The organism is Stenotrophomonas sp. YJH_SMC_133 (assembly GCF_059370655.1).
The window spans coordinates 1-56,945 of the sequence record NZ_JCAFTW010000015.1 but is presented as its reverse complement, the minus strand read 5'-3'; the positions used below and the strand labels follow the sequence as shown (position 1 = coordinate 56,945).

48 protein-coding genes (1 of these 48 running past the window's edge) are annotated in these 56,945 nt (G+C 67.3%); 19 read left to right on the top strand and 29 right to left on the bottom strand.

Annotated features, from left to right (window positions below; genetic code table 11):
• The 3 genes from AC5P78_RS19045 to AC5P78_RS19035 form a co-directional block, all read right to left on the bottom strand.
• Nucleotides 1-588, bottom strand: the 5' portion of a protein-coding gene (locus AC5P78_RS19045) for a helix-turn-helix transcriptional regulator (RefSeq protein ID WP_005409491.1). The gene continues 195 nt to the left of window position 1, outside the view; the window shows 588 of its 783 coding nt (coding positions 1-588); the start codon lies at nt 586-588; its stop codon lies beyond the left edge, outside the window.
• Between the two features lie 154 nt (nt 589-742).
• Nucleotides 743-1,868, bottom strand: a protein-coding gene (prfB, locus tag AC5P78_RS19040; protein ID WP_014037064.1) for a peptide chain release factor 2 whose coding sequence is annotated in 2 segments (ribosomal slippage) — nt 743-1,792 and nt 1,794-1,868 — 1,125 coding nt in all. Because the reading frame shifts where the segments join, the coding sequence is not laid out codon by codon here.
• A gap of 137 nt (nt 1,869-2,005) precedes the next feature.
• Entirely contained in the window at nt 2,006-2,926 is a 921-nt protein-coding gene (locus tag AC5P78_RS19035) for a LytTR family DNA-binding domain-containing protein (RefSeq protein WP_414498519.1), read from the bottom strand.
• 175 nt (nt 2,927-3,101) lie between these two features.
• Here AC5P78_RS19035 and AC5P78_RS19030 point away from each other — a divergent pair, with 175 nt between their 5' ends.
• Entirely contained in the window at nt 3,102-4,301 is a 1,200-nt protein-coding gene (locus AC5P78_RS19030) for an acyltransferase family protein (RefSeq protein WP_414498520.1), read from the top strand.
• Between the two features lie 102 nt (nt 4,302-4,403).
• Here AC5P78_RS19030 and AC5P78_RS19025 read toward each other — a convergent pair whose 3' ends face one another.
• Both AC5P78_RS19025 and recJ read right to left on the bottom strand, forming a co-directional pair.
• Entirely contained in the window at nt 4,404-7,316 is a 2,913-nt protein-coding gene (locus AC5P78_RS19025) for a DUF2135 domain-containing protein (RefSeq protein WP_414498521.1), read from the bottom strand.
• A gap of 144 nt (nt 7,317-7,460) precedes the next feature.
• Entirely contained in the window at nt 7,461-9,218 is a 1,758-nt protein-coding gene (recJ, locus tag AC5P78_RS19020) for a single-stranded-DNA-specific exonuclease RecJ (RefSeq protein WP_062605963.1), read from the bottom strand.
• A 145-nt stretch (nt 9,219-9,363) separates the two neighbouring features.
• Between recJ and AC5P78_RS19015 the strand changes: the two genes are divergently transcribed.
• Nucleotides 9,364-10,404 (top strand): DUF1176 domain-containing protein, encoded by a 1,041-nt coding sequence (locus AC5P78_RS19015; protein ID WP_043035391.1) that lies wholly within the window; start codon nt 9,364-9,366, stop codon nt 10,402-10,404.
• 310 nt (nt 10,405-10,714) lie between these two features.
• Here AC5P78_RS19015 and AC5P78_RS19010 read toward each other — a convergent pair whose 3' ends face one another.
• The 5 genes from AC5P78_RS19010 to dapB all read right to left on the bottom strand — a co-directional run bounded on the left by AC5P78_RS19010 (nt 10,715) and on the right by dapB (nt 17,684).
• A complete protein-coding gene (locus AC5P78_RS19010; RefSeq protein WP_012480070.1) occupies nt 10,715-11,632 on the bottom strand; it encodes a hypothetical protein in 918 nt (305 codons plus the stop codon).
• Nucleotides 11,633-11,636: 4 nt separating this feature from the next.
• A complete protein-coding gene (gene greA / locus AC5P78_RS19005) occupies nt 11,637-12,101 on the bottom strand; it encodes a transcription elongation factor GreA (RefSeq protein ID WP_181453298.1) in 465 nt (154 codons plus the stop codon).
• Nucleotides 12,102-12,109: 8 nt separating this feature from the next.
• A complete protein-coding gene (gene carB / locus AC5P78_RS19000) occupies nt 12,110-15,352 on the bottom strand; it encodes a carbamoyl-phosphate synthase large subunit (RefSeq protein WP_005409482.1) in 3,243 nt (1,080 codons plus the stop codon).
• A gap of 149 nt (nt 15,353-15,501) precedes the next feature.
• Nucleotides 15,502-16,629: a glutamine-hydrolyzing carbamoyl-phosphate synthase small subunit gene (carA, locus tag AC5P78_RS18995; protein ID WP_005413213.1), complete on the bottom strand. Its 1,128-nt coding sequence runs from the start codon at nt 16,627-16,629 to the stop codon at nt 15,502-15,504.
• Between the two features lie 335 nt (nt 16,630-16,964).
• Nucleotides 16,965-17,684, bottom strand: a complete 720-nt coding sequence (dapB, locus tag AC5P78_RS18990; protein ID WP_005409480.1) for a 4-hydroxy-tetrahydrodipicolinate reductase — start codon at nt 17,682-17,684, stop codon at nt 16,965-16,967.
• Between the two features lie 90 nt (nt 17,685-17,774).
• Between dapB and AC5P78_RS18985 the strand changes: the two genes are divergently transcribed.
• The 4 genes from AC5P78_RS18985 (at nt 17,775) to AC5P78_RS18970 (ending at nt 20,153) form a co-directional block, all read left to right on the top strand.
• Nucleotides 17,775-18,536: a 3-oxoacyl-ACP reductase gene (locus tag AC5P78_RS18985; RefSeq protein ID WP_414486345.1), complete on the top strand. Its 762-nt coding sequence runs from the start codon at nt 17,775-17,777 to the stop codon at nt 18,534-18,536.
• Nucleotides 18,537-18,540: 4 nt separating this feature from the next.
• Nucleotides 18,541-18,936 (top strand): MerR family transcriptional regulator, encoded by a 396-nt coding sequence (locus AC5P78_RS18980; protein ID WP_012480067.1) that lies wholly within the window; start codon nt 18,541-18,543, stop codon nt 18,934-18,936.
• Nucleotides 18,937-18,991: 55 nt separating this feature from the next.
• Complete coding sequence (locus tag AC5P78_RS18975; RefSeq protein ID WP_012480066.1) at nt 18,992-19,573, top strand: NAD(P)H-dependent oxidoreductase; 582 nt, start codon at nt 18,992-18,994, stop codon at nt 19,571-19,573.
• 118 nt (nt 19,574-19,691) lie between these two features.
• A complete protein-coding gene (locus tag AC5P78_RS18970) occupies nt 19,692-20,153 on the top strand; it encodes a DUF4304 domain-containing protein (protein WP_012480065.1) in 462 nt (153 codons plus the stop codon).
• Between the two features lie 54 nt (nt 20,154-20,207).
• Here the strand turns inward: AC5P78_RS18970 and AC5P78_RS18965 are convergent, their stop codons facing one another.
• The 3 genes from AC5P78_RS18965 to AC5P78_RS18955 are packed head-to-tail and all read right to left on the bottom strand — an operon-like array spanning nt 20,208 to nt 22,578.
• Nucleotides 20,208-20,462 carry a DUF6587 family protein gene (locus AC5P78_RS18965; protein WP_005409475.1) on the bottom strand — a complete coding sequence of 85 codons (255 nt, stop codon included), beginning with the start codon at nt 20,460-20,462 and terminating at the stop codon, nt 20,208-20,210.
• Nucleotides 20,462-22,327: a ferrous iron transport protein B gene (gene feoB, locus AC5P78_RS18960; protein WP_005409474.1), complete on the bottom strand. Its 1,866-nt coding sequence runs from the start codon at nt 22,325-22,327 to the stop codon at nt 20,462-20,464. The genes AC5P78_RS18965 and feoB overlap by 1 nt, the downstream gene beginning before the upstream one ends.
• Nucleotides 22,324-22,578 (bottom strand): FeoA family protein, encoded by a 255-nt coding sequence (locus AC5P78_RS18955; protein WP_005409473.1) that lies wholly within the window; start codon nt 22,576-22,578, stop codon nt 22,324-22,326. Before AC5P78_RS18955 ends, feoB begins: the two co-directional genes overlap by 4 nt.
• Nucleotides 22,579-22,697: 119 nt before the next feature.
• Between AC5P78_RS18955 and AC5P78_RS18950 the strand changes: the two genes are divergently transcribed.
• The 5 genes from AC5P78_RS18950 (at nt 22,698) to yeiP (ending at nt 26,271) form a co-directional block, all read left to right on the top strand.
• Nucleotides 22,698-23,486 (top strand): enoyl-CoA hydratase/isomerase family protein, encoded by a 789-nt coding sequence (locus AC5P78_RS18950; RefSeq protein WP_005409472.1) that lies wholly within the window; start codon nt 22,698-22,700, stop codon nt 23,484-23,486.
• 2 nt (nt 23,487-23,488) lie between these two features.
• Complete coding sequence (locus AC5P78_RS18945) at nt 23,489-23,890, top strand: VOC family protein (protein ID WP_138969617.1); 402 nt, start codon at nt 23,489-23,491, stop codon at nt 23,888-23,890.
• Entirely contained in the window at nt 23,887-24,783 is an 897-nt protein-coding gene (locus AC5P78_RS18940) for a hydroxymethylglutaryl-CoA lyase (protein ID WP_099484312.1), read from the top strand. The genes AC5P78_RS18945 and AC5P78_RS18940 overlap by 4 nt, the downstream gene beginning before the upstream one ends.
• 100 nt (nt 24,784-24,883) lie before the next feature.
• Entirely contained in the window at nt 24,884-25,654 is a 771-nt protein-coding gene (locus tag AC5P78_RS18935; protein ID WP_005409469.1) for an SDR family oxidoreductase, read from the top strand.
• A gap of 50 nt (nt 25,655-25,704) precedes the next feature.
• A complete protein-coding gene (gene yeiP, locus AC5P78_RS18930) occupies nt 25,705-26,271 on the top strand; it encodes an elongation factor P-like protein YeiP (protein WP_005409468.1) in 567 nt (188 codons plus the stop codon).
• A 154-nt stretch (nt 26,272-26,425) separates the two neighbouring features.
• Here yeiP and AC5P78_RS18925 read toward each other — a convergent pair whose 3' ends face one another.
• The 4 genes from AC5P78_RS18925 to AC5P78_RS18910 form a co-directional block, all read right to left on the bottom strand.
• Nucleotides 26,426-27,118 (bottom strand): COG3650 family protein, encoded by a 693-nt coding sequence (locus AC5P78_RS18925; RefSeq protein WP_024958335.1) that lies wholly within the window; start codon nt 27,116-27,118, stop codon nt 26,426-26,428.
• A gap of 83 nt (nt 27,119-27,201) precedes the next feature.
• Nucleotides 27,202-27,594 carry a nuclear transport factor 2 family protein gene (locus tag AC5P78_RS18920; protein ID WP_005413199.1) on the bottom strand — a complete coding sequence of 131 codons (393 nt, stop codon included), beginning with the start codon at nt 27,592-27,594 and terminating at the stop codon, nt 27,202-27,204.
• Nucleotides 27,575-30,724, bottom strand: coding sequence for a multidrug efflux RND transporter permease subunit (locus tag AC5P78_RS18915; protein WP_138969618.1), 3,150 nt, complete (start codon nt 30,722-30,724; stop codon nt 27,575-27,577). Before AC5P78_RS18915 ends, AC5P78_RS18920 begins: the two co-directional genes overlap by 20 nt.
• 36 nt (nt 30,725-30,760) lie before the next feature.
• Nucleotides 30,761-31,906: an efflux RND transporter periplasmic adaptor subunit gene (locus AC5P78_RS18910; RefSeq protein WP_024958332.1), complete on the bottom strand. Its 1,146-nt coding sequence runs from the start codon at nt 31,904-31,906 to the stop codon at nt 30,761-30,763.
• A 129-nt stretch (nt 31,907-32,035) separates the two neighbouring features.
• Between AC5P78_RS18910 and AC5P78_RS18905 the strand changes: the two genes are divergently transcribed.
• Nucleotides 32,036-32,752, top strand: coding sequence for a response regulator (locus tag AC5P78_RS18905; RefSeq protein WP_005413196.1), 717 nt, complete (start codon nt 32,036-32,038; stop codon nt 32,750-32,752).
• The gene (locus AC5P78_RS18900) at nt 32,752-33,828 is read left to right on the top strand and encodes an ATP-binding protein (RefSeq protein ID WP_005409462.1); all 1,077 of its coding nucleotides are present in this window, start codon (nt 32,752-32,754) and stop codon (nt 33,826-33,828) included. The genes AC5P78_RS18905 and AC5P78_RS18900 overlap by 1 nt, the downstream gene beginning before the upstream one ends.
• On the opposite strand, the gene AC5P78_RS18895 is transcribed toward AC5P78_RS18900, so the two are convergent.
• The 3 genes from AC5P78_RS18895 to AC5P78_RS18885 all read right to left on the bottom strand — a co-directional run bounded on the left by AC5P78_RS18895 (nt 33,806) and on the right by AC5P78_RS18885 (nt 37,387).
• The gene (locus tag AC5P78_RS18895; RefSeq protein WP_414498526.1) at nt 33,806-35,602 is read right to left on the bottom strand and encodes a DUF7844 domain-containing protein; all 1,797 of its coding nucleotides are present in this window, start codon (nt 35,600-35,602) and stop codon (nt 33,806-33,808) included. The genes AC5P78_RS18900 and AC5P78_RS18895 overlap by 23 nt on opposite strands.
• A 34-nt stretch (nt 35,603-35,636) precedes the next feature.
• The gene (locus AC5P78_RS18890; RefSeq protein WP_005409460.1) at nt 35,637-35,936 is read right to left on the bottom strand and encodes a DUF2388 domain-containing protein; all 300 of its coding nucleotides are present in this window, start codon (nt 35,934-35,936) and stop codon (nt 35,637-35,639) included.
• 62 nt (nt 35,937-35,998) lie between these two features.
• Entirely contained in the window at nt 35,999-37,387 is a 1,389-nt protein-coding gene (locus AC5P78_RS18885; RefSeq protein WP_024958330.1) for an FAD-binding oxidoreductase, read from the bottom strand.
• Between the two features lie 169 nt (nt 37,388-37,556).
• Here AC5P78_RS18885 and serA point away from each other — a divergent pair, with 169 nt between their 5' ends.
• Nucleotides 37,557-38,798, top strand: coding sequence for a phosphoglycerate dehydrogenase (gene serA / locus AC5P78_RS18880; RefSeq protein ID WP_005409458.1), 1,242 nt, complete (start codon nt 37,557-37,559; stop codon nt 38,796-38,798).
• Nucleotides 38,799-38,877: 79 nt separating this feature from the next.
• On the opposite strand, the gene AC5P78_RS18875 is transcribed toward serA, so the two are convergent.
• Nucleotides 38,878-39,492, bottom strand: coding sequence for an NUDIX hydrolase (locus AC5P78_RS18875; protein WP_138969620.1), 615 nt, complete (start codon nt 39,490-39,492; stop codon nt 38,878-38,880).
• A gap of 133 nt (nt 39,493-39,625) precedes the next feature.
• On the opposite strand from AC5P78_RS18875, the gene AC5P78_RS18870 reads away from it, so the two are divergent.
• Nucleotides 39,626-41,101 carry an amino acid permease gene (locus tag AC5P78_RS18870; RefSeq protein ID WP_005409456.1) on the top strand — a complete coding sequence of 492 codons (1,476 nt, stop codon included), beginning with the start codon at nt 39,626-39,628 and terminating at the stop codon, nt 41,099-41,101.
• A gap of 82 nt (nt 41,102-41,183) precedes the next feature.
• Complete coding sequence (locus AC5P78_RS18865) at nt 41,184-42,611, top strand: amino acid permease (protein WP_043035619.1); 1,428 nt, start codon at nt 41,184-41,186, stop codon at nt 42,609-42,611.
• Between the two features lie 267 nt (nt 42,612-42,878).
• Here the strand turns inward: AC5P78_RS18865 and AC5P78_RS18860 are convergent, their stop codons facing one another.
• Both AC5P78_RS18860 and AC5P78_RS18855 read right to left on the bottom strand, forming a co-directional pair.
• Nucleotides 42,879-43,238, bottom strand: coding sequence for a hypothetical protein (locus AC5P78_RS18860; RefSeq protein WP_111193354.1), 360 nt, complete (start codon nt 43,236-43,238; stop codon nt 42,879-42,881).
• A gap of 220 nt (nt 43,239-43,458) precedes the next feature.
• The gene (locus AC5P78_RS18855; RefSeq protein ID WP_005413186.1) at nt 43,459-43,833 is read right to left on the bottom strand and encodes a hypothetical protein; all 375 of its coding nucleotides are present in this window, start codon (nt 43,831-43,833) and stop codon (nt 43,459-43,461) included.
• 252 nt (nt 43,834-44,085) lie between these two features.
• Here AC5P78_RS18855 and AC5P78_RS18850 point away from each other — a divergent pair, with 252 nt between their 5' ends.
• The 3 genes from AC5P78_RS18850 to mtnC all read left to right on the top strand — a co-directional run bounded on the left by AC5P78_RS18850 (nt 44,086) and on the right by mtnC (nt 46,075).
• Complete coding sequence (locus AC5P78_RS18850; protein ID WP_138969621.1) at nt 44,086-44,727, top strand: methylthioribulose 1-phosphate dehydratase; 642 nt, start codon at nt 44,086-44,088, stop codon at nt 44,725-44,727.
• 91 nt (nt 44,728-44,818) lie between these two features.
• Nucleotides 44,819-45,376 (top strand): 1,2-dihydroxy-3-keto-5-methylthiopentene dioxygenase, encoded by a 558-nt coding sequence (locus AC5P78_RS18845; RefSeq protein WP_005409451.1) that lies wholly within the window; start codon nt 44,819-44,821, stop codon nt 45,374-45,376.
• A 3-nt stretch (nt 45,377-45,379) separates the two neighbouring features.
• Nucleotides 45,380-46,075, top strand: a complete 696-nt coding sequence (gene mtnC / locus AC5P78_RS18840; protein ID WP_012480050.1) for an acireductone synthase — start codon at nt 45,380-45,382, stop codon at nt 46,073-46,075.
• A 259-nt stretch (nt 46,076-46,334) separates the two neighbouring features.
• On the opposite strand, the gene AC5P78_RS18835 is transcribed toward mtnC, so the two are convergent.
• From AC5P78_RS18835 to AC5P78_RS18810, 6 genes are all read right to left on the bottom strand, one after another.
• Complete coding sequence (locus tag AC5P78_RS18835) at nt 46,335-48,953, bottom strand: beta-mannosidase (RefSeq protein ID WP_138969622.1); 2,619 nt, start codon at nt 48,951-48,953, stop codon at nt 46,335-46,337.
• Between the two features lie 91 nt (nt 48,954-49,044).
• A complete protein-coding gene (locus AC5P78_RS18830) occupies nt 49,045-50,271 on the bottom strand; it encodes an AGE family epimerase/isomerase (RefSeq protein ID WP_138969623.1) in 1,227 nt (408 codons plus the stop codon).
• Nucleotides 50,268-51,263, bottom strand: coding sequence for a carbohydrate kinase family protein (locus tag AC5P78_RS18825; protein ID WP_262238339.1), 996 nt, complete (start codon nt 51,261-51,263; stop codon nt 50,268-50,270). The genes AC5P78_RS18830 and AC5P78_RS18825 overlap by 4 nt, the downstream gene beginning before the upstream one ends.
• Before the next feature lie 7 nt (nt 51,264-51,270).
• On the bottom strand, nt 51,271-52,584 hold the full coding sequence (fucP, locus tag AC5P78_RS18820) for an L-fucose:H+ symporter permease (protein WP_062605907.1): 1,314 nt from the start codon (nt 52,582-52,584) through the stop codon (nt 51,271-51,273).
• A gap of 60 nt (nt 52,585-52,644) precedes the next feature.
• Nucleotides 52,645-53,694, bottom strand: coding sequence for a LacI family DNA-binding transcriptional regulator (locus AC5P78_RS18815; RefSeq protein WP_005413180.1), 1,050 nt, complete (start codon nt 53,692-53,694; stop codon nt 52,645-52,647).
• A 96-nt stretch (nt 53,695-53,790) separates the two neighbouring features.
• Nucleotides 53,791-56,256, bottom strand: coding sequence for a GH92 family glycosyl hydrolase (locus tag AC5P78_RS18810; protein WP_049396130.1), 2,466 nt, complete (start codon nt 56,254-56,256; stop codon nt 53,791-53,793).
• Between the last annotated feature and the right edge of the window lie 689 nt (nt 56,257-56,945).

The following is a 56,945-nucleotide window of genomic DNA, read 5'->3' as shown; positions in this document are numbered from 1 at the left end:
CAGGAACGGAGCCTTGTCCGGCGCCTGCGCCATCGCCGCGCGGAAGCCTGCCAGCAGGCCGCGGGTCATTTCTTCCCAGTTGAGGATCAGCGTGCGGTACGGCGGGTACAGGAACATCAGCCGCAGCGTATTGCGCTCGTGCGGCGCCAGCTGGCTGTAGTCCACGAACAGATCGGCGATGGCCGGGTTCCAGGCCAGGATGTCGAAGCGGGTGTTGCGCACGTACGCCGGGATCGGCTGCATCGCCTCCACCAGCTGGCGCAGGCCGTCGGTCACACTCTCGTCCGGTGATTCCAGCGGCACGCCGTAGCCGGACAGCGCGAACGCGTAGGCGCGTTCGTCGTCGCTCATGCGCAGCACCTGCGCCAGGCGCTCCAGCACCTCGGGCGAGGCGCGCACTTCACGGCCCTGCTCGATCCAGGTGTACCAGCTGACGCTCACCCCGATCGCCAGCGCGACTTCCTCGCGCTTCAGGCCTGGGGTGCGCCGCCGCCCGGCCGGCAGGCCGAGCGTGGCGGGGTCGACACGGGCGCGGCAGGCCTTGAGAAAGCCGCCGAGTTCCTTGCGTTCACTTTCGCTGCGCATCATCGCTACCGCCGTACCCGTTGTAGCGTCGAGCCATGCTCGACGCATCTGCTACTGCGCCAACAGCAGCCGAGCATGGGCTCGGCTCTACCGGAAGCGTGATCAGCCACCCTCGGCGTTGCGCACGAGGGTGACGACATCCGCGCAGGCGCGCCGATCAGGCATCGACGCGCTTGGAGCCCACGGCCAGGCCGGCCTTCAGGCTGGCCTCGACGAACTCGTCCAGGTCGCCGTCCAGCACCTTCTGCGTATCCGAACGCTCGATGCCGGTGCGCAGGTCCTTGATACGGCTCTGGTCGAGCACGTAATTGCGGATCTGGCTGCCCCAGCCGATGTCGGACTTGGTCGCTTCCACGGCGTCCTTTTCGGCGTTGCGCTTCTGGATCTCCAGCTCGTACAGCTTGGCGGCCAGCATCTTCATCGCGTTGTCGCGGTTCTGGTGCTGGCTGCGGCCGGTCTGGCAGGCCACGACGATGTTGGTCGGGATGTGGGTGATGCGCACCGCCGACTCGGTCTTGTTGACGTGCTGGCCACCGGCACCCGACGAACGGTACACGTCGGTACGCAGGTCGGCCGGATTGATGGTGATGTCGATGTTGTCATCGATTTCCGGCGACACGAACACCGAGGTGAAGCTGGTGTGGCGGCGGTTGTCCGAGTCGAACGGCGACTTGCGCACCAGGCGGTGCACGCCGGTCTCGGTCTTCAGCCAGCCATAGGCGTAGTCGCCTTCCACGCGCAGCGTGGCCGACTTGATGCCGGCGACGTCACCACCGGAGACTTCCATCAGCTCGGTCTTCCAGCCGCGCGATTCACACCAGCGCAGGTACATGCGCAGCAGGATCTCGGCCCAGTCCTGGGCTTCGGTGCCACCGGCACCGGCCTGGATGTCGACGAACGCAGCGGCATTGTCCATCTCGCCGGAGAACATGCGCTGGAACTCCAGCTTTTCCACGTGCGCCTGGTGCTTGTCCAGGTCGGCGACCACCGCCAGTGCGGTGTCCTCGTCCTGCTCGGACTCGGCCAGCTCGAGCAGTTCGGTGGCGTCGTTCAGGCCATCCAGCACCGAGGCGATGCCGCCCACGGTCTTTTCCAGGCTGGAACGTTCGCGGCCCAGGTTCTGGGCGTACTCAGCGTTGTTCCAGACGTCGGGGCTTTCCAGCTCCCGCGTTACTTCTTCAAGACGCTCTTTCTTGGCGTCGTAGTCAAAGATACCCCCGAAGCGACAGCACGCGATCGGTCAGATCGGTGATGCGCTGGCGGACAGGATTCAGTTCGATCATGTCGGCGGTTATGCATTCAAAAGATGACTGCCAATGATACCGCAGGCCGGGGGCGCCCGGAATGAGGGACCAGGCCTGCCGCTGGGAGCCAACCACTGGTAGACCCGCCGAGTCGACTGTAGTCGACTGCTTTTCATTCAGGTTGCGGTGGAGCCCGCGCTGCGCGCGATAGTCGACCAACAGTCGACTCTACCCGCGCCCGCGCCGCCCAGCGCCTGCCGCAGGACCGGCAGCTGGCGCCGGCTGCAGGGCACTTTGGCTCCATCGGCCATGTGCAGCAGGGCCTCGCCTCCGTCCAGCGGCTCGATCGAGCGCAACTGGCCGCGATTGATCAGCCAGCTGCGATGCGGGCGCAGGAACTCGCCCGGGTCCAGCCGCTGCTCCAGCACCGCCATAGTGATCCGCAGCGGGTAGTCGTGGCCGCGCACCCGCAGGTTCACGTAGTTGCCCGCCGACTGCGCGTACTCCACATCTGCGGTGGCGACCAGGAATTCCTTGCCCAGCTTGCGCACCAGGAAGTGCTGGGGGCGCTCGACCGGCTCCACCGGCGGGCCGACGTCGGGCTCGGCCAGCAGGCTCGCTTCGCCCTGCCTGCGCCTGCCGAACCAGCTGGCAAAGTGCTCAAGGGCCACGAACATCGCGAACGTGCGCACATCCTTCAGGTATTCGTAGGCAAAGCGCTCCAGCCAGCCGGCATCGTCCTGGTAGCGGTAGCCCAGCGACGCGTAGGCCAGATGCCGCAGCAGCATCATCCCCACCACGTGCAGCAGCGACCAGCCGACGCTGGCCAGCAGATACAGCGGCAACCGCCGCCTCCAGGTATCAGCATGCAGCGGCCAGCGCTCGCAGCCCCACCACAGCAACGGCAGGGTCAACAGGATCAGACCGAGGCTGCTGAACTCCCAGATCATCGGCTCCCACAGCCCGAGATCGGCGCCGCGGCGACTGGCGTCCATCACTTCCACCAGCGCATTGGTCACTGCCGAGGCCGACAGGATCGCCGCCCATACCAGCAGGCGGGTTGAAGTACGCCAGCGCGATGGTCGGCCCTGGGTCATTGCTGCATCCATGTCGTTGCGGTGCTCCAGCCTGCCTCAAGGGACCAAGGGTAGCGGCTCCATTGGTCCCACCACCCCCGCCATTGGTCACTGCGTCGGTTCCAGCGGCCCCTTGCCGGTCGCCGCACGGACCGGACGGCGTCACCTTGGCTCGACTCTCCGGCACACCACCACCATGACCCGACGCTACGACATCGACGCCCTGCGCGTGTTCGCCTTCGCCCTGCTGATCCTCTACCACACCGCCATGGCCTACGTGGACGACTGGGGCTTTCACCTCAAGAGCGTGCATACCGCCGAATGGCTGCAGTGGCCGATGCTGTTCGTCAACCGCTGGCGGATGTCGCTGCTGTTCCTGATCTCGGGTATCGCCATCGCGCTGATGCGGCCGGAAGGCAGGTTGCTGCGCTTCGCCGGCCTGCGCACCTGGCGGCTGCTGCTGCCGCTGCTGTTCGGCATGTTCGTGATCGTGCCGATCCAGCCCTACTGCGAAGGCGTAGCCAACGGCCACGTGGCACCCGGCTTCGGCCACTTCCTGCTGCGCTATTGGCAGGTGCGGCCATGGCCGGAAGGGAGTTTCGCCGGTTGGCAGTACGGCATCACCTGGAACCATCTGTGGTACCTGGCGTATCTCTGGAACTACACGCTGGCCCTGGCCCTGTTGATGCCGTTGCTGGGAACGGCGGTGGTGCGCCGCGCGGTGGCGTTCTGCGCAGCATCGCCGATGCTGCTGATCGGCCTTCCGTCCGCCCTGCTGCTGGCCTGGGTGATCTGGCTGGAGCCGATCTACCCGTCCACCAATGCCCTGCTCAGCGACTGGTACCAGCACGCGAAGTACGCAACGGTATTCCTGGCCGGCTACCTGCTGGGCCGTGAGCCGGTGTTCTGGCAGCGCGTGGTCGCCCTGCGCCGCACCACGCTGTGGCTGGCGCTTGCTGCCGTTGGCTGGTATCTGGGGTTGCGCATCCTCGGCCAGGTGCTGCCCGCCGACTCCCCGCTGCGGCAATGGCCCGAACCGTTCTGGGACCTGCAGGGCCGGGCCAGCCAGTCGCTTTACGTCTGGACCGCGCTGCTGAGCATCCTCGGCTGGGGAAAGGTCTTCCTCGACCGCCCGTTCCGCTGGCTGCCGTACTGCACCGAGGCGATCTATCCCTGGTACATGCTGCACCAGAGCCTGATCATCGTGCTGTTGTTCTGGTTCAGACCGCTGCAGCTGGGCCCATGGCTGGAACCGGCACTGCTGCTGGGCGGCACCGTCGGCGGCTGCCTGCTGATCCACGAGCTGCTGATCCGTCGCTGCCGCTGGCTGCGGCCCCTGTTCGGCCTGCGTGCCGATCCGCCAGCGGCGTCAAAGGCGCGCACCGTGGCGTTGTAGAGCCGCGCCGAGGCTCGGCTGCCTGTGCCGTGAGCCGGGCATGGCCCCGGCTCTACATCAAAGCAGTCAAGCAAGCTCGACGCTACGCGGACGTCCGAGCGGTCAACGCACCTCAAACTCGCCCACCAGCACGGTTTCGGCGCGATCCTTCAGGCGCATCGTCACCATCTGGTCCTTCTGCCTGGCCGTGCCCCAATGGGTGGTCAAGCGCAGCATCAGGGTCGTCGCGCCGGTCACCAGCTGCTGGCGGCTCCCGAAGTAGTTCGCTTCCACCTTGTACTTGCCTGGCTTGGCGTTGCGCAGAGAGAACTGCTCGGGGCCATAGCCACCGGTGAAGTCCTCCGACATCTGCCCACCCTGGTAGGTCAGGCGGTTGCCGTAGTAGGCGCGCTCGCCGTTCGGGTCGGTCACCCACAGATCCATGTCGCTGTTGTCGGCATCCCACGACAGCACCACGCGCAGGTCCAGCGGCATTGCCTGCAGCAGGCGCGGGTCGATGCTGGTGGTATCCAGCCGGGGCGTGCTGCGGGCCACCAGGTTGGTCAGTTCATCCAATGCGATCAGGGCGATGCCATCGAAACGCCTGTCCCATGGCCGCACAACCACCTGGTACAGCGGCGCCAGCGCCTGCTGCGGCTTGCCGGCCGCTGCCAGTGCCAGGCCCAGGTCGCGGAAGCTCTGCGGCTCTTCCTGGCCCATCGCCAGCACCTGCTCGAACACCGGCACCGCCAGTGCGGGGGCATCAGCCTGCATCAGCCGGTAACCGAGCACGCGCAGCAGGTGCCGGTTGTCCAGGTCCATCTCGGCCAGGTTCGACAGCACACGCAGTGCCAGGTCGCGCTGACCCTGCTCCAGCAGCAGGTCGGCTACGTCGAGGAAGAACGCGCTGCTGTCGGCATGCGCATCGCGCTCGGCCAGGTAGCGGTCATACAGTTGCGACGCCGGGCCCTGGCGCAGGCGCCGGGCGATGGCCGAATCCGACTGCCAGGCCGCCAGCTGGATACCGAGCTCGCCCTCGTTGGCGGCAGCGGGCGCAGCGACACGACCACCAGTGACCGTGATTGAATCCAGGGCCTTGTTCGATGCAGGCGCCGAGCGACGTGCACGCGCGCTGCTGGCTTCCATGCGCTGCTCGGCGGCGGCGGCCAGCGGTGCCGGGGCGGGCGGTGCCGCAGGGGCCGGCGCGGCGAGCATTGCCACCGGCGCCGATTCCATCGCGTAGTCCGCCGAGGCCACTTCCAGCGCCCCGCCCTTCGCCTGCGGCGGCACACCCTTCGGCCAGCTGCGGCTCCACCACTGCTGGCGCTCCTTCCAGCGTGCCGCCACTTCATCCATGCGCTCGCGATCAGCAGCGGCGCGATCTCTTACCTGCACTGCAAACCTGGCGTCGTACCCGGCGCGCAGCGTGCCCGAAGGGCGGATCGCATAGCGCAGGTAGTCCTCCAACGTCTCCAGCACGATCAGCGAGGTGTCCGGGCCGACCAGGCCAAACTGCTGCGACAGCCGCTGCATCGCCTCGCGGTTGCCACGGCGGTCGGCGGCCAGCTGCTGCAGGCGCGCCTGCGCCCACAAGCCCGCCAGCAGTTCTCCGTCGTTGCTCTTCTGCGTGGCGGGCAGCGCCTGCCATTCGCCGCCACCCACGCGCACCCGCATCGGCACACTGTCGGCCGCCAGTCGTGCATGCAGCCACAACCAGCCCTGGGCTTCACTGCGACGATCGATCACCACGTCCTGCACGCCGCGCCCTGCATCGACCTGCACATCCAGCGGCGACGACAGCAGCTCGCGCGCCGCCGCATCAACATCCTCGCCCAGCGCAACGAAGCGGCCGCCACGCGCTTCGGTCCAACCACGCAGTCGCACGGCATCGGTGCGCGCACCGGCGCTGCTGACCGCAAACAGGCGTTGATCCGGCGCCATCGCCGGCAGCTGTTCCGGCCCGTAGGTCAACAGCCCATCGCTGACCAGCAGGTACTCCTTCACGCCCGGCTGCGACTGCCACTGCGCCAGCGCGCTGGCACCGTCCGGGCGCACCGCCTGCAGTGCTGCGCGCAGCTCGTTCCAGTTACCGGCGCGGATGCGGAAGCGACGCACCGGTTCAGCGCGATCACGCAGCACGGTCAAGGCCACGGTGCCGTCACCCAGCGCTGCGAAATAGCGATCCAGCAGGGCGAACTCACGCGTGCGATCGCGCTGCCCCGCCGAACCGGAGCCGTCCCAAAGCAGGCCGATCTCGCTGGGCAACGTGCGGGGTGTACTGCTGGCCGCCACCGGCAGCTGTGCCAACAGGTAGTGCCCATCCTGCCAGGGCGCCACCTGCACCTGTGCGTGGCGGGCTGCCGGCAGGTTCCACTGGAGTTGCTTCGGCAGCTGCGCACCCTTGCCCTGCCACTGCAGCTGGCCCGCGCTGATGCGGAATGGCGCAGTACCTGCGGTGGCCGCGTCGGGAGCATGCACCTTCAGTTCAACCGAGGCTGCACCGGCGGCGAACTGCAGCGGCAGCGTCCACTGCCAGCTTTGGCCGGCGAAGGCCAGCGGTTCGCGGATCACCAGCTGCACACGCCGACTGCCACCGGCCGGCAGCGGGTAGACGCGCAGGCGGAACTGGTTGCCGGCGGTCTGTTCCAGCAGGCCCGGATCGACACCACGGCGGGCGATTTCCTCGAACACCTGGCGGCCGCGGTCCTTGGCCACCGGCACCGCGTCACGCATCTCGCCGTTGATATCCAGCGCGAAGCCGGTGATCTGCTGGCCATCAGCCAGCGGGAACTGCAGCTCACCCTCCAGCACACGACGGTTCGGGTTGTGGAATTCCAAGGTGATCCGGGTCTGGGCAACGCCGGCCTGGACCTCGCCTTCGATGCGGGCGTGTCGCAGTTGGACCGCCTGCTCGGCAGCCGGGGCAATCAGCAACGGCGTGCTGGCCTGCGGCCGGGAGATCGGCGGCGACTGCGCGCCAGCGGGCCAGGCCGCAAGGGCCAGCAACAACACAGTGCAGCAACGGGCGAAGACCATGACAGGACTCCAGTGGGATCGTGGATCGTTGAACGCACCGGCAACCGTAACGGGGTTGGCGGGCCCCCAAAAAGGGGACGGAGGGGATTAAGTCGCAATTGGCAAACAAGGCAAAAGCGGCTTAATCCCCTCCGTCCCCTTTTTCTAGGCGGGCAGGCAGTGTTCGATGATCAGCTGGATGGCGCTGCCGCCACGGTAGTCATCGCAGGCCAGTCGGTAGGCCAGGTGGACGTGACGTGATGGCGCGTTGCCGTGCCAGCCGCCGAAGTGGATCGCGTTGATGGTGCCGGGCACGCCGGGCAGGCGCAGCTCCAGCTTGAGGTGGCGTTCCTTCAGAACGCGCCAGTTGGCCACTTCGAAGTGGCCGTCGAACAGTGGCTCGGGGAAACCCTGGCCCCACGGCCCGGCCAGGCGCAGCGCATCGGCGTGGCGATGGTCCAGCTCATCTGCCGCCAGTTCGCCGTCACTGAGCACCTGCTGCTGCAATGCGGCCGGATCGAGCATCTCCAGCACCACGGCGACGAAGGCGGCCTTGAAGTCATCGACGTGATCCAGCCGCATGCTCAGCCCAGCCGCCATGGCATGCCCACCGAAGCGCTCGATCAGGCCCGGATGGCGCGCGTCTACAAGCGCCAGGGCGTCACGGATGTGCAGGCCGGGAATCGAGCGCGCCGAGCCACGCAGGGTGTCGGCGCCCGGTTCGGCCGGGGCAAAGGCGATCACCGGGCGATGCAGGCGATCCTTCATCTTCGAAGCGACCAGGCCGACCACACCGGGATGCCAGTCGGCATCGAACAGGCAGGCCGCGACCGGTCGCTGACCGGCCATGTCCAGCACCACGCGGGTCAAGGCCTGCTCGGCGTCGTCAGTCATCGACTGCTGGACGGCGCGCCGTTCCGAGTTGATCTGCTCCAGCGTCTGCGCGATCTCCCGCGCCTGGCGCGGGTCTTCGGTCAGCAACAGCGCGATGCCCAGCGCCATGTCTTCCAGCCGGCCCGCCGCGTTCAGGCGTGGGCCGAGTGCGAAGCCGATGTCGGTGGCGGTCAGCCGCGCCGCGTCACGGCCGCTGGCTTCGATCAGCGCTCGCAGGCCGACGCAGCCCTGCCCCGCGCGCAGACGGCGCAGGCCCGCGCTGACCAGTGCCCGGTTGTTCGGATCCAGCGCCACCAGGTCGGCGACGGTGCCGACCGCCACCAGGTCCAGCAGCGTGGTCAGGTCCGGCCCCTTGCCATCGGCGAAGACGCCGGCCTCGCGCATGTGACGGCGCAGGGCCATCAGCACGTAGAAGATCACACCGACGCCGGCCAGCGACTTGCTGGGGAACGCATCACCGTCGAGATTGGGATCGACGATGACATCGGCCGGCGGCAGCTGCGGCCCGGGAAGGTGATGGTCGGTGACCAGCACCTGCCAGCCCCGCGCCTTGGCCGCGATCACGCCCGCATGGCAGGCGATGCCGTGGTCGACCGTGACCAGCAGGTCCGGCTGCAGCGCGGCCAGCTCCTCCACCAGAGAAGGTGACAGGCCGTAGCCGTGCACCATGCGGTTCGGCACCGCGTGGAAGACGTGTTGCGCGCCGAGCATGCGCAGGCCACGCACGCCGACCGCACAGGCGGTGGCGCCATCGCAATCGAAATCGCCGACCACCAGGATGCGCTTGTCGTTGGCGATGGCCTCGATCAGCAGACCCACCGCATCATCGATGCCGGTCAGCAGCTCCGGCGCGTGGAGGCTGCCCAGCTTCGGCAGTGCCAGCTCTGGCGTACCGGCGCCGCGGCTGGCATAGAGTCGCGCCAGCAGTGGCAGCGTGCCGTCTGGCCAGCTGCCGGGTACGACCGCATCGCGGCGGCGGATCATCGGCGTATCAGAGGACGGCTGCGCAGCATCGGCGGCAAGGGACATCGGCATCGCCGGGTTGCGGAAGACATCCCCATGATAGCGCGGGGTCGGATCTCTCTGCCCGCAGGAGGCTCCACCCCGATCGCTGGCATTTGGAATCTGCCAGCCTATCTTCCATGCTTGTCGGCCCGGAAATGGACTTCAACGCATGCATCGTACGCTCCTTCCCGCGCTGCTGGGCCTCGCCCTGGCCCCGGCCACCCACGCCGCCACGCCCGAACCGAAGGCCGGCGTGCAGTTCCAACACAACGACTGGTCGCTGGCCTGTGACAACACCGGCACCTGCCGCGCCGCCGGCTACAGTCCGGAACAACCCGGCAATCTGCTCAGCCTGATGCTGGAACGCGTGGGCGGCCCGGGTACGAAGGTGCTCGCGCGGCTGCGCAACGGCGAGGATGGCGAAAGCGCGACGCCGACCGGGGCGCTGCGCCTGCGCCTGAACGGCAAGGACCTGGGCCCGGTGCGCGACACCGGCGACGGAGATCAAGTACTGCTGCAGCAGGGACAGACCGATGCGCTGGTCGCCGCGCTGCCGCGCCACGCACGCATCGACATCATCGACGGCAAGGGCAAGGCGTGGCCGATCTCCGACAGCGGTGCAGCGGCCGTACTGCTGAAGATGGACGAGGCCCAGGGCCGGCTGGGCACACCCGGTGCGCTGGTGCGGCGTGGCGACAAGCCCGAAGCGAGCGTGCCTGCGGCGTTGCCGGTGCCAGTGATCATGCGCGGCACGCTGATGGCACCGCGCGCCTCGGACGCGGCACTGGCGAACGCACCGGGCCTGCGCAAGGCACTGATCGCCAGCCTGCCGAAGCCGGATGAGTGCGGCCGCCTGAGCGAGGGTGGGACAGACGAGATCGAGATCCAGCGACTGGACGCCCAGCATGTACTGGCAAGCACCAGCTGCTTCATGGGTGCCTACAACTTCAGCAGCGGCTACTGGGTAGTGCAGGACAAGGCGCCGTACCAGGCGAAGTTCGTGACCTCCAACGCGGAGGACTTTGATCGCGATGACGCGACGCTGCGCGGGCGCTTCCGTGGGCGCGGCATCGGTGACTGCTTCTCCGGCCACGACTGGGCCTGGGATGGTGCGCGATTCGTGAAGAGCGGCGAGTTCACCACCGGGCAGTGCCGCGGCGTGGCGGGAGGGCATTGGCAGCTGCCGACCGTGGTCAGCACGGTGAGGTGATTGTTTGCAGGGCTGCGCCCTGCACCTGCCGAAGCAACATCCGAAGCAACAGCAACAGCGGGGAGTCCGTGGGTTGGCGGGGCGGTGTCGGATTGCGGGGACGCCGCAAGTACGTCCCTGTAGGCTTGGCAGCCGCATCCATGCGGCTGACACCCCGCAATCCGACACCGCCCCACCTTCGACAGGTTCACGCCGCTGCTGGTAGGTGTCGACCTTGGTCGACACATCTTTCAGATATCGATAGACAAAATGGGGTCAGAGCCGTTTTCCCTAGGAAAACGGATCCGACCCCGCTCGGCCGAGGCCCCGATCAGTCGTGAAGCTGGCGCGGCTTCTTCCAGAACTGCCAGCGCTGTCCGCGATCCAGCTGGAACTGCAGGCCGTCCTCGAAATCCAGCACCAGCCGCTGCAGCTCGCCGCGCTTCAGCGCGGCCAGCAGCGGACGGATCGCATCGTTGCCGAGCTGCTGCAGCGAGCGCAGCTGGCGCAGATCAACCAGTGCATCCACCGCCTGCTCGCCATCCACGGCTACGCCAGCCGCAAGAGCCAGGCCCTGCAGCAGCGCATCGCGGCTGCGCACCTGCGCATGCGGCGTGCTGACCGATACCGGCATCACGCCACCACCCCAGAACCACAGCGAATTGATCGGCTGTTGTCCCTGCGCGGCGCGCTGCTGGTTCCAGGAATGGTTGTGCAGCAGTACCTGCGCTTCGGTCATCAGCGCCCGCCAACGGCGGCCGACCTCGCCTTCCGGCAGGTGCGAGAACAGGTCATCGCCCAGCACCTCGTCCGGACTGTCGAAGTCCGGCAGGGCCAGGTCGATCGGCAGGCGCAGGTACCAGCGCGAAGGGTCCGGTGCGTCGAGCACGAATCCGGCATCGGCGAACAACGGCTGCAGCACCGGCAGCAGGGCCAGGCAGTCGGCCAGGGTCGGTCGCAGCGTTTCGCCGTAGGCCATCATCCGCGCGCCATGCATGTCCGGCACCATGCAGGCCGGATCGGCACGCAGCCAGCTGGCGCCAGCGGCATCGCCGACGTCGCGCTGGCGGGTCAACGCGGCCACCGGCCATTGCGGCGCGGCGACCGTGAAATGGCGCGTCAGCTGCGCGCGTTCACCCGGTGCGACCTGCACCGTCGTGGCGCGGCCAAGCGCGCGCGCCACATCGTCCGGCAGCGCAGCCGCGGCAAAGCGGCTGCGTGCCGGCAACAGCAGGGTCGCCGTTGCCACCGGGTCAGTCCACGTAGCTGACGCTGACGATCTCGTACTCGCGCTGGCCGGCCGGGGCGTCGATCACGATCGAATCACCTTCCAGCTTGCCGATCATCGCGCGCGCCACCGGCGAGGAAATCGCGATCAGGCCCTGCTTGATGTCCGCCTCCAGGTCACCGACGATCTGGTACTTCTTCTCTTCGTCGGTTTCCACGTCGGCCAGCGTCACGCTGGCGCCGAACACCACCTTGGAGCCGGCATTGAGCTTGCTCACGTCGATGATCTCGGCGTGCGACAGCTCGCCTTCGAGCTGCTTGATGCGGCCTTCGATGAAGCCCTGTTCCTCGCGCGCGGCGTGGTACTCGGCATTCTCCTTCAGGTCGCCATGCTCACGTGCTTCGGCGATGGCGGCGATCACCTTGGGGCGCTTGACCGACTTCAGGTGATCCAGTTCGTCGCGCAGCTTCTGCGCGCCCTTCATCGTGATGGGGGCTCTCATGCATTCAACTCCTTGTGCAGCTCCTGCAGCGACCAGACGGGGCCGGTGCCGCGGAATTCCAGTGAATCCACCAGCGCCTTGGCGCCGGCAATGGTGGTCGAGTAGGTGACGCGATGCTGCAGCGCCTCGCGACGGATCGAGAACGAGTCGTTGATCGCCGAGCGACCTTCGGTCGTGTTGACGATGTAGACGATCTCGCCGTTCTTGATCGAGTCGACGATGTGCGGACGGCCTTCGACCACCTTGTTGATGATCTCGCAGTCCATGCCGTGCTGCTGCAGCCACGCGGCGGTGCCACGGGTCGCGACCAGGCTGTAGCCACGCGCCAGCAGCGCCTTGGCCACCGGCAGCACGCGTTTCTTGTCCGGATCGCGGACCGAAACGAAGGCCTTGCCGACCGGCGGTGCCTTGATGCCACCGGCTTCCTGCGCACGCGCGAAGGCGGCGTTGAAGCTGCGGCCCACGCCCATCACCTCACCGGTGGAGCGCATCTCCGGCCCGAGGATCGGGTCGACGCCCTGGAACTTGGCGAACGGGAAGATCGCTTCCTTCACCGAGTAATAGTCCGGCACGATTTCCTTGGTCGCGCCCTGCTCGGCCAGGCTCTTGCCGGCCATGCAGCGCGCCGCGATCTTGGCCAGCGGCATGCCGGTGGCCTTGGACACGAACGGCACGGTGCGCGAGGCACGCGGGTTCACTTCCAGCAGGTAGATGGTGTCGGCACCTTCGTCGCTGGTCTGGATCGCGAACTGGGTGTTCATCAGGCCGACCACGTTCAGGGCCTTGGCCAGCTCCACCACCTGGCGGCGCAGCTCGGCCTGGGTTTCAGCCGACAGCGAGTACGGCGGCAGCGAGCACGAGGAATCGCCCGAGTGCACGCCGGCTTCTTCGATGTGCTCCATCACGCCACCGATCAGGACGTTGCCCTCCTTGTCGGCGATGATGTCGACGTCGCACTCGACGGCGTTGTCGAGGAAGCGGTCCAGCAGCACCGGCGAATCGTTGGACACCTTCACCGCGTCGCGCACGTAGCGGGCCAGGTCGGCTTCGCCGTAGACGATTTCCATCGCACGGCCGCCCAGCACGTAGCTCGGGCGCACCACCAGCGGGTAGCCGATCTCGCGGGCCAGCAGCAGCGCTTCCTGGTCGTTGCGGGCGATGCGGTTCGGCGGCTGCTTCAGGCCCAGCTTGTCGACCAGCTGCTGGAAGCGCTCGCGGTCCTCGGCCAGGTCGATCGAATCCGGGCTGGTACCGATCACCGGCACGCCGTTGGCTTCCAGCGCGCGCGCCAGCTTCAGCGGGGTCTGGCCGCCGTACTGCACGATCACGCCCTTCGGCTGTTCCAGCTCGACGATTTCCAGCACGTCTTCCAGGGTCAGCGGTTCGAAATACAGGCGGTCGGAGGTGTCGTAGTCGGTCGACACGGTTTCCGGGTTGCAGTTGACCATGATGGTTTCATAGCCATCCTCGCGCAGCGCCAGTGCCGCATGCACGCAGCAGTAGTCGAACTCGATGCCCTGACCGATGCGGTTCGGGCCACCGCCCAGGATCATGATCTTGTCGCGGTTGCTCGGCGCGGCCTCGCACTCGTCCTCGTAGGTCGAGTAGAGGTAGGCGGTACCGGTGGAGAATTCACCGGCACAGGAGTCCACGCGCTTGTAGACCGGGCGCACCTTGTGCGCACGACGCAGCGCGCGGATGGCGGCTTCGTTGGTGCCGGTCAGCTGCGCCAGGCGTGCGTCGGAGAAGCCGGCGCGCTTCAGCTTGCGCAGGCGTGCGGCGTCCAGTGCGTCGATGCCACCGGCGGCGACGTCAGCTTCGGCAGCAATGATTTCCTCGATCTGGTCCAGGAACCAGTGGTCGATGAACGACAGCGCGTAGATCTCGTCCACGCTCATGCCGGCGCGGAATGCATCGGCGACGAAGAACAGGCGCTCCGGACCCGGTGCCTTCAGTTCGCGGCGCAGGGTCTGCAGGTCGTCTTCGTTGCCCAGGTCCAGGCCGGTCGGGTCGAAACCGACCTTGCCGGTTTCCAGGCCACGCAGGGCCTTCTGCACCGACTCCTGGAAGGTACGGCCCATCGCCATCACCTCGCCCACCGACTTCATCTGGGTGGTCAGGCGGGCGTCGGCGGCCGGGAACTTCTCGAAGGCGAAGCGCGGGATCTTGGTGACGACGTAATCGATGGACGGCTCGAACGAGGCCGGGGTCAGGCCGCCGGTGATCTCGTTCTTCAGTTCGTCCAGGGTGTAGCCCACGGCCAGCTTGGCGGCGACCTTGGCGATCGGGAAGCCGGTGGCCTTGGACGCCAGCGCCGAGGAACGCGACACGCGCGGATTCATCTCGATGACGACCACGCGGCCGGTCTTCGGGTTGATGCCGAACTGCACGTTCGAGCCACCGGTATCGACGCCGATCTTGCGCAGCACGGCGATGGAGGCATCGCGCAGGCGCTGGTATTCCTTGTCGGTCAGGGTCTGCGCCGGGGCCACGGTGATCGAGTCACCGGTGTGCACGCCCATCGGGTCGAGGTTTTCGATCGAGCAGACGATGATGCAGTTGTCCGCGGTATCGCGGACCACTTCCATCTCGAACTCCTTCCAGCCCAGCACCGACTCTTCCACCAGCACTTCGGTGGTCGGCGACAGTTCCAGGCCACGGCTGACGATCTCGACCAGCTCTTCGCGGTTGTAGGCGATGCCGCCACCGCTGCCGCCCAGGGTGAAGCTGGGGCGGATGATGGTCGGGTAGCCGACGCGGGTCTGGATCTCCAGCGCTTCGTCCAGGGTGTGGGCGACGGCGGCGGTCGGGCATTCCAGGCCGATCTCACCCATGGCCACGCGGAACAGCTCGCGGTCTTCGGCCATGCGGATCGCTTCGCGCTTGGCGCCGATCAGTTCGACGTTGTACTTCTCCAGCACGCCATTGTCGGCCAGGTCCAGCGCGCAGTTCAGCGCGGTCTGGCCACCCATGGTCGGCAGCAGCGCATCGGGCTTTTCCTTGGCGATGATCTTCTCGACCGTCTGCCAGTTGATCGGCTCGATGTAGACGGCATCGGCCATCTCCGGGTCGGTCATGATCGTGGCCGGGTTGCTGTTGACCAGCACCACGCGGTAACCCTCGTCACGCAGGGCCTTGCAGGCCTGGGCGCCGGAGTAGTCGAACTCGCAGGCCTGGCCGATGACGATCGGGCCAGCACCGATGATGAGGATGGTCTTGAGGTCAGTGCGCTTGGGCATTTTCTTCTCTAAGTCAGTACAGCGTGACAAGGGGGAGTGATCGCACGCTGTCGATCAGGAATCTTGAACCGCAGCGCCGCGCCAGGGGCAGCAGCGATGCGGGGTTTACGGTCCATCGCGACGCCACCGGGGGGCCGGCGGCGTACTGATCACGCCTTGGCCTGCTCCATCAGCACCACGAAGCGGTCGAACAGCGGGCCGACATCGGTCGGGCCCGGCGACGCTTCCGGATGGCCCTGGAACGAGAACGCCGGCACGTCGGTGCGGGCGACACCCTGGTTGGTGCCATCGAACAGCGAGCGGTGGGTCACGCGCAGGGTCGGCGGCAGGGTCGCTTCATCGATCGCGAAGCCGTGGTTCTGCGAGGTGATCATCACCCGGCCGCTGTCCAGGTCCTGCACCGGGTGGTTGGCACCGTGGTGGCCGTGGCCCATCTTCATGGTCTGCGCGCCCGAGGCCAGGCCCAGCAGCTGGTGGCCCAGGCAGATGCCGAAGGTCGGGATCTTCACGTCGATGAAGGTCTTGATCGCTTCGATGGCGTAGTCGCACGGTTCCGGGTCACCCGGGCCGTTGGACAGGAACACGCCATCCGGCTTCAGCGCCAGCACTTCGGCGGCCGGGGTCTGTGCCGGCACCACGGTCACTTCGCAGCCGCGCTCGGCCAGCATGCGCAGGATGTTGGTCTTCACGCCGAAATCGTAGGCCACGACCTTGTACTTGGCCGGCACGCTGACGAAGGCATTGGCATCCAGGTCCAGCTGGCCCTCGGTCCAGGTGTAGGTCTTCTCGGTAGTGACGACCTTGGCCAGATCCATGCCCTTCAGCCCCGGGAACTTGCGGGCGGCTTCCAGTGCCTTTTCCACGTCGATGTCGCCGGCCATCAGCGCACCGTTCTGCGCGCCCTTCTCGCGCAGGATGCGGGTCAGCTTGCGGGTGTCGATGCCGGCGATGGCAACCACGCCACGCTGGATCAGCCAGTCCTGCAGCGACACCTGGCTGCGCCAGTTGCTGGGGCGACGCGGAACATCGCGCACGATCAGGCCGGCCGACCACACCTTGGACGCTTCATTGTCCTGGTCGGTCATGCCGGTGTTGCCGATATGCGGATAGGTCAGCGTGACCATCTGCCGGGCGTAGGACGGGTCGGTCAGCACTTCCTGGTAGCCGGTCATGGCGGTGTTGAACACCACCTCACCGACGGACAGGCCGGGCGCGCCTACGGATTCGCCCTCGAATACGGTGCCGTCTTCGAGGACGAGGATTGCGGCTTGGGTCACGGGAATCTCACTTTGGCTACCGAGGGGGCTGCCGAAGTCACGCCTGCGCTTCACGGAAATCCGGTTGCAAAAAAGCGCGGACGTGCGGTCTGGGACCGGTCCGGCTTTCGTGATTCGGCGAGTGCGAATTGTAGCGCTGCCGGGGCGCTCGCGCCAGCGGTTATCGCGCTTCATGAACGGGCGATTGCGCATTCATTTCAATCCGGCGGCGTATGCGGGCCGGAGGTGGGGTCGGATCCTTTCCCGAATCGGAAAGGCTCTGACCCCAGGCGCCCTCGGATGGGGTCAGAGCCCTTTCCGCAGGAAAGGGATCCGACCCCAGGAATCAGCCCGCCTTACTGCAGCAGGTCCCGTACCCGGTAGCTGCCCGGGGCGCGGCCCTGCAGCTGGCGGGCGGCGAACAGGGCGCCGCGGGCGAAAATGTCGCGGTTGGTGGCCCGATGCACCAGCTCGATGCGCTCGCCCAGACCGGTGAACTGCACCAGGTGCTCGCCCACGATGTCACCGGCACGCAGGCTGGCGTAGTGCGGCTCTGCCCCGCCCCGCTGCGCGGCCGCGCCCAGGGTCAGTGCAGTGCCCGACGGCGCGTCCTTCTTCTGGGTGTGGTGCGATTCGACGATGTCACAGTCCCAGCCGGCCAGCGCCTGCGCCGCGCGCTCGACCAGCTCGTCCAGCACCGCCACGCCCAGGCTGAAGTTCGAGGCCCAGACCAGCGGGATCCTCGCCGCCGCCGCCTCCAGCGCCTGGCGCTGCGTGCTGGAGATGCCGGTAGTGCCCGAGACCAGCCCCGCACCACGTTCCACGCACAGTGCCAGCATCGGGTCGAAACCCTCCGGCAGGCTGAAGTCGATCGCCACGTCGAATGCCGGCGCACCGGGCAGCTCGCTGGCCGCGAAGAACGGTACGCCATCGACCACGCGCTGGGCCGGCGCACGACCCGTCACCGCAGCGGCGATCTGCAGGGTTTCGGGATGTTCGGCGGCCAGCCGCAGCAGGGCCTGGCCCATGCGCCCGGAGGCACCGTGGATGAGCAATCGCAGGGGAGTCTGGTTCATGCCTGCAGGCTAGCGGCAGCACGCCCGCTCCGGCAAGCGCCATCGCTGCTACGCTGCATGCCCTTTCATGCAATGGATGGCAGTTCCCTCATGCAGATCAGTGAACAGCTGGTGCTGGTCACCGGTGCCGGGCGCGGACTTGGCCAGCACATCGCCCGCGCCTTCGCCGCGCAGGGCGCGCGCGTCATCATCAACTACCACCGAAGCGAAGGCGCTGCACGTGCTCTGGCTGCCGAGCTGGGCGGACAGGCGATCGCGCTGCCGGCCGATGTCACTGAGCGCGCCGAGGTCGATGCAATGCTGCAGCACGCCCTCGCCCACTTCGGCCAGGGCGTCACCACCGTAGTCAACAACGCACTGGCAGCGTTCTCGTTCAATGGTGATGCCCGCGACGGCGCCGCCGACATCGGCTGGCCGGCGTTCCAGGCGCAGTTCGAGGGCAGCGTGCGCGGCGCGCTGAACACCGTGCAGGCCGCCCTGCCCGGCATGCAGGCCCGTCGCTTCGGTCGGGTGATCAACATCGGCACCAACCTGTTCCAGAATCCGGTGGTGCCCTATCACGACTACACCGCCGCCAAGGCCGCACTGCTGTCGCTGACCCGTACCCTGGCCGGCGACCTCGGCCCGCATGGCATCACCGTGAACATGTTGTCGGGCGGCCTGCTGCGCACCACCGATGCCAGCGCCGCCACCCCGGAAGCAGTGTTCGACTACATCGCCGCCAACACGCCACTGCGCAGCGTCACCACGCCGGCCGAGTTCGCCGATGCCGCGCTGTTCTTCGCCAGCCCCTGGTCGCGCGCGGTGACCGGTCAGAACCTGGTGGTCGATGGCGGGCTGGTGCGGGACTGAGTCGATGCGCATCTCCGAAGTCAGCCGCCTGACCGGCGCCAGTGCCAAGGCCATCCGCCTGTACGAGGCGCGCGGACTACTGCCGCCGGTGCCACGCCTGAACCGCTATCGCGACTACAGCGAACAGGACGTGGCCTGGGTGCAGCTGATCCGTCAGGCACTGGGGCTGGGCATCACCCTGGCCGCGATCTCACGCCTGCAGGGCCGCGATGGACGGCTCGACTGGCCAGCGGTACTGGCCTTGCTGGAGCAGCAGCGCGGCCGCATCGCCGACGAGCGGATGCGGCTGGCACAGGTCGAGCGCGACCTGCAGCTGGTCAGCGACGAACTGCAGCAGTGGCTGCACTCCGGCAGCGGCGACTGCATCCTGGAACCCAGCGGCTGCACCACCCCGGTTTGACTCTGCCCCTGGGGCAGACCCCAACCTCGCGCACTTTCCATTGCCCGAGGTTGCCGTGTCCCGTTCCATCCTGATCCTGCTCGGCCATCCCGACCGCGACAGCCTGTGCGGCGCCCTCGCCCAGCGCTACGCCACCGCCGCCGAGAACGCCGGTCACCAGGTACGCCTGATCGCGCTGGGTGACCTCCAGTTCGACCCGGTACTGCGCCACGGCTACCGTCAGATCCAGCCGCTGGAAGCCGACCTGCAGGACGCCGCGGAAGCGATCGAGGCCTGCGATCACCTGGTGCTGGTCTACCCCACCTGGTGGGGCGCGATGCCGGCACTGCTGAAGGGCTTCTTCGATCGCGTGCTGCTGCCGGGGTACGCCTTCCGCTACCGGCGCGATTCGGTGTGGTGGGACCGGCTGCTGGCCGGGCGCAGCGCGCGGGTGATCACCACGCTGGATACGCCGCCCTGGTACTACCGCTGGATCTACCGCGACCCGGGCGTCGCCCAGATCCGCGCCACCATCCTGCAGTTCTGCGGCATCCGCCCGGTGCGTGTCAGCCGCCTTGGCGCTGTACGCAGCAGTACAGCGGCACAACGCAGCAAGTGGCTGGCGCTGGCGGCGGACCTGGGCTCACGCGCCTGGTAGATCCACGCCATGCGTGGATGAAATGGTGGCCAGTGTTCCGCGTGTCGCGTTTGCCAATTGACCGCCAGGCACCGCGCCTCAAGGCTGTGCCCCCCCTGTTCCGGCCCGGGCAAAGCCCATGAAATCCTCGACTGTCTTCAGCAAGTGCGCCAGGAAGACCGGCTTTGCCGGGACCACGACTACCCGCTACCGCTTGCTGGATGACGCCCTGCTTGTCGTGAATCACCAGCGTGCCAGCGAAAGCCGGGGTTTCTATGTGAATGCTGGACTCTACTTTCCAGAGCTGCTCGAGCATCCCCTCGCACCTGACGATCTTGAAACGGCTTTCAGGTACCGCTCCAGCATTCCCACGCCCCACGTCGACTGGCGGATCGAAGAGACACCAGGCCTGCGCCGGGCCTTCATCCAGCAGGATCTTGAAGACCTGCTGCAGGCTGGTAACCGCGACGGACTGAAAGGCCTGCTGCTCGATGCCCTTGCCGACGTGGCCGGCTTCGCGGCAACCCATGGGAACCGGGAATCGGTGCGGCGATTGAATCGGGATGGACGCTTCCGGGCGATCATCCGCAGAGAGGTCTGAACCCCGGAAGCGTGCGAACCAAGGTTCGCACCCACCAGCGCAGGAGAAGCAGCGTCAGTGCCGCTTCGGCGGAGTCGGCCCGCAGCTGTCGCAACCGCCACAGGCGCCACCACTCCCGCTCGCCGGCGGCGCGACCTTCCGCCCCAGCGCCTGCAGCCAGGCAGCACGGCCCGGCTTCAGCAGGGCCAGCGCCAACGCACCGCGCAGCTTGCGCACGGTACCGGGGAACTGCTTCTTCAGCACCACCCAGGCACTGACCAGCACGGCCACCGCGATGATCAGGTACTGGATCAGCAGGCCGGCATCCATCAGCCGCCTCCCAGCGCCCTGGTCACCTGGTAGGTGATCAGGGCGGCCACGTAGGCCGCCGCGAACAGGTAGAACGCAGCGAAGCCCATCTGCTTCCACGAGTTGGTCTCGCGCTTGATGGTGGCCAGCGTCGAGATGCACATCGGGGCGTAGATGTACCAGACCAGCAGCGACAGTGCGGTGGCCAGCGACCAGCCATCGCTGATCAGCGGGGTCAGTGCTTGGCTGGCGGCATCGTCATCGGCTGCCGACAGCGCATACACGGTGGCCAGTGAAGACACCGCCACTTCACGCGCGGCCAGGCCCGGGATCAGCGCGATGCAGATCTGCCAGTTGAAGCCCAGCGGCGCGAAGAATGCCGCCATCGCATGGCCGATCTGGCCGGCGTAGCTGTAATCGATCGCGGGCATGGTGGCCCCCGCCGGCGCTGCCGGGAACGACAACAGCACCCAGAGCAGGATGGTCAGCGCCAGGATGATGCCGCCAACGCGCTTGAGGAAGATCATGCCGCGCTCGTACAGGCCGACCGCCAGGTCACGCACGTGCGGCAGGCGGTACGACGGCAATTCCAGCATCAGCGGATGCTCGCTCTTGTCGCGGCGCCACTTCTTCATGATCCACGACATCGCCAGCGCGCTGAGGATGCCGGCCGCGTACAGGCCGAACAGCACCAGGCCCTGCTGGTTGAACACGCCCCATACCGTCTTCTGCGGAATGAACGCACCGATCAGCAGCGCGTACACCGGCAGGCGTGCGGAACAGGTCATCAGCGGCGCCACCAGGATCGTGGCCAGGCGGTCACGCGGGTCCTGGATGCTGCGCGTGGACATGATGCCCGGCACTGCGCAGGCGAAGCTGGACAGCAGCGGGATGAACGAGCGACCGGACAGGCCGGCAGCGGCCATCATGCGGTCGAGCAGGAACGCCGCACGCGGCAGGTAGCCGGATTCCTCCAGCACCAGGATGAAGAAGAACAGGATCAGGATCTGCGGCAGGAACACCACCACGCCACCGACACCGGCGATGATGCCGTCGGTCAGCAGGCTGGCCAGCGGGCCTTCCGGCAGCACGCTGCCGACGAAGGCGCCGAGCCAGGCGAAACCGGCCTCGATGGCGTCCATCAGCGGCGTCGCCCAGGCGTACACGGCCTGGAAGATCAGGAACATCACCACCGCCAGGCTGACCAGGCCGAACACCGGGTGCAGCAGCCAGCGGTCCAGCGCGTCGTCGATCTTCGCGGTCCGCGCCGGCATGCGCACGGCCACCGACAGGATCTCGCGCACCTTGGCGTGGTAATCGATGCCACCTTCCGGGCCCGGCACCGGTGCATCCAGGTGCGGGACCATCGCATCCAGGCGTTCGACCAGGGCCCTGGCGCCCTGCTTGCGCACCGCCACGGTCTCCACTACCGGCACGCCCAGCTCGCGCTCCAGCGCGGCCACGTCCACCTGGATGCCACGGCGCTGGGCCGCATCAACCATGTTCAGCGCCACCACCATCGGCTTGCCCAGCTCGCGCAGTTCCAGCGCGAAGCGCAGGTGCAGGCGCAGGTTGGTGGCGTCGATCACGCACAGCAGCACATCCGGCGCGGCTTCGCCCGGGTAGAAGCCCCGGCACAGGTCACGGGTGATCGCCTCGTCCAGGCTGGCCGGATGCAGGCTGTAGGCGCCCGGAAGGTCGAGTACCGCGAACTCGCGGCCGGACGGCGCACGCAGACGGCCTTCCTTGCGCTCGACGGTGACGCCGGTGTAGTTGGCAACCTTCTGCCGGCTGCCGGTCAGCTGGTTGAACAGTGCGGTCTTGCCGCTGTTGGGGTTACCGACCAGCGCAACGCGCAGGGGGGCGGTAGTGGCAGTAGCAGTCATGCGCGTCGTTCCTGGCTGGCGGCGTCGACCACGACCCGCTTGGCTTCACTGATCCGCAGCGCGAAACGGGTGAACCCGACCTGCACCAGCAGCGGCTCTCCCCCAACCGGACCCTTGGCCACCAGGCGCACTTCCTCGCCCTTCACGAAACCCAGCTCGCGCAGGCGACGGGCGATGGCATCGTTGGCATGCAGGTCCTGCACGGACTCGACCACGGCCGAGGTGTGCAGCGGCAGTTCGGACAGCGTCATCTAGCGTGTTCTCTGCTGGATGTAAATGGTTCTCGATTCTAACATTCCCGCGTCGCGTCATGGCCCATGACCAATGGCCCGCTATGATCCATACAGGTATGGAGTGACCCTGGAATCCCATGAACGATGCTTTGCAGATCGAGCGCAGCGGCGCCGTCCTCACCCTCTGGCTGAACCGGCCGGAGCTGCACAACGCCTTTGACGCCGGGCTGATCGCCCGGCTGACCGCCGCACTGGAGGCCGCCGGCCACGATGCTTCGGTGCGCGCGGTGGTGCTGGCCGGCCACGGCGCCTCCTTCTCGGCCGGTGCCGACATGCAGTGGATGCGCGGCATGGCGGCAGCCAGCGAAGCCGATAACCGCGAGGACTCGCTGGCCCTGGCCCGGCTGATGCGCACCCTGGACGAGCTTCCCAAGCCGACCCTGGCCCGGGTCCACGGCGCGGCCTTCGGTGGCGGCGTCGGCCTGGTCGCCTGCTGCGACATCGCCATCGCCAGCACCTCGGCCCGTTTCGGCCTGACCGAAAGCCGCCTGGGCCTGCTGCCGGCGGTGATCTCGCCCTATGTGATCGAAGCCATCGGCCCGCGCCAGGCCCGTCGCTGGTTCGCCACCGGCGAGCATTTCGACGCCGACACCGCGCTGCGCATCGGCCTGGTCCACCAGCTGGTCGAGCCCGAACGCCTGGACGAGGCCGTGCAACGCCAGCTGGCCCTGCTCGACAAGGCCGGCCCGATCGCCTCGTCCACCGCCAAGCAACTGGTCCGCCAGGTCCGCGACAGCCATGACCGCGACACCCTGGATCGCGATAATGCCGCCCTGATCGCGCGCCTGCGGGTGTCGGCCGAGGGCCAGGAAGGTCTGGGCGCCTTCCTCGACAAGCGCGCCCCCCATTGGGTCACGGAAGCCTGAACATGCTCGATCATCTTGGTTTGACCAGCGCCGACCTGGCGCGCAGCAAGGCCTTCTTCCTGCAGGCACTGGCGCCACTGCAGATCGGCGTGGTGATGGAAGTGACCGCCGAACAGACCGGCGCGCACGACCACATCGGCTTCGGCGGCGACGGCAAGCCGTTCTTCTGGCTTGGCAATGGCGGCACCGCCAGCCATGGCGTGCATGTGGCCTTCGCCTGCGCCAGCCGCGACCAGGTGGACGCCTTCCATGCCGCCGCCCTCGCCGCCGGTGGCCGCGACAACGGCGCCCCGGGCCTGCGCCCGTGGTATCACCCGGACTACTACGGCGCCTTCGTGCTGGACCCGGATGGCAACAACATCGAGGCGGTCTGCCACCGCCCTGCCAATGGGGCAACCGCATGAGCGACTACGTCCGCATCGTCGAGGTCGGGCCGCGTGACGGCCTGCAGAACGAAAAGCAGTCGGTCTCCACCGGCGACAAGATCGAACTGATCAACCGCCTGTCGGCCACCGGCCTGCGCAGCATCGAGGCGACCAGCTTCGTCAGCCCGAAGTGGATCCCGCAGCTGGCCGATGCCGCCGAGGTCTACGCCGGCATCCAGCGCCGGCCCGGCATCCACTACCCGGTACTGGTGCCGAACGAACAAGGCTACGACCGCGCCCGTGCGGTGGGCGTGGAGGAAGTGGCGGTGTTCACCGCCGCCTCCGAGGCGTTCAACCGCACCAATACCAATGCCGGCATCGACGAGTCGCTGGCCCGCTTTGAACCGATCCTGCGCCGTGCTTCCGCCGATGGCGTGCGCGTGCGCGGCTACGTCTCCACCGTGCTCGGCTGCCCCTACCAGGGCGAAGTGCCGCTGGCTGATGTGGTGCGCGTTGCACGCGCCCTGCACCAGATGGGCTGTTACGAAATCTCGCTGGGCGACACCATCGGCGTCGGCACCCCACGCAAGGCACGGGCGATGCTGAAGGCGGTCGCTGCCGAGATTCCGATGGAAGCACTGGCCGTGCACTTCCACGACACCTACGGCCAGGCCATCGCCAACATCGCCACCTGCCTGGAAGCAGGCGTGCGCGTGGTCGACAGTGCGGTGTCGGGTGCCGGCGGCTGCCCGTATGCCAAGGGCGCCAGCGGCAACGTCGCCAGCGAAGACGTGGTCTACCTGCTGCAGGGCCTCGGCCTGGACAGCGGCGTGGACCTGCCGGCACTGGCCGAGACCGGCCGCTGGCTGGCCGGCCTGCTCGGCCGCGCCACCGCCAGCCGCACCGGGCAAGCGCTGGCCGCCGCCGGTTGACCGCCGCACTGCGCCGCCCCGCAAAGGCGGCGCAGTGCACAACAGCGGCGGTCGCGGCTTCCGTTAGAATCGGCGGTTCTCGAACCTGCAGGACCGTTCAATGCAGCTGTCTTCCGTACGTGCCGTGATCACTGGCGGCGTCTCCGGCCTCGGCCTGGCCGTGGCCCAGCACCTCGTCGCCCAGGGCGGCAAGGTGGCCCTGTTCGACCTCAACGACGACAAGGGCGCTGCCGCCATTGCTGGGCTGGGTGCCGACAAGGCCCGCTATTTCAACGTCAACGTCAGCGATGAGGCGGCGGTGACCGCGGCCATCGACCAGGCCCACGATTTCCTCGGCGGCCTGAACGTGGCGATGAACTGCGCCGGCATCCTGGGCGCCGGCCGCGTGCTGGGCAAGGAAGGCCCGATGCCGCTGGCCGGCTTCCAGGGCACGGTGATGGTGAACCTGGTCGGCAGCTTCAACGTGGCCAAGGCCGCTGCCAACCGCATGCAGCACAACGAGGCCGGCACCGACGGCGAGCGCGGCGTGATCATCAACACCGCCAGCATCGCCGCCTATGAAGGCCAGATCGGCCAGGCCGCGTATGCCGCCAGCAAGGGCGGCGTGGTCTCGATGACGCTGCCGATGGCGCGCGAACTGTCGCGCTTCGGCATCCGCGTCAACACCATCGCCCCGGGCGTGTTCTGGACACCGATGGTCGACGGCATGCCTGAGGCCGTGCAGCAGTCGCTGGCCGCCTCGATTCCGTTCCCGTCGCGCCTGGGCAAGCCGGAAGACTTCGCCAGCCTGGTCGGCTTCATCCTCGGCAACACCTACCTCAACGGCGAGACCATCCGCCTGGACGGCGCTACCCGCCTCGCTCCGAAGTGATTCCCCCCCGGGCGCCGGGACGGCGCCCTCCCCCAACGACCTAGATCACCATGAAAGCCAACGACATCAAGAAGGGCAACGTCGTCGAGTACAACAACGGCGTGTACCAGATCCGCGACATCGAGCGCAGCTCGCCGCAGGGTCGCGGCGGCAACGTCCGCTTCCGCTTCATCATGTACAGCGTGCCGGGCGGCAACAAGCTCGACGCCAGCTTCGATGCCGACGACAACCTGGTCGAGGTCGAACTGCTGCGCCGCCAGTCCACCTATTCGTACAAGGACGGCGACGCCTTCGTCTTCCTCGATGACGAGGACTACACCCCCTACACCCTGGATGCGGACGTGATCGGCGACGACGCCGGCTACATCACCGACGGCCTGACCGGCATCTACGTGCAGGTCATCGACGAGCAGCCGGTGGCGATCCAGCTGCCGGCCTCGGTGGTGCTGGAAGTGATCGAGACGCCGCCGGAACTGAAGGGTGGCACCGCCACCAAGCGCCCGAAGCCGGCCAAGCTCAACACCGGCATCGAGATCATGGTGCCGGAGTACATCGTCAACGGCGAACGCGTGCTGGTGAACACCGCCACCGGCGAATTCGCGGGCCGTGCCGACTAAGCGCCTCGCGCTGATCGGCTGCCTGTCCCTGCCTGCGGCGTGTTCGCCGCAGGCAGGCCATCGGATGTAGCAGTCGTGTAGCAACGAGCCCACGCACGGCTGCTGTGCGTTGGACAGGGACTGCAGCCGAGCGTGGCTCGGCTCTACAGGTAGCTTACGGCTGCTTCGCGCCGAAATTGCCGCAGCCGTGGTACTGGCGGGTGCCGATGGTCAGGTTCACCTTGGCCTCGAACGCCTCGCCACTCATGTCGTCCTGGCAGATCGTGCGCTGGAAGCTGAGCTTGACGTCGGTGCCATCAGACGCCTTGCCACTCCAGCCGTCAGCACCTGCGGTGGGCTTGGCGACATCGAAACGACGCTCACCGTAATCTACTTCCACCTGCAGGCCCGGCGTGTCGCCGTCGACAACCGCCAGCCAGCCCGGCTCATTGCCGGTGGCACGGAACGCGGCATTGCCGGCGCTGCCATCGCCTTCAGTGGCTTCGACTGCATGGCACTCGCGATCGGCTTCGCCCTTCAGGCTCAACAGGCCGTCATCGCTGCCCTTGGTCCAGAAGCTGTTGCCCTTGCCATCGCCGTACTTGGCACCCGACGCCGCACGCTCGGAGCTCATGGCGAAGGTGCGTTCGCCGATCACCACCGTGGCCGCATCCTCGCCATTGAAGGTCGCGCGCACGCTCAGATCACCACACTGGTAGGTGGTCTCGCTGCCACCTTCGGTGCTGGCGCTCGGCTGCGGCGCGGCAGGCGCGGCATCATTGCCGCTCGCAGCGGGCGGCTGGGCCGGCTGGCACGCGGCCAGCACCAACCCGAGGGAGGCTGCCAACAGACTGGGAACTACACGCATGGCTCGACTCCTTGTCGACACTACAGAGAGGCTCGACCCTACCACCTGTCGGTGAGCGGGGCCTGAAAGCGGCCTGACCGCACTCATGCGGCCAGTACCGCCATCGACAACAGCTGCGCGCCGCTTTCGCCGGAACTGCAGGTCCACACCCGCAGCAGGCGCAGTTTCAGCTCGCGCTCCTGGCCCTGCCCGCGCACCGACAAGCGCACGTCGCTGGACAACAATGCCAGGCGTCCGCACAGCAGCGTTTCCACCGCGTACGACTGCAGGCTGCGCACGTGCAGGTTTCCGGCCAGCCAGTCGCCCAGCCACGGCAGGTCGAGCAAGCGTCCGCCCTGCCCGTCCATCATGAACAATGCCGGCGATACCAGCGCGGTCAGCGCATCGTGGTCGTCATCCAGCAATGCCTGCCGCAGGCGCTGTTCCAGCGCTGCCAACTGCCGCTCATGCAGGTCTTCAACGATGTCCCGTTCCATCCACGGATCCTTCCGGCATCGGCCGGCGCCTGCGCAGGCGTTGCGCGATCCACTGCCGCGCGCCCTGCACCACTACATAGAAGACCGGCACGAAGAACACCGCCAGCACCGTCGCACTGACCATGCCGCCGAACACACCGGTTCCAATCGCCTGCTGGGTTTCCTTCGACGCGCCCTGCGCCAGCATCAGCGGCACCACGCCCAGCGCGAATGCCAACGAGGTCATCACGATCGGCCGCAGGCGCAGCCGCGCCGCCTCCAGCGCCGCTTCAACCAGGCCGCGACCCTGCTGCTGCAGCTGGCGCGCGAACTCGACGATGAGGATCGCGTTCTTCGCCGACAGCCCGATCACGGTGATCATGCCGACCTTGAAGAACACGTCGTTGGGCATGCCCCGCAACAGCACCGCAGCAACCGCACCGAGCAGGCCCAGCGGCACCACCAGCATCACCGCCAGCGGGATCGACCAGCTCTCGTACAGCGCCGCCAGCACCAGGAACACCACCAGCATCGACAACAGCAGCAACCACGGCGCCTGCGCACCGGACTCCCGCTCCTGCAGCGACTGGCTGGTCCACTGCAGGGCAAAACCGGACGGCAGCTTCTCCGCCAACCGCTCCATCTCCGCCATGGCCTGGCCGGTCGACACGCCGGAGGCCGGTGCGCCGGACAGGTTCAGCGCCGGGAAGCCGAGATAGCGCTGCAGCTGCAGCGGCGCCTCGGTCCAGTGCGGCGTCACCAGCTCCGACAACGCCACCATGCCGCCTTCGCTGTTGCGCACGTACAGCCTCAGCACATCCTCCAGCTCCATCCGGTGGGGTGCATCGGCCTGCAGGATCACCTGCTGCAGCCGCCCCTTGTTGGGGAAGTCGTTGACGTACTGCGAGCCCATCGCCGCCGACAGCGTGCTGCTGATCTGCTCGAACCCCACGCCCATCGCCTCGGCCTTGGCGCGATCGATGTCCAGCCGCACGCTGGTACCTGCCGGCAGGCCATCGGCATGCACCTCCGACAGCAGCGGACTGGCCTCGGCCAGCTTCAGCAGCTGCTGCAGGGCCGCACGCAGTTCGGCCTGGCTCTGCCCGGTGCGCGCCTGCAGCGCCAGCGAGAAGCCGGACGAACGGCCCAGGCTGTCGATCGCCGGCGGCATCACGCTCATCACCTCGCCCTCGGCAATCGTCGCCATCGCCTTCTGCGCGGCCTCCACTTCGCCGGCCGCGGTGGCCCCTGCACGCTCGCCCCAGTCCTCCAGCATCGTGTAGGTCAGCGCCGCGCTCGGGCCGGAACCGGAGAAGCTGTAGCCGAGGATCGACTGGTTGGAGCCGATGCCCGGGCGTGACGCCACGTGCCGTTCGTAGGCTTCGACCACGGCCAGCGTGCGTTCGGCGGTGGCTTCGGCCGGCAGCTGGATCGAGGTCATGAAGTAGCCCTGGTCCTCTTCCGGCAGGAAGGCGCCCGGCAGCCAGTGCAGGCCCAGCAGCAGCGCCGCCACCAGCGCGGCGAACACGCCCATGACCCGCCCGCTCCGCTGCAGCACCGACGCCACGCCACGCTGGTAGCGCCCGGTCATCCGTTCGAAGCCACGATTGAAGGCGCCGAACAGACCGCCCCGACCATGGTGGCCATGGGTGTTCGGGCGCAGCAGGGTCGCGCACAGCGCCGGCGTCAGGCTCAATGCCAGCAGCGCCGAGAACAGGATCGACACCGCCATCGCCACGGTGAACTGGCGGTAGATCGCACCCACCGAGCCGCTGGCCAGCGCCATCGGAATGAACACCGCGGTCAGCACCAGGGTGATGCCGATCACCGCACCGGTCAGTTCGCGCATCGCCTTGATGGTGGCCTCGCGCGGCGGCAGGCCTTCCTCGGCCATGATCCGTTCCACGCCCTCGACCACCACGATGGCGTCGTCGACGATGATGCCGATCGCCAGCACCATGCCGAACATGGTCAGCACGTTGATCGAGAAGCCCAGCGCCAGCATCACCGCGAAGGTGCCCAGCAACGCGATCGGTGCGACCAGTGCCGGAATCAGCGTGTAGCGCCAGTTCTGCAGAAACAGGTACATCACTGCGAACACCAGCAGCATCGCCTCCAGCAGCGTCTGCACCACCTTCTGGATCGAGATCTTGACGAACGGTGCGGTGTCGAACGGAATGCTCGACTCCACGCCGCGCGGCAACAGCGGCGCCAGGTCGGCCATGCGCTCGCGCACCGCCGACGCGGTGCGAACCGCGTTCGCGCCAGGACGCAGCTGCACGCCGGCGGCGGTGGCCGGATGGCCATCCTCGCGGGTGCCCCAGGCATAGCTCTGCGCGCCCAGTTCAACGCGGGCGACATCGCCCAGCACCACCCGCGAGCCGTCGGCCCCGGCGCGCAGCACGATGGCAGCGAACTGCTCCGGCGTGGACAGCTGGCCATCGGCACTCAGCGGCACGGTGATGCGCTGGCCCGGAACACCCGGCGAATCGCCGATGCGCCCCGGCGAGATCTCCAGGTTCTGCTGCTCGATGGCAGCGGCCACGTCACCCATGGTCAGCCCATAGCCGGTCAACCGGGTCGGGTCCAGCCACACGCGCATCGCCTGCTCGGCACCGAACAGCTGCACGCGGCCGACGCCATCGATGCGGCGCAGCTCCTCGATGATGTTGCGCGCCATGAAGTCGCCCAGTGCGGCCTCGCTGACGCTGGCATCCGGCGAACGCAGGCCGACCAGCATCAGGAAGCCGGAATCGGCGGCCTCCACGAACAGGCCGTTCTGGCGCACGCTGCGCGGCAGGCGCGGCTCGATCGCCTTGATCCGGTTCTGCACGTCCACCTGCGCCAGCTCCGGGTTGGTGCCCGGCTTGAAGGTGGCGGTGATCGAGGCTTCGCCGGAGGTGTCCACCGACGACTCGAAGTACAGCAGGTGCTTGACGCTGGACAGCTCGCGCTCGATCAGGCCGACCACCGCGTCATTCAGCGTCTGCGGGCTCGCACCCGGGTAACTGGCGTAGATGCTGACGCTGGGCGGGGCAACCGCCGGATAGCGCTCCACCGCCAGCCGCGGGATCGCCAGCACACCGGCCAGGATGATGAAGATCGCCAGCACCCAGGCGAACACCGGGCGATCGATGAAGAAACGTGCCATGTTGGATTTTCCTGGAGGGACCGGCCCGGTAGAGGCTCAGCCCTTGCTGCCGGCCTGCACCGCGCCGGCGCTGGCGACCGGCATCTGCCAGTCGCGCGCATCGACCACCACGCCTTCCTGCAGGCGTTCCTGGCCTTCGACCACCACCTTTTCGCCCGCCTTCAGGCCGGTGCGCACCAGCCATTGGCGATCGACACTACCGTCCACTTCCAGCGTGCGGATCACCGCCTTGCCATCGCCACCGATCACCCAGGCATAGGCCTGGCCACCGGCACTGCGCAGCACGGCCTGCTGCGGCACGGTCAGTGCGCTGGCCGGCGCACCCCGCGGCACCTTCGCGCGCACGTACATGCCGGGCAGCAGCTGGCGCTGCGGGTTGTCGACCAGGATGCGCAGGATCACATCACCGGTGCGCGCATCGACGTTGATGCCGGAGAACAGCATCTGGCCACGTTCGGGCAGCGGCTTGCCGGCCGCACCGATGATCGTCACCGGCAGCTCGCCGCCACCGGCACTGCGTTGCAGCGACTCGAGCTGCGCCGCTGGCTGGCGCACATCGACGTAGACCTGGTCGATCTGCTGCACCACCGCCATCGGCTCGGCATCGGCCACGCCGACCAGTGCACCTTCGGTCACCAGCGCCTGGTCGATGCGACCGGCAATCGGTGCACTGACCGTTGCATAGCGCAGGTCGAGCTGGCGGCGGGCCAGGATCGCGCGCGCCTCGTTCACCGCGGCACGAGCCTGTTCGTACTCGGCACTGGCATCGTCGCGGTGCTGCTGGCTGACCGCCTGCGCGGCCGCCAGCGCATGCAGGCGCTGTGACTGCACGCGGCTGCGGCCCAAGGCGGCCTCACTGCGCTGCAGCGCGGCCAGTGCCGAGTCGACATCGGCACGGAACGCCGCCGGATCGATCTGGAACAGGGCCTGGCCGGCGCGCACTTCCGCACCCTGCTCAAACAGCCGGCGCTGCACGATGCCGCCCACCTGGGCACGGATCTGTGCGGTGCGTACGGCGGCCACGCGGCCGGGCAGTTCGTCATCGCGCTGTACGACCTGCGGGCCGACAGTAACCACGCTGACGCGCGGTGCCGCTTCGGGCGTGGCTTCGGGGGCGGAGCAGGCCGTCATGGCCAGGGCGAGGGCCGCGATCAACGCGACCGGAGTCCTGAAGGTTCTCATTGCTGTGCACAATGCCGCGCGGGCGGCTGATAGGTTCTGAAGCGTGCAGTCTGCGGGGCGATGATGGGGTTTCGATGGAGGAACTGTGGAGATACGATGGAGGCAAGCACCTTAAGGCCCCGCCCCTGCATGCATGCCTCCCCTGCCCTCGCCGCCCTCGTCCTGATCGTCGAGGATGAGGCCGAGATCGCCGATATTCTTACCGCCTACCTGGAACGCGAAGGACTACGCACCCTGCGTGCCGCCGATGGCCACAGTGCACTGGACCTGCACCGCAGCGCCCGCCCCGACCTGGTCCTGCTCGACGTACAACTGCCGCGGCTGGATGGCTGGAGCGTACTGACCCAGCTACGCCAGCGCGGCGAAACGCCGGTGATCATGCTGACCGCGCTGGACCAGGACCTGGACAAGCTGACTGCGCTGCGCATGGGCGCCGACGACTACGTGGTCAAGCCGTTCAATCCAGCCGAAGTGGCAGCGCGCGTGCGCGCCGTGCTGCGGCGTACGCTGCGTGGCTCGCGCGTGGACGCACCGACCGCACTGCGCGCGGGCCCGTTGCTGATCGACTCGGCCACCCATGCCGTGCATGTGGAAGGCGACGGCTACAGCCACGAAGTGCTGCTCACCCTCACCGAGTTCAAGCTGCTGCACTGCATGGCGCTGGCGCCGACCCGCATCTTCAGCCGCAGCGAACTGATGCACGAATGCCTGCCGGAAAGCGAGGCGCTGGAGCGCACGGTCGACAGCCATGTCAGCAAGCTGCGCCGCAAGCTGGATGAAGTGGGCATGGTCAATGTTCCGGCCAGCGTGCGCGGTGTCGGCTACCGGTTGATGGCCGACCGCTGATGGCCCGCCTGCGCCGCTCCGGGCTCAGTCGCCACATCATCGTCTCGATGTCGCTGATGGTGATCGGCGTCATCGTGATGATGATCCTGTCATCGTGGCTGCTGTACGCGGTGCTGGTCGAGTTCTTCCCCGGCAGTGCCGAAGAGCCGGAAAGCTGGCTGCCGACCGGGCCGGAGCTGGCATGGATGGTCGGGGTGATCCTGACCGGCCTGGCACTGGCCATCGCCGCCTCGTTCCGCCTTGCCCACCGCATCCTGTCGCCGTTGAATTCGCTGGTCGACAGCGTGCGCGCGCTTGCCGGCGGCGACCTCGGTGCGCGCGCCAGCGCCCAGGAAAACTCGCCCGGCGAAGTGGCCACCCTGGTCGAGGATTTCAATGCGATGGCGCGCCGCCTGCAGCACATGGAGAGCGAGCGTGCGATGTGGCATGCGGCCATTGCCCATGAACTGCGGACTCCGGTGACGATCCTGCGTGGTCGCCTGCAGGGGCTGGCCGAGGGTGTGTTCCAGCCAGACGAATCCCAGTTCCGCAGCCTGCTGGCACAGGTCGAAGGCCTCTCACGCCTGATCGAGGATCTGCGCGTGTTGAGCCTGTCCGACAACGCGCGGTTGGACGTACGCCGCGCGCGAACCGACGTGGTGGCCGAAGTGCATTCGGTGATGACCCTGGTCGACCCGCAGTTCCGCGCCGCCGGCTTCGTGCTGGAGCTGGAAACCAGCCGCGAGGAACACAACGCGCACTGTGACCCGACACGCTTGCGCCAGGCCCTGCTGGCACTGCTGGAGAATGCGCGCCGCTACGCCAGCCCGGGCAAGGTGCGGATTGCCGTGCACGACACGCCCGGACACGTGCAGGTGGCGATCGAGGACGAAGGCCCGGGCATCGACCCGGAACTTCACACCGACATCTTCACTCCGTTCATGCGCGCCGACGGCTCGCGCTCCCGCCAGGGCGGCGGCAGCGGGCTGGGCCTGGCGGTGGTCAAGGCCATCGCCGATGCACATGGCGGCCGCGTCTACTGCACGCCCGGCAGCGCCGGCGGCAGCCGCTTCGTCATCGAGCTTCCGCGCCAGTAGCGGGCGTGGCTGCCTGTTCCCGCAGGCGTGCGCCGAGCGCGGCGAGGTTGGCATCGATCGCATCCATCTCGTTGCGCTGGCCCGCCGGCAACTGCTGGCGCAGCTGCACGCGCAGCGCCTGCCAGGCCGGCACCGCCTCTGCGCTGGCAGTGGCAACCGCTTCGGCCAGCACCGCCTGCTCATCGGCAAGCGGCAATCCGTAGCCATCGTCGACCAGCAGCGTACCCGGGCGCAGCCATTGCCCACCCTGCTCCAGCAGCTGGCGCAGGCCGCGCGTCTCGGCACTGTCCGGTGCCGCCAGCAGGCGCCGTTTCAGCACATCGCGCGCGCGCAGTTCGGCGCGGCGTTGCGCAGCCTGTTCCAGCAGCAGCAGCCCGGCGCTGGCACGCAGGTCACCCTGCAGCAGCCAGGGCGCACGCTGCTGTGCGGGCAGCTTCAGCCAGGCGCGCACATCGCGCACCGGCAGATCCAGCTGCGAAGCCGCCACATCGAACAACTGCTGGTAATGGTCGCGTGCCGAGGCGAAGTAGTAGCCCTGCGCCTGCGCGGAATCCCGATCAGCCAGCACCTGCTCATCCAGTACCTGCAATCGCGCCAGCCGACGCTTCAACCCGCGCGGACTCAGCTGGGCCAGCCCGGCCTCCCCCAGGCGCGGCACGCCCGCCTGCAGCAGCTTTGCGGTTTCCACCGCGCAGTTGTTGCTGACGAAGTAATAGCGCCCGTCGTAGCTCCAGTGCACCTGTGCAGTGCGCTCGAGCAGGCCGGCGATCTCGCCGGGCGACAACTGCAACGGCAGCGACTGCAACCCACGCAGTTCCACCTTGGTGTACTCGTCCACCACCTGCTGCAGCGGCAGCACGAACAGGCGCGAGGGATAGCCGCCGGTCAGGCCACGCCAGTTGGAAATCTGCACATCACCTACGAATGCGCGGAACGACAGCACGCGGTGGTACTCCAGGTCCAGGCGGCAGTCTGGCCCCGGCGCACGGCCCGGCCGGCAGATCACCAGCCGCAGCATGCTGTGCCCCCAGCGGCTCATCGGCTGCGCACTGCCTTCGGCGAACAGGTAGTCCACGGCGTAGACGCGCGAAGGATCGAGCTGCAGCAGCGATGCCGCACCCTCTTCCGATTCGGCCTGCAGCAATGGCAACGTGGCCGCGCAGTGCGACTGCGGCAGCGATGGCGGGGTTCCGAAATGGGCCTGGTACCACTGCGCCAGCGCCGGGCGCCGGCAGGCAAACTCGCTGTCGAGCACGAAATGCTCGGCGTTCACTGCCAGGTACTCGGCCGGATCCTTCAGTTCATAGGCATCCGGACTACGGTCACGGAAGTTGTTGCCACCACGGCCGAGATGCCAGGGCTTGCGCTGCCATCCGGCCAGGTCGCGCCAGCGCGCACTGCGCGACCAGTTCGCGCCGCTACGGTCTGCAACATGGGTCAGTTCATGCACCAGCGCGCTGCGTCGTGCACGGCGTGCGCCGGGCACGGCATCATCCAGCAGCTCGCGACGCAGGTCGATGCGGCCGGCGAAAGCGCGACCATGCACATCGGCCGGCAGCTGGTCGCTCCAGCGCACCTGCACGTGTGCTGGCAATGCGCGCAGCAGGCCATCTGGCAGCAAGGACTGCACGTCGGCCAGGGTCTGCATCGCCACCTGCTGCTGTGCAGGGCTCAGCCCTTCCGGATCCAGGCGCAGGTCGCTGCTGGCATGTGCGGCCGGAACGGCCAGCAGTAGAGCCAGGCCATGCCTGGCTGCGTTCCGTGCAGATGTCATGGCGTTGCCAGCCAGCGGCCGGCACTACCCGGGATCAACGCGCCAGCAGCGCGCGGGCCAGTTCCAGGTCGCTCTGCTGCTGCGCGGCAGCGCTCTGCTCACGCAGGTGGACCAGCGCGGCCTGCAGGCGGGCGCCACGGATCTGGCCGTCGCTGGCGATGAACGCGGCGGCATCGTCGCGTGCGGCCTGCACCACCTTGTCGTCGCCCGAGCTGCTGGCCGAAGAGCCCGACGATGCACCGGTGGCGGAACCGGCCGAGGTGCCGGCGAAGCTGGAAGCGAAGCCGGCCAGCGGCAGGGACAGCAGGGCGAGCAGCAGAAGCGGACGGGTCATCGGTTCGAAGCCGGTTGTGAGGATGCGTGGAGCGTAACGGGTGCGTGAAGGATTTGCCCGGCTCAAACGTCGAACAGCTTGCCGGGATTCAGCCGCGCTTGGGGATCGAACGCACGTTTGACCGCCTTCATCAGGGCGATCTCGGCCGGGCCGCGGGTGCTGTCCAGGTAGCCCTTCTTGACCAGGCCGATGCCGTGTTCAGCCGAGATGCTGCCATCGAACCGGGCCAGCACCTGCGCCAGCAGCTTGGTCACATGCTCGCACTGCGCCACGAAATCGGCGTCGCTGGTGTCATCGGGCTTGAGCACGTTGATGTGCAGGTTGCCGTCACCGATATGACCGAACCACACCACATCGAAGTGCGGGTAGGCCTGCCCGATCAATGCCTGGGTCTCGGCCAGGAACGCCGGCATCGCCGAGATCCGCACCGAGACGTCGTTCTTGTAGGGCTTGTAGCGCGCCAGCGATTCGGTGATGCCTTCGCGCAGGCGCCACAACTGGGCGGCCTGGGCATCGCTGGCACTGATCACGCCGTCGCTGACCCAGCCGTTGCCCATGCAGTCCTCGAAGGCCGCCATCGCCGCCGCTTCCTGCGCTTCGTCGTTGGCGGCGAACTCGGTGACCACGTAATACGGGTGCACCTCGTCGAACGGTGCCTGCGCACCATGCGCCAGCACGTGCTCCAGCGCGCGATCAGTGAAGAATTCGAAGGCCTGCAGCTGCAGCCGCGCGCGGAACGCGGCGAATACCTGCATCAGCACTTCGAAGCTGGGCAGCGCCAGCAGCATCACGTTGCTGGCCGGCGGCGGATCGGTCAGCTTCACCGTCGCTTCGACGATCACGCCCAGCGTGCCTTCCGAACCGATCAGCAGCTGGCGGAAGTCATAGCCGCTGGAGTTCTTGATCAGGCCCTTGTTGAGCTCCAGCAACTCGCCACTGGCGGTGACCACCTTCAGTCCGGCGATCCACTCGCGGGTATTGCCGTAGCGGATCACACGGATGCCGCCGGCATTGGTGGCGATGTTGCCGCCGATCGTGCACGACCCGCGCGCGGCGAAATCCACCGGGTAGATCAGGCCGTGGTCCAGCGCGGCGTTGTGCACGGCTTCCAGCGGCATGCCGGCCTGCACCACCAGGGTGCGATCGACCGCGTCGTAGGCCAGCGCCTTGTTCATACGTTCCAGGCTGAGCACCAGCTCGCCGTTGGCGGCCACCGCGCCCCCGGAAAGGCCTGTGCGGCCACCGGACGGCACCACGGCCACGCCCTCACCTGCGCTCCAGCGCATTACCGCCTGCACTTCCTCGACCGTGGCCGGCAGTGCGATCGCCAGCGGCGCCGGCGTCCAGCGCCGGGTCCAGTCGCGTCCGTAATGCTCCAGGTCGGCCGGGTCGGTCTTCAGCTTCAGGCCGGGACAGGCCTGCTGCAGCGAGGCAATGCGGGAATCGGTCATGACGGTCCAGCGCGGGGCGTGAAGAACGGGCAAGCGTGCCAGCGGCACGCGCCAGCGTCCAGCCCTGCCGCGCTGCAGATAGCTACGGATGCAACCAATTGCGCACTGCACCATGGGCGCTTCGATCTGGCATAGTGGTCAGCCCCTGTCCCACTGGCCGTGTCGCCCCATGTCGCCGAAGAAGACCTCGTTCCCCAAGCAGGATATCCGCGTGCTGTTGCTGGAGGGGGTCAGCCAGACCGCCGTGGAGGTGTTCAGCGCCGCCGGCTACAGCCAGATCGAAGCGCACACCAAGGCACTGCCCGAGGACGAACTGAAGGCGCGCATCGCCGAGGCGCACATCGTCGGCATCCGTTCGCGCACCCAGCTCAGCGCCGAGGTGCTGGCCGAGGCCAAGCGCCTGATCGCGGTGGGCTGCTTCTGCATCGGCACCAACCAGGTCGATCTGGACGCGGCCGAGCTGGCCGGCATCCCGGTGTTCAACGCGCCCTATTCCAACACCCGCAGCGTGGCCGAGCTGGTCATCGCCGAAGCGATCATGCTGACCCGTGGCATTCCGCAGAAGAATGCCGAGTGCCATCGCGGCGGCTGGTCGAAGTCGGCCAGCGGCAGCCATGAGGTGCGTGGCAAGACCCTGGGCATCATCGGCTATGGCCACATCGGCACCCAGGTCGGCGTGCTGGCCGAATCGCTGGGCATGCAGGTGATCTTCCACGACGTGGAAACCAAGCTGGCGCTGGGCAATGCGCGTGCTGCGGCCAGCCTGGACGACCTGCTGGCCCGCGCCGACATCGTCACCCTGCACGTGCCGGAGACCCCGGCCACGCAGTGGATGATCGGCAGCACCGAGCTGGCGAAGATGCGCAAGGGCGCGCACCTGATCAACGCCGCGCGCGGCACCGTGGTCGACATCGATGCGCTGGACGCGGCGCTGGCCAGCGGCCACGTCGGTGGCGCCGCGCTGGACGTGTTCCCGGTCGAGCCGAAGGGCAATGGCGATATCTTCGAATCGCCGCTGACCCGCCACGACAATGTGATCCTGACCCCGCACGTGGGCGGCAGCACGCTGGAGGCGCAGGACAACATCGGCGTGGAGGTGGCGGCCAAGCTGGTGCGCTACAGCGACAACGGCAGCACCCTGTCGGCGGTCAACTTCCCGGAAGTGACCCTGCCCGAACACGAAGACAGCCTGCGCCTGCTGCACATCCACCAGAACGTGCCGGGCGTGCTGTCCAAGGTCAACGAGATCTTCTCGCGCCACAACGTCAACATCGACGGCCAGTTCCTGCGCACCGACCCGAAGGTGGGTTACGTGGTGATCGACATCACCGCCAGCGAGGCACAGGCCGCCGCCGTGCGCGACGAGCTGGCCGCGATTCCAGGGACGTTGCGTACGCGCATTCTGTATTGAAAAAAGGGGACGGAGGGGATTAAGTCGTTTGCGGCACATGCGCTATAAACGACTTAATCCCCTCCGTCCCCTTTTTACCTCAACGTGCCAGCCAGCGGCGCGCCATGCGCTGCATGGACTCGTCCGATTCCTGATCGGACGCGACTTCGGTCACCGGCCGCCATGCCAGGTCAAGTGACTCGTCGCTGAGCACGAAGGCTTCGCCACCCAGCGCGCGGATCACGAAACGCACGTCGTAGTGCCAGTGCCCCGGCACGTCCTTGCGCTCCGGAATCCAATGCTTGTCCAGATCGAAGATGGCCGGGTCTTCCAGTACCAGGCCGCTCAGGCCCGACTCCTCCTCGGCTTCCTTCAGCGCCACCTGGGCCAGGTCGCGGTCGCCGTCGGCGTGGCCGCCCAGCTGCAGCCAGCGCTGCAGCTTGCGGTGATGGGTCAGCAGCAGGCGCTGGCCATCGGCACTGACCAGCCAGCAGCTGGCGGTGAAGTGGCCGGCCAGCCGTTCACGCCGGAACGGGTCTTCCGGATCATCCAGCAATGTGCCGAATTCGGCAGCCAGTGCGTCGTGGGCGGGCTCACGCCGGGCGTAGTCCCGCAGCAGGTCGCGCAGGCGATCGTCAAGCACGGCAAGGGTTTCGGCGGTCTGGCGCATGAATGGGGGCGGTCTGGAAAAATACTGCTCATTATCGCCGTTCATTGTTGCGATTGCGCTTGTGCGTTGGCTTCAGCTTTGGCTAAGGTACAGCGGGCCGTTCGCGCGGCCTTCACCATTCCAGGGTTGCCGGCAACGTATCGGCGGCCCACCCCATCCGATCACTAGGAAGTACTGCATGCTGAAAGCTCTGTTGAGGGTCAAGCCGGTTGAACCGGCCGGGCACGTCGATGCCGGCGAACCCATCGAAGGCAGCCTGGACGGCGAAGCCACGCTGAAACGGACCCTCACGGCTAAACACCTCATCCTGCTTGGCGTGGGTGCGGTGATCGGCGCTGGTATCTTCGTGCTGACCGGCCAGGCCGCGGCCAACCATGCCGGCCCGGCGGTGATGCTTTCGTTCGTGCTGGCCGGTTTCGCCTGTGCCCTGGCGGGCCTGTGCTACGCCGAGTTCGCGGCGATGATGCCGGTCTCCGGCAGTGCCTACTCGTACTCCTACGCCACCCTGGGCGAAGGCATGGCCTGGTTCATCGGCTGGTGCCTGGTGCTGGAGTACCTGTTCGCCTCGGCCTCGGTCGCGGTGGGCTGGTCGGCGTACCTGATCAGCTTCATCACCACCACCTTGCACATGCCGTTCCCGGACCTGCTCAGCGCCGCGCCCATCGCCTGGACCGGCAGCGAGTTCGTCTCCTCCGGCAAGCTGTTCAACCTGCCGGCGGTGCTGATCGTGGCGGCGGTGTCCGGCCTGCTGTACGTGGGCGTGACCCAGTCGGCCTTCGTCAACGCGATCATCGTGGCGATCAAGGTCACCGTCATCTGCCTGTTCATCGGCATCGGCGCGGCCCATATCGACCCGGCCAACTGGCAGCCGTTCATCCCGGAAAACACCGGCGTGCCGGGTGAGTTCGGCTGGAGCGGCATCTTCCGCGCGGCCACCATCGTGTTCTTCGCCTACATCGGTTTCGACGCGGTCTCCACCGCCGCCGGTGAAACCAAGGACCCACAGCGCAACATGCCGATCGGCCTGCTCGGCTCGCTGGCGGTGTGCACCATCGTCTACATCATCGTCTGTGCGGTGCTGACCGGCATGATGCCGTACCACCTGCTGGGCACCGACAAGCCGGTGGCCACCGCGCTGGAGCCCTACCCGACCCTGTCCTGGCTTAAGACGTTCGTGGAAATCGGCGCCATCGCCGGCCTGTCCTCGGTGGTGCTGGTGATGATGATGGGCCAGACCCGCATCGCTTACACCATCTCCCGCGACGGCCTGTTGCCGAAGTTCTTCGGCAAGGTCCACGCCCGCTTCCGCACCCCGTACGTCGCCACCATCGTGGTCGGCGTGATCGCTGCCGCGCTGGCCGGCCTGGTGCCGCTGAACGTGCTCGGCGAACTCGTCTCGATGGGCACCCTGCTGGCCTTCGCCACCGTCTGCGTCGGCGTGCTGGTGCTGCGCTATACCAAGCCGGACCTGCACCGCCCGTTCCGCGTGCCGATGGTGTGGATCATCTGCCCGCTCGGCGCTGCCACCTGCCTGTTCCTGTTCTGGCAGGCGTTCGTGGTGCATTGGCACCTGTTCGTTGGCTGGACCCTGCTCGGCCTGCTGATCTACCTGGGCTACGGCATCCGCAACAGCAAGCTTGCCAAGTCGCCCTGATCCGCCGACGGGCCGGCCTCGCGCCGGCCCGTCCGTTTTCCCCGCGCGCCGCCCGTGGCGCGCTTCGACAAGACCACCACACATGTTCAAGCAACTGTGGGCCACCAAGCACCCGCATGCCGCCCATGAAGAGGCCAACGGCCTGAGCCTGCGCCGCCACCTCGGCCCCTGGGGCCTGACTGCCCTCGGTATCGGCGCGGTGATCGGCGGCGGCATCTTCGTCATCACCGGCCAGGCCGCCGCCAACCACGCCGGCCCGGCCATCATGCTGTCGTTCGTACTGGCCGCCATCTGTTGCGCCTTCTGCGCACTGGCCTATGCCGAATTCGCCTCGATGGTGCCGGTCTCCGGCAGCGCCTACACCTACACCTACGCCACCTTCGGCGAGCTCTCGGCCTGGTTCATCGGCTGGATGCTGGTGCTCGAGTACGGCGTCTCCGCCTCGGCGGTCGCGGTCAGCTGGACCGGCTATTTCCTGAGCCTGCTCAGCCAGTTCGACATCCATCTACCGGCGGCGCTGGTCAGCGCCCCACTCGATGCACAGCTGCGCCCCACCGGCGCGATCGCCAACCTGCCGGCCGCTGCGCTGGTACTGCTGCTGACCTGGCTGTGCTACGTCGGCATCAGCAAGTCCTCGGCGATGAACATGGCGATGGTCGTGCTGAAGACCGGCCTGATCCTGCTGGTCATCGTGGTCGGCTGGAAGTATGTGGACACCAGCAACTGGACCCCGTTCATTCCCGCCAACGAAGGCCCCGGCAAGTACGGCATGGAAGGCGTGCTGCGTGGCGCGGCGATGGTGTTCTTCGCCTACATCGGTTTCGAAGCGGTGTCGGTGGCGGCGCAGGAATCGAAGAATCCGCAGCGTGACATGCCGTTCGGCATGATGCTGTCGCTGGTGATCTGCACCGTGCTGTACATCGCGATGGCTGCGGTGATGACCGGCCTGGTGCCGTTCCAGCTGCTCGGCACCGACGAGCCGGTGGTGACTGCCGTGGCCGCGCATCCGCAGCTGGGCTGGCTGCGCTGGGTGGTCGAGGTCGGCGCGCTGGTCGGCCTGTCCTCGGTCGTGCTGGTGATGATCATCGGCCAGCCGCGCATCTTCATGATCATGGGTCGCGACGGCCTGCTGCCGCCGGTGTTCACCAGGATCCACCCGAAGTACCGCACTCCGCACATCAACACCGTGATCACCGGCATCGGCATCGCGCTGCTGGCGGCGCTGTTCCCGCTGGACATCCTGGGCGAGCTGACCTCGATGGGCACGCTGATCGCGTTCGCCGCAGTCTGCGCCGGCGTACTGATCCTGCGCCGTACCCAGCCGGACCTGCCGCGCCCGTTCCGCATGCCGATGGCGTGGCTGATCTGCAGCCTGGGCGTGTTGAGCTGCCTGGCGCTGCTGTCGGCGATGACGATGCACAACTGGATGCTGATGGGGGTGTGGACGTTCGTCGGTTTCGTGATCTATTTCTGCTACGGGTTCCGGCACAGCCGCCTGCGGGTGAAGTAAAGGGATTGCAGGGCCTGCGGCCCTGCACCCGCCTTTGAAGCCGGAGCAACGGCAACGGCAACAGCGGGTCTGAGGGTTTGGCGGGGAGGGGTGAGATTGCGGGGGGCGCTGCAAGTACATCCCTGTAAGCTCGGTCGCCGCATCCAAGCGGCTCACGCCCCCGCAACCTCACCCCTCCCCACCTTCGACACTTTCCCGGCACGTCCGGTAGATCCACGCCATGCGTGGATGATGGTCATTCCCAGCGACCAGGGCGCCCGACGATGATCATCTGCGGCCAAACCAGATGGTCTTCTGTATCCAGCCTGCGCCGCCCATGCAGCCCATGAAGTGCTCGTGATTCTCCTTGGCGTTGACGTCCACGGTGTGGCGCTCGGTCTTTGGCATCAGCATCTTCTTGTATTTGCCATCCACGTCGCATGTCTCGCCTTCCTTGCAGACCGTCAGCACCTCGATCTCCTCGGTGCGCTCGACAACGTCCATCTTATCCGGCCACTTCTCGTTGGCCTCTGCCCTGCAGCGCCACCGCGACTCTTCCAGCGGATCAGCATGATCACTGAAGCGGGCCCATTCGGTCGCACAACCTCTGGTCAACAGCGCAAGCCCCGCAGCCACGGCCAGTCGCATACACGTAGCCATCTCCATCATCCTTCTCGATTTCCGGTCGCTGCACGCGCTCGTACTTTCCGTCCACGTCGTACGTGTTCTTGTCCTGCCCCCCTGCTCGTCTCCAGCCTCAACCCCTGAACGGTTCGCATAGCCAGGTCATTCTCCGCTGGCCACTGTTGCCTCGACTCCGTTGAGCAGCAACCGGTCGAGCCGCTGTCGTCCGCCGCGCCGGCCCCGCCTAGCGGCGATTGAACCAGATGAGCTGCTGCTGCCAGCCGGCACCGGCCATGCAGGCATTGAACTCGCTGCTGCGGTCGGACGCGTTGACGTCCACGATGTAACTCTCCTCTTTCGGCATGGGTACCATGTTGTACTTGCCGTCAATGGCGCAGACTTCATCAAGCCTGCAGGGCACCTTGCGGTCTTCGTAGACAGTGCGCGTGGCCACTTCATTCCTGACCGGCCAGTGATCGTCGGCCTGCGCCCTGCAACTCGAATGGGCGGGGCCGAATGACCGCGCACCCGCATCCATCTTCACCCATTCCATCGTGCAGCCACTGCTGGCAAGCATGATGCCAATCACCCCCATCATCCCCATCGCGCGCGCGATCATCGAAGTACTCCTTTTCTTGGCGCTCGCCGGAACTTCTGCGGCAATCCGATGATGTTTCGCGGCAAGAGGGCTGTCCACGACCGGAATCGCTTCCAGCGGGAGCGCTGCCCTCCCCATTCAGCCAGCGCTGTGCTTGCCTCGATCCAACCCCTGCGCGCCGCCTGCCAGCACACCGCTTCGCGTTGCCCACGCAACAGGCAGGCGGTCGCCGCGCGGGCCCAGCATCGGGCCGGATCACGTAAAATGCCGTCCATGGACACCACCACCTTCCCCTACGACACCGCCCGCCTGGGCGAACTGGCCCAGCTGCTGATCGACAACGTCCGCGAACTGGCCCAGGCCGGCTGGACCCCGGCCACCAGCAGCAACTTCTCCCACCGCCTGGATGACCGCCACGCCGCGATCACCGTCTCGGGCAAGGACAAGGGCCGCCTGATCGAGGACGACATCATGGTGGTGGACTTCGATGGCAAGGCCGTCGGCCGCCCGCTGCGCCCCTCCGCCGAAACCCTGCTGCACACCCAGCTGTACCGCCGCTTCCCGGAAATCGGCTGCGTACTGCACACCCATTCGCCGGTGCAGACCATTGCCTCGCGCCTGTACGCGCCGCAGGGTCATGTGCACCTGGAAGGCTACGAACTGCTGAAGGCCTTCGCCGGCAACAGCACCCACGAGATGGCCATCGACGTACCGGTGTTCGCCAACACCCAGGACATGAACGTGCTTTCGAAGCAGGTCGATGATCTGCTCGGCCGCCAGAACCTGTGGGGCTACCTGATCGACGGCCACGGCCTGTACGCCTGGGGCCGTGACATGGCCGAGGCGCGCCGTCATCTGGAAGCCTTCGAATTCCTGTTCCACTGCGAACTGGAACTGCGCAAGCTGCGCGGCTGAACCCGCGCGCAGGTGCAGATGCCGATCCGGAATCTGCACCTCGCCCCACCCTGATACCCTGTCTTCCCCCCGAGACGTTCAAGCTGCCGCCATGAGCCGACTGCGCATCTACGACGACACCCGCCCCGAATCGCCGCTGCTGGACACCCAGGACGGCGCGGTCATCGCTGCCGAACTGCAGAAGATCGGCGTCACCTTCGAGCGCTGGCAGGCCACCGCACCGGTTGCGCCCGGCGCCAGCCAGGAGGAAGTGTTCGCCGCCTACCGCGCGGACATCGACCGCCTGGTCGCCGAGCGCGGCTTCAAGAGCGTGGACGTCGCCTCGATCGCCCCGGACAACCCGAACCGCGCCGAGCTGCGGAAGAAGTTCCTCGACGAACACTTCCACAAGGAAGACGAGGTGCGCTTCTTCGTCGCAGGCTCCGGCCTGTTCACCCTGCACGTGGGTGACAAGGTCTATGAGATCGAGTGCGTGAAGGACGACCTGATCGCCGTGCCCGATGGCACCACCCACTGGTTCGACATGGGCGATGAACCGAGCTTCGTGGCGATCCGCTTCTTCACCGAGCCGGACGGCTGGGTGGGTCATTTCACCGGCACCGACATCGCGCAGAAGTTCCCCCGTTACGTACCTACCCAGGCGTCCTGATCCATGCAGCCCCGCGTCATCCTGACCGACATCGAAGGCACTACCAGCAGCATCTCGTTCGTCAAGAACGTGCTGTTCCCCTATGCCCGCAAGGCCTTGCCGGCGTTCGTCGCCGAACATGGCCAGCAGCCGGAGGTCCGCCGCTGGCTGGACGCGGTGGCTACCGAGATCGGCGGCGCCTGCCAGGACAGCCTGGTGGCCGAGACGCTGCAGGGCTGGATCGACCAGGACCGCAAGCACACCGCGCTGAAGGCGCTGCAGGGCCTGATCTGGGATGAGGGCTACCGCCGCGGCGACTACACCGCGCACTTCTACCCGGAAGTGGCGCCGGTGCTGAAGGGCTGGCACGCTGCCGGCCTGCCGCTGTACGTGTACTCCTCCGGCTCGGTGCCGGCGCAGAAGCTGTTCTTCGGTTTCAGCGATGCCGGTGACCTCAGCCCGCTGGTGTCGGGCTGGTTCGATACCGAGATCGGCGGCAAGCGCGAGGCCGACAGCTACCGCCGCATCGTGCAGGCGATCGGCGTGCCGGCCGGCGAGATCGTGTTCCTGTCCGATGTGGTGGAGGAATTGGACGCCGCCCGCGAAGCCGGCCTGCAGACCCGCCTGATTGATCGCCTGGATGACTACCCGATGCCGCGCATCGGCCAGGCCGCCAACGGCCACGAGCGGGTCGAGAACTTCCAGCAGATCCAGCTGTAAAGAAGAGAGGTGTGCGGACCAACGGTCCGCACCTACCCGTCTCCGCGTCTGGTGGATGCCAACCTGGGTTGGCATGTTCGGGGTGTGCCAACCAAGGTTGGCACCTACCAAAACAGGATGTGCCGCCCTCAACGATCGAGGTGGGCGGACCAGCGGTCCGCAGCTGCCCCGCTCCGCGTCTGGTGGATGCCAACCTTGGTTGGCATGTTCCGGGTGTGCCAACCAAGGTTGGCACCTGCCAATGCGGGATACGCCGCCCTCAACGATCGTTGAGGGTCTTCAGCTTCATTGCTTCGCGCAGGGCAGTCAGGTCCACCGGGCCGCGCACCGCAATGTCCCGGGTCTCGCCCGGCAGCAGGTCCAGCAGGTTGTCTTCGACCTGCACATCCAGCGCGCCGAAATCGATCCACGTCGCGCGCACGTAAGCCGCGCTTTCCAGGCGTAGACGATAGTGATCGCCTTCGATGGACAAGGTGGCCTTCAGCTTCTGCCGCGGCAACACCTGGTCTTTGGCTTCGACGAATCCGACGACCTGGCGGGCACTGACCGCCCCGTTCTGCAGCAGCTCGAACACGGCCACCGTGCGCTTCGGATCGGCACCGGCCAGCAGCTCGGCATCGCGGAAATCACCAATCGAGGTGACGCCAGCCGCCGTCAACGCCACCGCGTCCTCGCGACGACGCAGCATCTTGCCATCCACATCCATCACCCGCAGCCGCCAACGTGCGTCTGCGGCAGCGCCATCATTGATCAGGCGCACCCGCGTACTGCCCTCATCACGCAATGCCGCCAGCGTGACCGGCGCGAAGAAGCGCCGCGCGGCGTAGTGCAGCGCCTTCCAGCGACCGAAGTAGTCCACGCTGGACCATGAAGCACCCGGCCAGACGTCGTTGAGCTGCCAGTACAGCGAGCCCATCGTGTACGGCCGCGAGGCGCGATGGTGCAGCGCGGCCAGCGCGATGCCATCGGCCTGCATCACCTGGCTGAGGTAGACGAAGTCCTCGAAGTCCTTCGGCGTGCCGTAGCCCAGTTCGATGTAGTGCAGCAGGCGGCTGTTGCCCTCGCCGGCCATGAATTTCTGGTGCGCGCGGATCACCGGGCTGTCGATGCGCTGCTCGGCGCGGGTGGCAATCTGGTCCACGGTGGCCACCGACGGCCATGCCTGCAGGCCGTACTCGGACATGAAGCGCGGCGTCTCGCGCAGGTAAGCCTGCACCGGCAGCGCCGGATTGCCCCAGACCTGCCAGTAGTGCTTGTCGCCACGGGTCGAGTCGTTCGCCTTTTCGTCCAGGTCGTTACTGGGCGAGCTGGACCAGTACGGCACGCCCAGCCCCTCCTCACCCACTACCTGGCGCAGGTCATTGCCGAACAGGTCGACATAGCCCTGCCAGACCTTCTCGGCAAACGCCGGGTCGGCCGCCTTCAGGTCGCGGCCGTGGCCCCAGTCCTTCCAGGCGGTTTCTTCCTCGTTGTTGCCACACCACAGCACGATGCTGGGGTGATGGCGCAGCCGGCGCACATTGTCGCGTGCCTCGGCCACCACGCTGGCACGGAAGGCCGGATCGTAGCCCGGCTGCATGCCACCACCGAACATGAAGTCCTGCCAGACCAGCAGGCCCAGTTCGTCGGCGATGTCGAAGAAGGCATCGTCCTCGTAGTAGCCGCCCCCCCAGTTGCGCAGCATGTTCATGTTGGCGTCGCGTGCGGCGGTCAGCACGTGGCGCAGGCGCGCGGCGTCGACCCGTGCGGGGAAGGCATCGAACGGAATGACGTTGGCGCCCTTTGCGAAGATCTCCACGCCGTTGATGACGAAAGCGAAGCCCTGCCCGCCCTTGCCGTCTTCCTCGCGGCGCAGTTCAACCGTGCGCAGGCCGATACGCTGCTCGCGCACCAGCGCTGCATCGACACCATCATCCAGGCGGACCTGTACGGTGTAGCGGTCCTGTGCACCGTGGCCGACCGGCCACCAGCGCTGCGGCTTGATCAGTTGGACCGGTACTTCGACGGCGTTCTGGCCGGGCTTCAGCAGCACCGTGCGCTGCACCTGGGCCACGCTGCGACCCTGCGGATCGCGCACATCGACATGGACCACCGCAGAACCGGCCGCCGCGCCCTGCTCCATCTCCAGCAGCACGGCCAGCTTCGCCTGCTCCGCGCTCAATGCATCGGTACGCACGGCAAGATCGGTCAGGCGGTGCGCATCCCAGGCCTGCAGGTCGACCCCGCGCCACACGCCGGCGGTGACATAGCGCGGGCCCCAGTCCCAGCCGAAGTGATAGGCCGGCTTGCGCGCGAAGTTGCCGACCATCGCGTCCTTGGGCTCATCGCCATAGGGCGAAGGATAGTTGCCGGCGATCTTGTGCGGCATCGCCTGTACACCCGGCAACAGCGTGCGCATCGGCGAACGGAACACGATCTGCAGTTCATTGCCATTCGCGCGCAGGCGCCCGTCCACGCGCGCACGCCAGGTGCGGTGCGCGTTGTCCGCGTGCAGCAGCGGCCTGCCGTTGAGGCTGACTTCGGCATAGGTATCCAGCCCGTCGAAGCGCAGCTCGGCATTGGGCTTGGCCAATGTCGCCGCATCCACGTCGAAGCGGGCGCGGTACTCCCAGGCAGCCAGGCCGATCCATTGCAGCTCTGCCTCAGGCGCACCGACGTACGGATCGCGGATCAGCCCGTGGGCGAGCAGGTCGGTGTGCACGCTGCCCGGCACCTTCGCCGCACGCCATTGCTGCAGGCCCGGGTGGGCTGCACCCTGCGCATCACCGGGCAGCATGCGGAATTCCCACTGTGCCTGCAGCGGGGCTGCAGTTACCGGGAAGGCGGAGGCTGCGATCAGCAGCAGGAGCAGACGGACAACGAGGGAAAGACGATGCACGCGGAGCTCCTGTTTTTCCGCCGGGCGTCGCCCGGCGCTACCGATTCCGGATTGCCAGGCATGGCCTGGCACTACTGCCTTCGAACGATCTTCAGCGCACCACGTTCAACACTTCGTAGCACGCGCCCATGGTGTGGTAATCCACCTTGCCGGCCGGGCTCTTCTCGTCGCTGTACTTGCGGTTGTCGGCATCAAGGATGCGGAACCAGGCACCGTACTGGTGGTCGACGAAGTACTCCCACGAGTAGGCCCAGATGCGTTCGTACCACTGCCAGTAGCGGTCATCACCGGTGCGCTTGGCCATCAGTGCGGCGGTGGCCAGCGTTTCGGCCTGCACCCAGAAATACTTGTCGTCGTCGCAGACGAAGCTGTCGCCAGCGATCGGCGCACCGTCCATGCCCGGCTGTCGGCGCGTTTCCGGTGCGAAACCGTAGTACAAGCCACCGCGCGCTTCGTCCCAGCTGCGCGCCACGGCCACATCGAACAGGTGCTGCGCGGTCGGCACCAGCCAGTCGGCCTGCACGTGGCGATCGAGGATCAGCAACAGTTTGGCCCATTCGGTCTGGTGGCCGGGCTGGAAGCCCCATGGGCGGAACAGGTGCTTGGGGTCGTCCAGGTTGTAGTCCCAGTCGATCTCCCAGTTCTCATCGTAGTGCTCCCAGACCAGCCCGCCGGCCTTGGCCGCCTGGCGGCGGGTCATGTTGTCGGCCAGCTGCAGCGCACGCTGGACATAGCGCTGCTCGCCACTGGCCTCGAACGCCGCCAGCATCGCCTCGCACATGTGCATATTGGCGTTCTGGCCGCGATAGCCGGTGAAGTTCCACTGGCCATCGGCCTCGTCCTTGTACAGGCCGTGCTGTGGCTCCCAGAAGCGCGCTTCCAGCAGCTTCCAGGTTTCGTCCATCCACACACGCGCCTGTTCGATACCGGCCTTCAGCGCGCAACTGTAGGCCAGCAGCACGAACGCCACGCCGTAGCAGTGGTTCATGTCGTCCTCGACCTTGCCATCACGCAGGGTCCAGGCGTAGCCACCGGTAGCCGGGTTGCGGTGCACCTCGCGCAGGTAGCGCACGCCGTGCTCGACCGCCTCGCGGTACTCGGCATTGCCGAATTCGCGGTAGGCCATCGCGTAGTTGAAGACGAAGCGCGTGCTGCTCACCAGGTGGCGGTGGCTGGCATCGTAGACGCTGCCGTCATCCCGGAAGTAGTGGAAGAAGCCGCCGTCCGGATCGATGCAGCGCGGATGGTAGAACGCCATGGTATCGGCGATGTGCGCGCGCAGGAACGCGGGCGAACGGAAATCGGGCGAGGTGCTCATGCGGTAATGTCCTGGGCCTGCAGCAGCTGCTGCACTTCATCGAGCGAGGGCATTGCGGCGAACGCGCCCTTGCGGGTAACAGCCAGCGCCCCCACGGCGGCGCCGAAACGCAGCGTGGCGGTGATCGCCTCCGGGTCCTGGCAGAACGCAGCGAAACCAGCGCCCGCCCCACCGCGCTCCAGCAGGCCGACCAGCACGCCACCGACGAAGGCATCGCCCGCCGCCGTGGTGTCGACCGTGGCCACGCGGAAACTGGTGACCGTGCCGTGGTTGTCGCGGGTGTACCAGTGCAGTGTGGCCGCACCGTCGGTGACGATCACCCAGCGCGCCTGCGCGGCCAGCAGGCGCCGCAGCACCGTCGCCTCGCCGTCACTGCCCAGCGGCGCGGCCAGGTAGTCCAGCTCCTCGCGCGACAGCTTCACCAGATCGGCGCGTTCCAGCGCCTGCCACAGGCGCGGCGTCGGATCCTCGTTCGCCGGCCACAGCGCGGGACGCAGGTTCAGATCGAGGCTGACCACCGCTCCGGCCGCACGTGCACGGTCCATGCCGGCAAAGGTCGCCTCGGCGATGCCCGGCTCGGTCAGGCTGTTGGAGCAGACGTGGAAGCACTGCGCGCTGTCGAAGCAGGCGGCCTGGAAATCGCTGTCACGGAACAGCAGGTCGGCGGCCGGCGGGCGGTAGAAGCTGAAGCTGCGCTCGCCACTGGCGTCGAGGGCGACGAAGGCCAGCGCGGTCTTCGCCGCATCGGTACGCACGATGTAATCCGTGCCCACGCCGTGCTCGACCAGGCTGTCGGCCAGGAAGTCACCGAACATGTCACGGCCGAGCATGCCGACGAACTGGGTCTTCGCGCCCAGCCGCGCAGCGGCCACGGCAACGTTGGCCGGCGCACCGCCGGCGTACTGCAGGAACGCCCGCGGCGTATCGGCCGAGGCCGGCGGCTGCGCTAGTAGATCGATCAAAATTTCGCCGAAGCAAATGATGGAACCCATTCCGGACTCAGCCTCCCTGCGTTGCGGAAGCCGGCGTACGTGCGCCGACCAGTCCGTAGAAAATGATGTAGCCGTAGCACAGCAGCGGCAGGATGAAGCTGGCCTGCACACCGATGTGGTCGGCCAGCACACCCTGCAGGTACGGCACCACCGCACCGCCGACGATGGCCATGATCAGCAGGCTGGAACCCTTGTTGGTCAGCGGGCCCAGGCGCTCGATGCTCAGCGCGAAGATGGTCGGGAACATGATCGAGTTGAACAGGCCGATCGCCACCACCGAGTACAGCGCGATGTTGCCGGAGGTCAGCATGGTCGTGACCAGCAGCCCCACGTTGACCAGCGCGAAGATCGCCAGCAGGCGGCTGGGCGAGAAGCGCGCCAGCAGCGCCGAGCCGGCGAAGCGGCCGATCATCGCCATCGTCCAGTAGGCCGACACGTAATGCGTGGCTTCCTGCTCGCTGAAGCCGCCGATGTTGGGCATCGACAGGTAGTTGACCAGGAAGCTGCCGATCGAAACTTCGGCACCGACGTAGAAGAAGATGCCCAGCACACCCAGCAGCAGGTGGCGCTTGCGCAGCGCATCCAGGTAGCTGTGGTGGTGGCCCTTGTCGGCCTGCTCGGTGGCGTCGCTCAGTGCCGGCAGGCGGAACAGGTATACGAACAGCGCCAGCAGCACCAGCGCAACGGCCAGCCCCACGTACGGGCCCTGCACGGCCTGCGCCTCGGCGGCACGGTAGGCCAGCTGTTCGGCGGCCGGCAGTGCCGCGATGTCATCGGCACTCTTCACCGTGTTGGACAGGATCAGCATGCCGCCGAAGATCGGGGCGATGGCCGTGCCCAGCGAGTTCAGTGCCTGCGCCAGGGTCAGGCGACTGGAGCTGGTCTGCTCCGGGCCCAGCAGCGCGACGTAGGGGTTCGCAGCAACCTGCAGCACGGTGATGCCGGTGGCCAGAACGAACAGTGCGCCCAGGAAGGCGCCATACACGCGCAGCTCGGCCGCCGGCCAGAAGCCCAGCGCGCCGATACCGGCAATCACCAGGCCGGCCACGATGCCCTTCTTGTAACCCAGCGCCGCCACCAGCCGACCCGCCGGCAGCGACATCAGGAAATAGGTGCCGAAGAAGGTGAACTGCACCAGCATCGCCTTGGCGTAGTTCAGCTCGAACACCGCCTTCAGGTGCGGGATCAGGATGTCATTGAGGCAGGTCAGGAAGCCCCACATGAAGAAGATCGTGGTGACCACGGCCAGCGCCTTGCCGTTGGTGACGGCAGGTGCGTTGCCCGAAGATCCCGTTGGACGGGGCGTTGCGGAGATCGGCATGCGGTACGCGCCTCGATGCGCGGAAGGTCGTTGTTGCGTGGAAGGGGTGTATGGAATAAATCAGTTCGGTCGTGCGGCACTGCTTTCGCGGATGCGCAACTGCACCGGCGCGACCGTGCGCCGTGGCGGCGCGTCCGGTTCGTCCAGTCGTTGCAGCAGCAGCGCCGCAGCTTGCCGGCCCCGCTCGCGCGGATCGGCGGTGAGCGTGGTCAACGGCGGCACCGCCACCGCAGCCTCGGAAATATCGTCGAAGCCGGTAACGGCAAAGTCACCTCCCGGACGGATGCCCCGTGAATTCAAGCCCAGCATCAGGCCCAGCGCGACGGTGTCGTTGTAGCAGACCGCCGCACTCGGCCGATGGCCATCGGCAAACAGCTCATCGGTGCGCGCAGCGGCTTCCAGACGGTTCGGCGCCGACTCGATCATCCAGCCCGGCGGCAGCGACAGACCGGCCTCGGCCAGCGCCTGCTGGAAACCGGCACGGCGCTGGTGGCACGAGCTCGATGCAGCGTGGCCGCCGAAGAAGGCGATCTGGCGATGGCCGCGCTCGATCAGGTGACGCGTGGCCAGATAGGCGCCGTGCTGGTTGTCCAGGGTCAGGAAGTCCCAGTCGGCCCCTTCCAGTTCGCGGTTGAACAGCAGCACGTTGGCATTGGCACCCAGTGCCTGTCGCAACTGCACGGTATCGCTGCCCTCGGCCGGCGACAGGATCAGGCCGGCCGGGGTGTGCTCCATCAACGTGGACAGCACCGCCTGCTGGCGCTCCGGCGATTCGCCAGTGCTGCCGAGCAGGGTCACGTAGCCGCGTCCGCCCAGCGCCTCGTCCACGCCGGACGCGAATTCGGCGAAGAACGGGTTGGAAAGATCGTTGATCACCAGCGCGATGCTCGACGAGGTACGCCGGCGCAGGTTGGCGGCAGCGCGGTTGTAGACATAGCGCTGCCGGCGCAGCTCGGCCTCGACCTTGGCACGGGTATCGACGTTGACCAGCGGGCTGCCGCGCAACACCAGCGACACGGTCGCCCGTGACACGCCGATGGCACGCGCGATGTCGGTCACCGTCACTGCCTTGCCGGCGCGCTTGCTGGGACTGCTGCCGTTGTCGTTCATCGTCTTCCCGGACTCCGCTGGAGGCTCAAGCCTAATGGATCAGGGCCGTGTCGTGCCGTGCCGTTCGCTGGGTCACCGCGAACGGCACAGTCCGGCTCAGCGCAGCTGGCTGCCCGGTGCCGCGCACCAGGACACCGGCAGGTCCTTCACCGCCGTACCCCAGCCCTGCTCCGGCGCCTTCGCGTCAAGCGCGAACTGCAGGCGCGGGCCCTGCTGCAGCTGGTTCCAGTCCAGCCAGACCGGCGCATGCGCCTGGCCATCGACCTGCACGCCCTGAACGTACTGCAGGCGGCGGCCATCGGCACCCGGCGCGTCGATGCGCAGCGTCCGGCCATTGCCCATGTCCAGTTCCACCTTGCTGAAGCGCGGGGTGTGCAGCAGGAACTGGCCGCTGCCCGGCACCGCCGGATACACGCCGATGGCGCTGAAGAGATACCAGGCCGACATCGTGCCGAGGTCGTCGTTGCCGGTCACGCCATTGGGCGCATTGGTGAACAACTGCTGCGCGGCACGCACTACGGCCGCGGTCTTCCACGGCTGGCCGATCAGCGTGTACAGCCACGGCGAGTGCAGGTCAGGCTCGTTGTTCGGGTTGTAGCGGAACTGGTTGTAGTAGCTGTACGGCCCGACCACCCACTCCTTGCGGGCGGCATTGAGCGGATCGGCCTGCAGCGCGTCCATCGCGAAGAACGCGTCGAGGCGGCGGCCGGCCTGTTCGCGGCCCTGCATCGCTTCGACCAGCCCCGGCACGTCCTGCTGCGCCAGCCACTGGTACTGCCACGCCGTGCCCTCATGGAAACCGTGGTGCGAACGCGGACTGTAGTGGCCATCGGCCGGGGTGTACCACTGGCCATCCTCGGTGCGCGGGCGCGGGAAACCGGTGAAGCCGGTCTCGGCGTCGCGCACCTGCGGGTCCCACACCTTGCGCCAGTTGCGGCCGCGCTCACGCAGCGTCGCCGCGTCCTGCGCATGGCCGAGGCCATCGGCCATCTGCGAAAGCGCACAGTCGGCCAGTGCGTATTCCAAGGTAGCCGAACCGCCGTGGTGCGGATCGACGTCCATGCCCTTGGACGGGAACGCGCGGTCGTAGACCACATAGCCCTTGTCCAGGTAGGTCGGGTTGCCGGAACGGCCGGCCATGCGTGAGTTCAGCGGCGGCGTGCCGAAGGCATTGCGGCGCAGCGCATCCCAGGCCTGCGATTCACGGCCCTTGAGCGCACCGAAGCGCCACAGGTCGACCATGAACGGGGTGACAGGGTCGCCGGTCATGATGTTGGTCTCGAAGTTGGCATAGCCCCAGCGCGGCAGCCAGCCGCCCTGCTCGTCGATCGCCAGCAGGGTACGGCCGATGTCGCGCGCCACGTCCGGGCGGGTCAGCGCCAACCACTGGTTCTGCGCGCGGTAGGTATCCCACAGCGAGAAGTACTCGTAGTAGGTCCAGCCATCGGCACGGTGGATGCCATCGTCATAGCCGCGGTAGCGGCCGTCGGCGTCGTTGCCGGTCATCGGCTGCAGCAGCGCGTGGTAGACCGCGCTGTAGAACACAGCGCGGTCGTCGGCGGTGCCGCCCTGCACGCGCACCCGGCCCAGCTGCTCGCGCCACGACTGCTGGGACAGCGCCCGCATCCGATCGAAACCGAGCAGCGCGCCGCCCTGCATGCCTTCCGCGCGCAGGTTGATGCGCGCGCCTTCGGCATCCACATGCGATATCGCGCTGATCGCCGTTACCGACTGGCCCTTGGCGAGGTCGAAGCTGAGCCAGGCACCATTCGGCTTCTGTTCGCCTTCCATGCTGTGGCGCGCACCCGGCAGGCCGCCGCCCTCGCCCCAGGTGCCATGCGCCTTGAACGGGCGGTCGAACTCGATGCGGAACCAGGTGGTGTACTGATGGCCGCCGCAGAAACTCTTGGTCACCAGCTTGCCCTCGACCACGCGGTCGCCGACCACATCGACCACGCTGCCGATCACCGAGTGGCGTTCGTTGGCCTGGCCGACGTTGACCAGCACGTGGCCCTCGCCCTGGCGCTGGCTGAAGGTGTAGCGCTCGGCCGCGGCACGTGTACGCGCGGTGGCCTCGGCATCGATGCCGCCGTAGCTGGTCAGGCGCACCTTGTAATAGCCGGCCTGGCCGATCTCGCCGTCATGCGTGTACGAAGCGGCATAGGTCTTGTGGTTGAAGTTCTTGGCATCAGCAGTATCGAAATCGCCGCCCGGACCGATGCTGCCGGTGACCGGCAGGATCGACACCTGCCCGCCCTGCTCCCAGCAACCGGCGCCGGAGATGAAGGAGTGGCCGAAACCGCGGATCTTCTCGTCGTCGTAGCGCCAGCCCGAATAGTGGCTGCCGATCGGGCTGACCTGGATCAGGCCGAACGGTGCCGATGCGCCGGGGAAGGTATTGCCGTCGTCCTTGCTGCCGATGAAGGTGTTGACCTCGCGCTCCAGCGCCGCCGGTGCGGCTTGCAGCAGCATCGGCATGGCCGAAAGCGCCAGCAGACAGGCCAGGCGCGCCAGCGGGCGGGAGGACAATGGGACGGCGGGAGCGGACGGCACTGGACGCATGTCGGGTTCCTGTAGTCGATGACGCGGAGGCAGACGGCCGGGGCCGTCCGGCACCGTTCCGCTGAGCCCTGCCCTGACCTGCAGAGAGCTCCCCCTGGAATGACGCCCGACCCACCAGACCGTGGATTTAGATCGATTCAAGTAGAGCATGCGGCTTCAGCCGAATGCATTCTGCGGCGCAGCATGAGAGGGGGTGTTCGGCAGGGCTGCGCCCTGCACCTGCCGAAGCCGAAGCAACAGCAAAAGCCGACTATCCGTGGGATGGCGGGGTGGGTCCGGTTGCGGGGGACGCCGTAAACCCGTCCCTGGGGGCTTGGCCGCGGCATCCATGCCGCGGACACCCCCGCAACCGGACCCACCCCGCCTTCGACAGATTTCCGCGATCTGTAGATCCACGCCATGCGTGGATGAATCTCTGTCGGATATCGAAATCGATTGGGGTCAGATCCGTTTTCCAAAGGAAAACGGATCTGACCCCAGGACCCCATGTAGTTCCAGGATCAGTCCAACCGTCACCGGGAAACTGTCAAAGGTGGGGCGATGTGGGCTGGCAGGACCGTTGGCGCCATGGATGGCGCCATCGAGCCCCCAGGGGTGAGGGCGCTTTGCTTGCGAAGCACTGCTTCGCAAGCGCCCGAACGCACAGCCGCCAGCGGCTGGGCCGGACCCCGGAAGGGGGGTTTACGGCG

What these genes read in the sequence shown, in the direction of transcription:
- AC5P78_RS19035 (WP_414498519.1), bottom strand. Translation starts at nt 2,926, where the DNA reads ATGACCCAGGGCCGACCATCGCGCTGGCGTACTTCAACCCGCCTGCTG.
- AC5P78_RS19030 (WP_414498520.1), top strand. Translation starts at nt 3,102, where the DNA reads ATGACCCGACGCTACGACATCGACGCCCTGCGCGTGTTCGCCTTCGCC.
- AC5P78_RS19025 (WP_414498521.1), bottom strand. Translation starts at nt 7,316, where the DNA reads ATGGTCTTCGCCCGTTGCTGCACTGTGTTGTTGCTGGCCCTTGCGGCC.
- recJ (WP_062605963.1), bottom strand. Translation starts at nt 9,218, where the DNA reads ATGTCCCTTGCCGCCGATGCTGCGCAGCCGTCCTCTGATACGCCGATG.
- AC5P78_RS19015 (WP_043035391.1), top strand. Translation starts at nt 9,364, where the DNA reads ATGCATCGTACGCTCCTTCCCGCGCTGCTGGGCCTCGCCCTGGCCCCG.
- carB (WP_005409482.1), bottom strand. Translation starts at nt 15,352, where the DNA reads ATGCCCAAGCGCACTGACCTCAAGACCATCCTCATCATCGGTGCTGGC.
- dapB (WP_005409480.1), bottom strand. Translation starts at nt 17,684, where the DNA reads ATGAACCAGACTCCCCTGCGATTGCTCATCCACGGTGCCTCCGGGCGC.
- AC5P78_RS18985 (WP_414486345.1), top strand. Translation starts at nt 17,775, where the DNA reads ATGCAGATCAGTGAACAGCTGGTGCTGGTCACCGGTGCCGGGCGCGGA.
- AC5P78_RS18980 (WP_012480067.1), top strand. Translation starts at nt 18,541, where the DNA reads ATGCGCATCTCCGAAGTCAGCCGCCTGACCGGCGCCAGTGCCAAGGCC.
- AC5P78_RS18970 (WP_012480065.1), top strand. Translation starts at nt 19,692, where the DNA reads ATGAAATCCTCGACTGTCTTCAGCAAGTGCGCCAGGAAGACCGGCTTT.
- AC5P78_RS18965 (WP_005409475.1), bottom strand. Translation starts at nt 20,462, where the DNA reads ATGGATGCCGGCCTGCTGATCCAGTACCTGATCATCGCGGTGGCCGTG.
- feoB (WP_005409474.1), bottom strand. Translation starts at nt 22,327, where the DNA reads ATGACTGCTACTGCCACTACCGCCCCCCTGCGCGTTGCGCTGGTCGGT.
- AC5P78_RS18955 (WP_005409473.1), bottom strand. Translation starts at nt 22,578, where the DNA reads ATGACGCTGTCCGAACTGCCGCTGCACACCTCGGCCGTGGTCGAGTCC.
- AC5P78_RS18950 (WP_005409472.1), top strand. Translation starts at nt 22,698, where the DNA reads ATGAACGATGCTTTGCAGATCGAGCGCAGCGGCGCCGTCCTCACCCTC.
- AC5P78_RS18945 (WP_138969617.1), top strand. Translation starts at nt 23,489, where the DNA reads ATGCTCGATCATCTTGGTTTGACCAGCGCCGACCTGGCGCGCAGCAAG.
- AC5P78_RS18940 (WP_099484312.1), top strand. Translation starts at nt 23,887, where the DNA reads ATGAGCGACTACGTCCGCATCGTCGAGGTCGGGCCGCGTGACGGCCTG.
- AC5P78_RS18935 (WP_005409469.1), top strand. Translation starts at nt 24,884, where the DNA reads ATGCAGCTGTCTTCCGTACGTGCCGTGATCACTGGCGGCGTCTCCGGC.
- yeiP (WP_005409468.1), top strand. Translation starts at nt 25,705, where the DNA reads ATGAAAGCCAACGACATCAAGAAGGGCAACGTCGTCGAGTACAACAAC.
- AC5P78_RS18925 (WP_024958335.1), bottom strand. Translation starts at nt 27,118, where the DNA reads ATGCGTGTAGTTCCCAGTCTGTTGGCAGCCTCCCTCGGGTTGGTGCTG.
- AC5P78_RS18920 (WP_005413199.1), bottom strand. Translation starts at nt 27,594, where the DNA reads ATGGAACGGGACATCGTTGAAGACCTGCATGAGCGGCAGTTGGCAGCG.
- AC5P78_RS18915 (WP_138969618.1), bottom strand. Translation starts at nt 30,724, where the DNA reads ATGGCACGTTTCTTCATCGATCGCCCGGTGTTCGCCTGGGTGCTGGCG.
- AC5P78_RS18910 (WP_024958332.1), bottom strand. Translation starts at nt 31,906, where the DNA reads ATGAGAACCTTCAGGACTCCGGTCGCGTTGATCGCGGCCCTCGCCCTG.
- AC5P78_RS18905 (WP_005413196.1), top strand. Translation starts at nt 32,036, where the DNA reads ATGCATGCCTCCCCTGCCCTCGCCGCCCTCGTCCTGATCGTCGAGGAT.
- AC5P78_RS18900 (WP_005409462.1), top strand. Translation starts at nt 32,752, where the DNA reads ATGGCCCGCCTGCGCCGCTCCGGGCTCAGTCGCCACATCATCGTCTCG.
- AC5P78_RS18895 (WP_414498526.1), bottom strand. Translation starts at nt 35,602, where the DNA reads ATGACATCTGCACGGAACGCAGCCAGGCATGGCCTGGCTCTACTGCTG.
- AC5P78_RS18890 (WP_005409460.1), bottom strand. Translation starts at nt 35,936, where the DNA reads ATGACCCGTCCGCTTCTGCTGCTCGCCCTGCTGTCCCTGCCGCTGGCC.
- AC5P78_RS18885 (WP_024958330.1), bottom strand. Translation starts at nt 37,387, where the DNA reads ATGACCGATTCCCGCATTGCCTCGCTGCAGCAGGCCTGTCCCGGCCTG.
- serA (WP_005409458.1), top strand. Translation starts at nt 37,557, where the DNA reads ATGTCGCCGAAGAAGACCTCGTTCCCCAAGCAGGATATCCGCGTGCTG.
- AC5P78_RS18875 (WP_138969620.1), bottom strand. Translation starts at nt 39,492, where the DNA reads ATGAACGGCGATAATGAGCAGTATTTTTCCAGACCGCCCCCATTCATG.
- AC5P78_RS18870 (WP_005409456.1), top strand. Translation starts at nt 39,626, where the DNA reads ATGCTGAAAGCTCTGTTGAGGGTCAAGCCGGTTGAACCGGCCGGGCAC.
- AC5P78_RS18865 (WP_043035619.1), top strand. Translation starts at nt 41,184, where the DNA reads ATGTTCAAGCAACTGTGGGCCACCAAGCACCCGCATGCCGCCCATGAA.
- AC5P78_RS18860 (WP_111193354.1), bottom strand. Translation starts at nt 43,238, where the DNA reads ATGCGACTGGCCGTGGCTGCGGGGCTTGCGCTGTTGACCAGAGGTTGT.
- AC5P78_RS18855 (WP_005413186.1), bottom strand. Translation starts at nt 43,833, where the DNA reads ATGATCGCGCGCGCGATGGGGATGATGGGGGTGATTGGCATCATGCTT.
- AC5P78_RS18850 (WP_138969621.1), top strand. Translation starts at nt 44,086, where the DNA reads ATGGACACCACCACCTTCCCCTACGACACCGCCCGCCTGGGCGAACTG.
- AC5P78_RS18845 (WP_005409451.1), top strand. Translation starts at nt 44,819, where the DNA reads ATGAGCCGACTGCGCATCTACGACGACACCCGCCCCGAATCGCCGCTG.
- mtnC (WP_012480050.1), top strand. Translation starts at nt 45,380, where the DNA reads ATGCAGCCCCGCGTCATCCTGACCGACATCGAAGGCACTACCAGCAGC.
- AC5P78_RS18830 (WP_138969623.1), bottom strand. Translation starts at nt 50,271, where the DNA reads ATGAGCACCTCGCCCGATTTCCGTTCGCCCGCGTTCCTGCGCGCGCAC.
- AC5P78_RS18825 (WP_262238339.1), bottom strand. Translation starts at nt 51,263, where the DNA reads ATGGGTTCCATCATTTGCTTCGGCGAAATTTTGATCGATCTACTAGCG.
- fucP (WP_062605907.1), bottom strand. Translation starts at nt 52,584, where the DNA reads ATGCCGATCTCCGCAACGCCCCGTCCAACGGGATCTTCGGGCAACGCA.
- AC5P78_RS18815 (WP_005413180.1), bottom strand. Translation starts at nt 53,694, where the DNA reads ATGAACGACAACGGCAGCAGTCCCAGCAAGCGCGCCGGCAAGGCAGTG.
- AC5P78_RS18810 (WP_049396130.1), bottom strand. Translation starts at nt 56,256, where the DNA reads ATGCGTCCAGTGCCGTCCGCTCCCGCCGTCCCATTGTCCTCCCGCCCG.